Below are 57,671 nucleotides of genomic sequence, written 5' to 3' on the forward strand. Positions count from 1 at the left end.
GTGTACACCTTACTTGAACGGTCTGCCCGCCAATGGGCCCAGGCACTGAACGCGGAGCAGGGAAAACAATGACAGAAAAAATAAAACAGTCTGCTACGCCGGTAACGGGCAATGATGAAATTGATATTGGGCGTCTGGTCGGGACGGTGCTGGAAGCGCGCTGGTGGGTGCTGGGTATTACCGCTGCCTTTGCGCTGTGTGCGGTCATCTACACGCTGTTTGCTACGCCTATCTATAGCGCCGATGCGTTGGTGCAGATTGAACAAAACACCGGCAATTCGCTGGTGCAGGATATTGGCTCGGCACTGTCGAATAAACCTCCTGCTTCGGAAGCCGAAATTCAGTTGATTAAGTCGCGACTGGTGCTGGGGAAAACGGTGGACGATCTGGATCTGGATATCGCCGTCACCAAACAGACGTTTCCGCTGTTTGGCGCGGGCTGGGAGCGGTTGATGGGCCGCCAGAACGAAACGCTTAACGTGACGACGTTTACTCTGCCAAAGGCGATGAGAGATCAAATATTCACCCTTAACGTATTGAATGATAAAAGCTATCAGCTGGTCAGCGACGGCGGTTTTAGCGCTCAGGGTCAGGTTGGACAGACGTTAAACCACGGCGGCGTCACCCTGCGGGTGAATGCCATTCATGCCAGTGCGGGCAGCGTATTTACCGTCAGCAAGTTTTCCACGCTTGGCGTGATCAACGCGCTGCAAAACAACCTCAGCGTGACGGAAACCGGCAAAGACACCGGCGTACTGAGCCTGACATTTACCGGCGAAGACCGTGAACAGATCCGCCAGACCCTCGACAGCATCACCCGTAACTACCTCGAACAAAACGTGGTGCGCAAATCTGAAGAGGCGGCCAAAAGCCTGGCGTTTCTGGCCAGGCAGTTGCCGGAGGTGCGTAATCGTCTGGACGTTGCTGAAAATAAACTCAACGCCTTTCGTCAGGATAAAGACTCCGTAGATTTACCGCTGGAAGCCAAAGCGGTGCTGGATTCGATGGTCAACATCGACGCTCAGTTGAATGAACTGACGTTCAAAGAGGCGGAAATCTCCAAGCTGTTCACCAAAGCGCATCCGGCCTACCGTACGCTGCTGGAAAAACGCCAGGCGCTGGAAGATGAAAAAGGCAAACTGAGCGGCCGGGTGACGGCGATGCCGAAAACGCAGCAGGAAATTGTCCGTTTGACCCGCGATGTGGAGTCCGGTCAGCAGGTCTATATGCAGCTGTTGAACAAACAGCAGGAGCTGAAGATCACCGAGGCCAGTACGGTAGGGGATGTGCGTATTGTTGATCCGGCCATTGCCCAGCCCGGCGTGCTGAAGCCAAAGACTGCGCTGATTATTCTCGGCAGTATTATTCTTGGCCTGATGCTTTCAGTGGTTGGTGTGCTGCTGCGCTCGCTGTTCAATCGCGGTATTGAGAGTCCGCAGGCGCTGGAAGAACACGGGATCAATGTGTATGCCAGTATTCCGCTTTCGGAATGGCAAAAAGCGCGTGATAACGTCCAGACAATTAAAGGTATCAAGCGCTACAAGCAAAGCCAACTGCTCGCGGTGGGGAACCCGACCGACCTGGCGATTGAAGCGGTACGCAGCCTGCGCACCAGCCTGCACTTTGCCATGATGCAGGCGCGCAACAATGTGTTGATGCTAACCGGCGTCAGCCCGTCTATCGGTAAAACTTTCGTTTGCGCCAACCTGGCGGCGGTCATCAGTCAGACCCACAAACGCGTGCTGCTGATCGACTGCGATATGCGCAAAGGCTACACGCACGAGCTGTTGGGTACCAATAACGTCAATGGCCTGTCCGATATCCTCGCCGGTAAGGGCGATATGGCCGCCTGCGCCAAACCGACATCTATCCCTAATTTCGATCTGATCCCACGCGGTCAGGTACCACCCAATCCCTCTGAACTGCTGATGAGCGAACGCTTTGGCGAGCTGATTGCCTGGGCCAGCGCGCACTACGACCTGGTGCTGATTGATACCCCGCCAATTCTGGCGGTAACCGACGCGGCTATTGTCGGCCGTCATGTTGGCACCACGCTGATGGTTGCGCGTTATGCGGTCAACACGCTGAAAGAGGTGGAAACCAGCCTGAGCCGCTTTGAGCAAAACGGTATTCAGGTTAAGGGCGTGATCCTCAACTCCATTTTCCGACGCGCCAGCGGGTATCAGGATTACGGCTATTACGAATACGCGTACACGTCGGACTCGAAATAGATAACTAACTGGGAATGAACATGACCACAGACAACCCGCTCATTTCAATTTATATGCCGACCTGTAATCGTCAGCAGTTGGCGATCCGGGCGATTAAATCGGTGCTGCGACAGGACTATCCGCATTGGGAGATGATCATCGTGGATGACTGTTCTTCCGAGTACGAGCAGCTCCAGCAGTATGTCGACGCGCTAAACGATCCGCGCGTGACTTATATCCATAATGCGACCAACGCTGGCGCCTGCGCGGTGCGTAATCAGGCCATTATGCAGGCCAGTGGGCAATACATTACCGGTATTGATGACGATGACGAGTGGACGCCGAATCGCTTGAGCATCTTCCTCAGAGACCGCCATCAACTGGTGACGCGGGCGTTTCTGTACGCCAATGATTATATCTGCGAAGGCGAGGTTTATTCGCAGCCTGCCAGCCTGCCGCTGTATCCCAAGTCGGTGTACTCACGGCGCAAGTTCTATAAACGCAATATTATTGGTAATCAGGTGTTTACCTGGGCCTGGCGGTTCAAAGCCTGCCTGTTCGACACCACGCTGAAAGCGGCGCAGGATTACGATATTTTTCTGCGCATGGTGGTGGCTTATGGCGAGCCATGGAAGGTCAATGAAGCCACGCAGATCCTGCATGTGAATCACGGTGAAATGCGCATCACTTCATCGCCGAAAAAATTCTCCGGTTACTTCCAATTTTACCGTAAGCACAAAGGCAAATTTGATCGCGCCAGCAAAAAATATCAGCTGTTCACGCTCTATCAGATCCGTAACAAACGGATGAACTGGCGCACGCTGTTGACCTTGCTGTCGCTGCGTAACGGTAAGCGACTGGCCGATGGCCTGCGGGGGCGCTAAGTATGCTGGAAGACTTACGCGCCAACGGCTGGAGTCTGCGCCCGTGCTGCATGGTGATGGCCTATCGGATTGCCCATTTTTGCTCCGTCTGGCGCAAAAAAAACGTGCTGAACAATCTGTGGGCGGCACCCGCGCTGGTGATGTATCGCCTGATTACTGAATGTATTTTCGGCTATGAAATCCAGGCGGCTGCGACCATCGGCCGTCGCTTCACCATCCATCATGGTTATGGCGTGGTGATCAACAAACGCGTGGTGGCTGGGGATGATTTTACCCTGCGTCATGGGGTGACCATCGGCAACCTCGGCACAAACGATCTGGCCTGCCCGACGATCGGCAACGGCGTTGAGCTGGGCGCGAATGTCATCTTGCTTGGCGACGTCGTCATTGGTCATAACGTGACGATTGGTGCCGGCAGCGTCGTCGTGGACAGCGTGCCGGACAACACGCTGGTAGTGGGCGAGAAAGCGCGAGTAAAGGACGTAAAATGAATATCCTGCAATTTAATGTCCGACTGGCAGAAGGTGGAGCGGCAGGGGTGGCGCTGGATTTGCACCTGCGGGCGCTAGAGCAAGGGCTGTCGTCGCGCTTTATCTATGGCTACGGAAAAGGCGGTAAGAAAAACGTCAGCCACAATCACTATCCGCAAGTGTTCAAGCATACGCCGCGTCTGACCTCGGCGATGAATATTGCGCTGTTTCGCCTCGCGAACCGCGACCTGTTTGGCAACCTCGATAATTTGTATCGCACCGTCACCCGGACCAAAGGCCTGCTGGTACTGCATTTTCACGTGCTGCACAGCTACTGGCTGAATCTGGAAGAGGTGGTGGCATTTTGCCAAAAGGTGCAGGCGCATAAACCGGATATTACTTTTGTCTGGACGCTGCACGATCACTGGAGCGTCACCGGGCGCTGTGCGTTTACGGACGGTTGCGAAGGCTGGAAAACGGGTTGTCAGCAATGCCCGACGCTGAGCAATTATCCCCCGGTAAAAATCGATAAAGCGCATCAGCAGCTGCCTGGAAAGCGCCAGATGTTCCGCGCCATGCTGGCGTTGGGCTGTCAGTTTATCTCTCCCAGCCAGCACGTAGCCGACGCGTTTAACAGCCTGTACGGCGCAGGGCGCTGTGCCATTATCAACAACGGGATAGATGTCGCGACCGAAGCCATTCTTTGCGATCTGCCGCTGGCTGACGATCCTCGCAGCAGGCCGAAAATCGCCATTGTGGCCCACGACCTGCGCTATGACGGGAAAACCTGCCAGCAACTGGTGAGGCAGATGATGGCGCTCGGCGACAGGATTGAGCTGCATACCTTCGGCAAATTCTCGCCGTTTAGCGGCGCAAATGTGATTAATCACGGATTTGAAACCGACAAGCGTACGCTGATGAACGCGCTTAATCAGATGGATGGGCTGGTTTTCAGCTCGCGGGTGGATAACTATCCGTTGATTTTATGCGAAGCGCTTTCTATCGGTGTGCCAGTGATTGCCACGCACAGCGAGGCGGCGCAGGAAGTGCTGGCGAAATCGGGGGGGAAAACCTTCAGCGAAGAAGATGTCCTGCAACTGGTGCAGCGGAATAAAGCGGAGATCGCGCAGGCGGTATTCGGCACGTCGCTTGCGGCATTTCGTCAGCGCAGCCGAAGCGCCTACAGCGGTCAACAGATGCTGGAGGAATATGTCTCGTTCTATCAGAATCTGTAGCTACCTGGTGCTACCGCTGCTCTATTTGCTGGTCAACGTCAAAATAGCGCAACTGGGGGAAAGCTTTCCGGTCACCGTCGTCACTTTTTTGCCGCTCCTGCTGTTGCTGTTTGTCGAGCGCATTAATATCAAAAAACTGCTGATTGCGCTGGGGACTGGCAGTGGGTTGACTGCCTTTAACTACCTGTTTGGTCAGTCGCTGGACGCCAGCAAGTATGTGACTTCTACCATGCTGTTTGTCTATACGGTGATCATTATTGGCATGGTCTGGAGTATTCGCTTCAAAACCGTCTCCCCGCATAACTATCGTAAGATTTTGCGTTTTTTCTGGCTGGTGGTCGGACTGGTGGTCGCGCTTGCTGCGGTTGAGATGGCGCAGATTATTCTCACCGGCGGCAGCAGTTTAATGGAAGTAATTTCGAAATATCTTATTTACAGCAACAGCTATGTTCTGAACTTTATTAAATTTGGTGGTAAGCGTACCACTGCACTTTATTTCGAACCCGCGTTCTTTGCTCTGGCGTTAATCTCAATTTGGCTCAGTATCAAACAGTTTGGTATCAAAACGCCTAAGACCGATGCTATGATTCTGACCGGGGTAATATTATCAGGGTCGTTTTCAGGGGTAATGACGTTTATTTTATTTTATCTACTGGAATGGGCGTTTCAGTATCTGAATAAAGAGGCGATAAAAAAGAAGTTACCGTTGGCAATAATCTCGCTCAGCGTGTTTATGGTCGGTGTGGTGTTTGCCTTTCCCTATATTGCAACCCGACTTGGCGATTTAGGTACGGAAGGGTCATCATCGTATTATCGTATTGTTGGGCCGCTGGTGATGGTCGTTTATTCATTACTCAATGTTGATGGCGTAGTCAGATTTGGTTCACTTTATGAATATGTAGCGTCATTCGGAATCTTTAACGGTGCAGATGTCGGTAAAACAATAGACAATGGATTATATCTACTGATTATTTATTTTTCATGGTTTGCCGTAGTATTAGCGCTATGGTACATGGGGAAAGTTCTGAAAATGATGCTAAATGCGTTTGGCAATAATCAGAATTATCGGGTGCAGCTTTATCTTTTTACACCGTTGTCGCTGTTTTTTACCGGCTCCGTATTTAGTCCAGAATATGCTTTTTTAATTGTTTGTCCGTTTATTTTGCGCAAGGCGCTGAATATCGCGAGGTAATTCATATGTTGCTCACTATTATCACCGTCGCTTTTCGTAATCTGGAGGGGATTGTCAAAACCCACGCGTCGTTAGCACATCTGGCGCAAGCGGGCGACATCAGCTTTGAATGGATTGTCGTTGATGGCGGTTCCGCCGACGGCACGCAGGAATTCCTGGAAAACCTCAACGGTGAGAACAGGTTACGGTTTATCAGTGAGCCAGATAACGGCATCTATGATGCGATGAACAAAGGTATTGCCATGGCGCGCGGGCGGTTTGCACTGTTCCTAAACTCCGGGGATATTCTGCATGCGGATGCCGCGCATTTTATTCGTCAGCTCAAAACACAAAGCGATAAGGTGATGGTGATTGGCGATGCGCTGTTGGATTTTGGCGCAGGGTATAAAATTAAGCGCCGCGCCAAGCCTGGTTGGTATATTTATCACAGTCTGCCGGCCAGTCATCAGGCGATATTTTTTCCGGTCAGCGGACTTCAGGCTTGGCGATACGATCTGCAATATAAAGTGTCGTCTGATTATGCGCTGGCGGCCAGATTATATAAATCCGGTTATGCCTTCAAAAAAATAAGTGGACTGGTCTCTGAGTTTTCTATGGGCGGCGTATCGACGACAAATAATCTGCAGCTATGTCGGGATGCCAAAAAAGTCCAGCGACAAATATTACATATGCCAGGTTTTTTGGTCGGTTTGTCAGAACATTTACGCCTGCGCACCACCGGCAAGACAAAAACCTTATATGGCAAAACGTAAAGGCAAAACATGCAGGATTTAAATGGCTTCACTGTGCCAAAAGGCTTTCGCGGCGGCGGCACGATTAAAGTGCAGTTATGGTGGGCGGTACAGGCAACATTATTTCGACTGTCGCCGCAGGTGATGTATCGCTGGCGTGCGTTCTTATTACGAATGTTTGGCGCGAAAATAGGAAAAAACGTAGTTATTCGACCTTCAGTAAAAATTACCTATCCGTGGAAATTAACCCTGGGAGATTACGCCTGGGTCGGTGATGACGCTGTGTTATATACGCTGGGTAATATTACGATTGGTGCGAACGCAGTTATTTCGCAGAAAAGTTATTTATGCACCGGGAGTCATGATTATGCCAGTCCGCATTTTGATATTAACTCCATGCCAATTGTGATTGGCGAGAAATGCTGGCTGGCGACAGATGTTTTTGTCGCACCCGGCGTGACGATTGGTGCGGGCACCGTCGTCGGGGCGCGAAGCAGCGTTTTTAAATCGCTGCCCGCCAATGCCGTTTGTCGGGGTAATCCCGCAGTTGTGACGCGCGAACGCGTTGAGAAAGTTACTCCCTGAGGGGATCATTTAAGAGGTGAAAACATGTCAAAAGTCGCTCTCATTACTGGCGTAACCGGGCAGGATGGTTCTTACCTGGCAGAACTTCTTCTGGAAAAAGGTTATGAAGTTCATGGTATTAAACGTCGTGCGTCGTCGTTTAATACCGAGCGCGTGGACCACATCTATCAGGACCCGCACTCGGGTAATCCAAAATTTCATCTGCACTATGGCGATCTGACGGATACCTCCAACCTGACCCGTATTTTACAGGAAGTTCAGCCGGATGAAGTCTACAACCTCGGGGCCATGAGCCACGTGGCAGTGTCGTTTGAGTCACCGGAATATACCGCTGATGTCGATGCGATCGGTACGCTGCGCCTGCTGGAGGCGATTCGCTTCCTCGGTCTGGAAAAGAAAACCCGCTTCTATCAGGCCTCCACGTCGGAATTGTACGGTCTGGTGCAGGAAACGCCGCAGAAAGAGACCACGCCTTTCTACCCGCGCTCTCCGTATGCCGTCGCCAAACTGTACGCCTACTGGATCACCGTCAATTACCGTGAGTCTTACGGTATGTTCGCCTGCAACGGCATTCTGTTTAACCATGAATCTCCGCGCCGGGGGGAAACGTTCGTTACCCGTAAGATTACCCGCGCGATTGCCAACATCGCGCAGGGGCTGGAGTCGTGCCTGTATCTCGGCAATATGGACTCCCTGCGTGACTGGGGTCATGCGAAAGATTACGTGCGGATGCAGTGGATGATGCTGCAGCAGGACCAGCCGGAAGATTTTGTCATTGCCACCGGGGTGCAGTACTCCGTTCGCCAGTTTGTTGAGATGGCGGCCGCGCAGTTGGGCATTAAATTGCGCTTTGAAGGCCATGGCGTTGAGGAGAAAGGCATTGTCGTCTCGGTAACCGGGCATGATGCGCCGGGCGTGAAGCCGGGCGACGTGATGATTGCGGTTGATCCGCGCTATTTCCGTCCGGCAGAGGTAGAAACGCTGCTTGGCGACCCGGCGAAGGCGCACGACAAACTGGGCTGGAAGCCAGAAATCACTCTGCGCCAGATGATCACCGAAATGGTTGCCACTGACCTGGAAGCGGCGAAGAAGCATTCCCTGCTGAAATCTCACGGCTATGAGGTCGCCATCGCGCTGGAGTACTAAGGATGTTGAAACAACGTATTTTTGTGGCGGGCCATCGCGGGATGGTGGGGGCAGCCATCGTCAGACTGCTGGCCCTGCGCGATAACGTGGAACTGGTAGTGCGTACCCGTGACGAACTCAACCTGCTTGATGCACACGCGGTGCAGCAGTTTTTTGCCACTGAACGTATCGACCAGGTGTACCTGGCGGCGGCTAAGGTGGGCGGGATTGTGGCAAATAACACCTATCCTGCTGATTTTATTTACGAAAATATGATGATTGAGAGCAATATCATTCACGCGGCGCACAGTCACAACGTGAATAAGCTGTTGTTCCTCGGGTCATCCTGCATCTATCCGAAGATGGCCAACCAGCCGATGCGCGAAAGCGAACTGCTGCAGGGAACGCTTGAGGCCACTAACGAACCCTACGCGATTGCCAAAATCGCCGGGATCAAACTGTGCGAGTCGTATAACCGCCAGTATGGCCGCGATTACCGCTCGGTGATGCCGACCAACCTGTACGGGCCGCAGGACAACTTTCATCCAAGCAACTCGCACGTGATCCCGGCGTTGCTGCGCCGCTTTCATGAAGCCTGTGAGCACAATACGCCGGACGTGATGGTGTGGGGGAGTGGAACGCCGATGCGCGAGTTTCTGCACGTGGATGACATGGCAGCTGCCAGTATCCACGTGATGGAACTGGACCGCGAAGTCTGGCAGGAACACACCCAGCCGATGCTGTCGCACATCAACGTGGGAACCGGCGTGGACTGCACCATTCGCGAACTGGCGCAGACGGTTGCGAAGGTAGTGGGCTACAAAGGTCGCGTGGTGTTTGACGCGAGCAAACCCGACGGCACGCCGCGTAAATTGCTGGACGTCACGCGGCTGCACCAGTTGGGCTGGTATCACGAGGTGTCACTGGAGGCCGGGCTTGCCAGTACGTATCAGTGGTTTCTTGAAAATCAGCAACGGTACCGGGGGTAAGCATGTTTTTATGTCATGAAGATTTTGCCACGGTAGTGCGCTGTACTCCGCTGATTTCCATTGATTTGCTGGTGGAAAATGCGCGCGGTGAGTTTCTACTTGGACAGCGAACTAATCGCCCAGCTCAAGGGTATTGGTTTGTTCCCGGCGGTCGGGTGCAGAAAGATGAACGGCTTGAGAGCGCGTTTGAGCGCCTGACGCTGGCGGAACTGGGTTTACGTTTGCCTCTGACTTCCGCGGAGTTTTATGGCGTCTGGCAGCACTTCTATGACGATAACTTTTCCGGGGATGATTTCTCAACGCATTACGTCGTACTGGGATTTCGTCTGCGGGTGTCGGAAAACGACCTGCAACTGCCCGATGTTCAACATGATGCGTACCGCTGGCTGACGCCGCAAGCCGTGCTGGCTGGCGACAACGTCCACGATCACAGCCGGACGTACTTTTTGCCGGAACGCCAGGTCGGGATGTCGGGCTTATGAAAATTCTGGTGTATGGCATCAATTACTCCCCGGAGCTTACCGGTATCGGCAAGTACACCGGCGAGATGGTCGAGTGGATGGCGCAAGCGGGGCATGAGGTTCGGGTGATCACTGCGCCGCCTTATTACCCGCAGTGGAAAGTAAATGGTCGTTATTCCGCTTGGCGTTACAGTCGGGAAGAGGGCGAAGCCACCGTTTGGCGCTGTCCGCTGTATGTGCCAAAGCAGCCCTCAACGTTGAAACGCCTGCTGCATTTAGGCAGTTTTGCCGTGAGCAGTTTTTTCCCGTTAATGGCGCAGCGGCGCTGGAAGCCCGATCGCATTATTGGCGTAGTGCCGACGTTGTTTTGCACGCCAGGCATGCGCCTACTGGCGAAACTTTCCGGGGCGCGCACGCTGCTGCACATTCAGGATTACGAAGTTGATGCCATGCTCGGCCTTGGGATGGTCGGGAAAGGCGGAGGCGGAAAAATGGCGACGCTTGCCAGCGCGTTTGAGCGCAGCGGCCTGCATAACGTCGATTACGTCTCAACCATCTCGCGCTCGATGATGAATAAAGCGCAGGAAAAAGGCGTGGCGCAGGAAAAGGTCATTTTCTTTCCTAACTGGTCGGAAGTGGCGCGTTTTCGCGAGGTGACCGGGGACGACGGCCAGGCCCTGCGTCAGCAGCTCGGTTTGCCTGAGAATCAAAAAATTATTCTGTACTCGGGCAACATCGGGGAAAAACAGGGGCTGGAGAGCGTGATTGATGCCGCCGCCGAACTGAGCGCTCAGCCCTGGCTGTTTGTGATTGTCGGACAGGGGGGCGGCAAAGCGCGGCTGGAAAACATGGCCCGCGAACGTGGCCTGAATAACGTTAAATTTTTCCCCCTGCAGCCTTATGACGCGCTGCCTGCGCTGCTAAAGATGGGCGATTGCCATTTAGTGGTGCAAAAGCGCGGCGCGGCGGATGCCGTGCTGCCTTCCAAGCTGACCAATATCCTCGCCGTTGGCGGCAATGCGGTGATTACCGCAGAGCCTGAAACCGAACTGGGCCAGCTCTGTGAGAACCATTCGGGGATTGCGGTATGCGTGGAGCCGGAATCGGTGAGCGCGCTGGTGGCTGGAATTACTCAGGCGCTCTTCATGCCTGAAATCAACACGGTGGCACGTGACTATGCCGAACGCACGCTGGAAAAAGACCGCGTGCTCAGCCAACTTATTGCAGATATACGGGGATAAATCATGAGTCAACACACACTCTTTCCGGTCGTGATGGCTGGCGGTTCCGGTAGTCGGCTGTGGCCGCTGTCCCGCGTTCTATATCCCAAGCAGTTCCTGTGCCTGAAAGGCGATCTCACCATGCTGCAAACTACGATATGCCGTCTGAATGGCGTGGCGTGCGAAAGCCCGGTGGTCATCTGCAACGAGCAGCATCGCTTTATTGTTGCCGAGCAGCTTCGACAGCTTAACAAGCTGACCGAAAACATCATTCTTGAACCCGCCGGGCGTAATACCGCCCCAGCGATTGCGCTGGCCGCTCTGGCGGCAAAACGTCACTGCCCGGACGCTGACCCGCTGATGCTGGTGCTGGCGGCGGATCATGTGATTACTGATGAAGAGGCATTTCGCGAGGCGGTTCGTAACGCCATGCCGTATGCCGAAGCGGGCAAATTGGTGACGTTTGGCATTGTGCCGGACTCTGCACAGACCGGATATGGCTATATCCGTCGCGGCGACATCTGCCCCGCAACCACCGATACGGTTGCTTTTGCTGTAGCGCAGTTTGTGGAAAAACCGGATCAGGAAACCGCGCAAGCCTACGTGGCAAGCGGTGACTATTACTGGAATAGCGGCATGTTTCTGTTCCGTGCCGGGCGCTATTTGGAAGAGCTGGAAAAGTATCGTCCCGATATTCTGAACGCCTGTGAGAAGGCGATGAGCACGATCGATCCCGATCTCGATTTTATCCGCGTCGATGAAGAGGCGTTTCTCGCCTGCCCGGAGGAGTCGGTGGACTATGCGGTGATGGAGCACACCGCAGACGCGGTGGTGATGCCGATGGACGCGGGCTGGAGCGATGTAGGCTCTTGGTCATCGTTGTGGGAGATCAGCGCGCATACCGCCGAGGGCAATGTGCATCACGGCGACGTGATTAGCCACAAAACCGAAAACAGCTACGTGTACGCGGAGTCCGGGCTGGTGACTACCGTTGGGGTGAAAGACCTGGTGGTGGTACAGACCAAAGACGCGGTGCTGATTGCCGATCGCAATGCGGTGCAAGATGTGAAAAAAGTGGTGGAGCAGATTAAAGCGGATGGCCGCCATGAGCATCATATCCACCGCGAAGTGTATCGCCCGTGGGGCAAATATGACTCTATCGATGCCGGAGAACGTTACCAGGTTAAGCGCATTACCGTAAAACCTGGCGAAGGGTTGTCGGTGCAGATGCACCATCACCGCGCCGAGCACTGGGTGGTGGTGGCCGGAACGGCGAAGGTGACAATCGATGATGACATCAAACTGCTCGCGGAAAACGAGTCTGTCTATATTCCGCTGGGGGCGAGGCACTGTCTGGAGAACCCCGGCAAAATTCCGCTCGATCTAATTGAAGTGCGCTCGGGATCTTACCTCGCAGAGGATGATGTCGTGCGGTTCGCGGATCGCTACGGTCGGGCTTAACACGACATCATCGTTGCCGGATGCAGCGTGGACGTCTTATCCGGTCTACGAACTAATGGTTATTAATTTTGTGAAAAATATCTCCTGTCGGGAGAGGGCTTTCTGTTGCCTGAAGAAGGATAAATTATGACGAAATTAACCTGTTTCAAAGCCTACGATATTCGCGGCAGGCTGGGCGAAGAGCTCAATGAAGACATCGCGTGGCGCATTGGTCGCGCCTGCGGCGAATTTCTGCAACCGAAAACCATGGTGCTCGGCGGCGATGTACGCCTTACCAGCGAGACGCTGAAGCGCGCGCTGGCAAACGGGCTGCAGGACGCAGGGGTGGATGTGCTGGATATCGGCATGTCGGGTACCGAAGAGATTTACTTTGCCACCTTTCACCTCGGCGTAGATGGCGGTATCGAAGTGACCGCCAGCCATAATCCGCTGGATTATAACGGCATGAAGCTGGTGCGTGAGGGCGCGCGGCCCATCAGTGGCGATAGCGGCCTGCGTGAGATCCAGCGGCTGGCGGAAGCCAACGACTTCCCGCCCGTCAATATGGCAAATCGCGGTAGCTACACAACTATCAATCCGCGCGCGGCTTACATTGATCATCTGCTTGGCTACATCGACGTTAAAAATCTGCAACCGCTGAAGCTGGTACTTAATGCCGGTAACGGCGCGGCAGGTCCGGTGGTGGATGCCATTGAGGCACGATTTAAAGCGCTCGGTGTTCCCGTCGAATTGATCAAGATCCACAACGTCCCGGATGGCTCCTTCCCGAACGGGATACCTAACCCGCTGCTGCCGGAATGTCGTGCGGATACGCGTAACGCAGTGATTGAACACGGGGCGGATATGGGGATTGCCTTCGACGGCGATTTTGACCGCTGCTTCCTGTTCGATGAGAAAGGCCAGTTTATTGAGGGTTACTACATTGTCGGCCTGCTGGCGGAAGCGTTTTTGGAGAAGCATCCGGGGTCGAAAATCATTCATGACCCGCGTCTGTCGTGGAACACGGTTGATGTGGTAACGGCGGCGGGCGGTAAGCCGGTGATGTCGAAAACAGGACACGCGTTCATCAAAGAGCGGATGCGCCATGAGGATGCCATTTATGGCGGTGAGATGAGCGCCCATCACTATTTTCGCGATTTCGCCTACTGCGACAGCGGAATGATTCCGTGGCTGCTGGTCGCGGAGTTGTTGTGCCTGAAAGGACAGCGACTTGGTGAACTGGTCCGCGGCCGGATGGCGGCCTACCCGGCGAGCGGGGAGATTAACAGCACCCTGGCAGAGCCGGCGGCGGCTATCGATCGGGTTGAGCAGCATTTCTCCAGCGAGGCGCTGGCGGTGGACAGAACCGATGGCATCAGCATGTCGTTTGTTGACTGGCGCTTCAATTTACGTTCCTCCAATACTGAACCGGTGGTGCGTCTGAACGTGGAATCGCGCGGAGACATTCCGTTGATGGAAGCGCGAACGCGTACTCTTCTGGCGTTGCTGAAGCAGTAATGCCGGCGCTTCCCTTGCCCGACAGAGGGTAAGGGGTGACTAACAGGAACCACGATGACACATCTAAAAAAGCGCCAACGCGCGAAAACCAATGCGTCGTTAATCTCAATGGTGCAACGCTTTTCAGATATCACCATCATGTTTGGCGGGCTATGGCTGGTCTGCGAACTGAGCGGCTTGCCCTTCCTGTACATGCACCTGCTGGTGGCGCTGATCACACTGGTGGTTTTTCAGATGCTGGGGGGGATCACCGATTTTTACCGCTCCTGGCGCGGTGTCAAAATTTCCACCGAGCTGGTGTTGCTGTTGCAAAATTGGACGCTGAGCCTGATTTTCAGTGCGGGGCTAATTGCCTTTAACAACGATTTTGATAACCGGTTTGCGGTCTGGCTGGCGTGGTATCTGCTGTCAAGCGTCGGCCTGCTGCTGTGTCGTGCGTTTATTCGCTACGGTGCGGGGTGGTTGCGCAATCGTGGGTACAACACCCGCCGGGTGGCGGTAGCGGGCGACCTTCCTGCCGGACAAATGTTGCTGGATAGCTTTCGCCATGAACCGTGGCTGGGCTTTGAGGTCGCGGGCGTCTATCACGACCCCAGGCCCGGACGCAATTCCCGGGATTGGGCCGGAAATCTGCAACAACTGGTGCAGGACGCCAAAGCTTCACGCATTCACAACGTCTATATCGCCATGTCGATGAACGATGGAGCCTGTGTGAAAACATTGGTGCGCGACCTGGCTGACACCACCTGTTCGGTGATCATGATCCCCGATGTCTTTACCTTCAACATCCTGCATTCACGTATTGAAGAGATGAATGGCGTGCCGGTGGTTCCACTGTATGACACGCCGCTGTCGGGTATTAACCGCCTGCTGAAACGCGCGGAGGACATCGTGCTGGCTTCGCTGATCCTGCTGCTGATTTCCCCGGTGCTGTGCGGCATTGCGCTGACGGTGAAGCTGACTTCAAAGGGGCCGGTCATTTTCCGCCAGACCCGCTATGGCATGGACGGCAAGCCGATCAAAGTGTGGAAGTTTCGCTCGATGAAGGTGATGGAAAACGACGCAGTAGTGACCCAGGCGACGCAAAACGATCCGCGCGTTACCCGCGTGGGTAATTTCCTGCGTCGCACGTCGCTCGATGAATTGCCGCAGTTTATTAACGTGCTGACAGGCGGCATGTCGATCGTTGGGCCACGCCCCCATGCGGTGGCACACAACGAGCAATACCGCCAATTGATCGAAGGCTACATGCTGCGCCACAAGGTGAAACCGGGCATAACCGGCTGGGCACAAATCAACGGCTGGCGCGGTGAAACCGACACGCTGGAGAAAATGGAAAAACGGGTGGAATTTGACCTCGAATACATCCGCGAATGGAGCGTGTGGTTCGATATCAAGATTGTTTTTCTGACGGTATTTAAGGGTTTTGTTAACAAAGCGGCGTATTAAACATGAGCTTACGAGAAAAAACCCTTAACGGAGCGAAGTGGTCGGCGATCGCTACGGTGATCATCATTGGCCTCGGGCTGATCCAGATGACAGTGCTGGCGCGCATCATCGATAACCATCAGTTTGGGCTGCTAACCGTATCGCTGGTCATTATTGCTCTGGCCGATACGCTGTCTGATTTCGGTATTGCCAACTCAATTATCCAGCGCAAAGCGATCGGCTATCTTGAGCTGACCACCCTGTACTGGCTGAACGTTGGGCTGGGGATGGTGGTTTGCGTGGCGATGTTCCTGCTCAGCGATGCGATTGCCGAAGTATTGAAGAATCCCGATCTGGCACCGCTGATTAAAATGCTGTCGCTGGCGTTTGTGCTGATCCCGCACGGGCAGCAGTTTCGTGCGCTGATGCAAAAGGAAATGGCCTTCAACAAAATTGGCATGATTGAGACCAGCGCGGTGCTGGCCGGGTTTACCGTTACCGTGGTCAGCGCACACGTCTGGCCGCTGGCGATGACCGCCATTCTGGGGTATTTGGTGAACAGCGCGCTACGCACGCTGTTGTTTGGCTATTTTGGCCGCCAGATTTACCGCCCCGGCCTGCATTTTTCACTTTCATCGGTGACGTCGAACCTGCGCTTTGGCGCGTGGCTGACGGCGGACAGCATCATCAACTATGTGAACACCAATCTTTCCACGCTGGTGCTGGCCAGAACATTGGGCGCAGGCGTGGCGGGGGGATTCAATCTCGCCTGGAACGTGGCGGTGGTCCCGCCAATCAAACTGAACCCGATTATTACCCGCGTGCTGTTTCCGGCGTTTGCCAAAATTCAGGATGACAACGAAAAACTGCGGGTGAATTTCTACAAGCTCCTGTCGGTTGTCGGCATTATCAATTTTCCGGCGCTGCTGGGCCTGATGGTGGTGTCGAACAATCTGGTGCCGCTGGTGTTTGGCGAGAAGTGGAGCGCCATCGTCCCCATCCTGCAACTGCTGTGCATCGTTGGGCTACTGCGATCTGTTGGTAATCCAATTGGTTCGCTGCTGATGGCAAAAGCCCGCGTCGATATCAGCTTCAAATTCAACATCTTTAAAACCTGTCTGTTTATTCCGGCCATTCTCATTGGCGGACATCTGGCGGGCGCGATGGGCGTGACGCTGGGTTTTTTGCTGGTGCAGGTGATCAACACCGTCCTGAGTTACTTCGTGATGATTAAACCGGTGCTTGGCACCAGCTATCGGCAGTACATGCTCAGCCTGTGGCTGCCGTTTTATCTCTCCTTACCGACGCTGATCGTCAGCTACTTGTTGGGCATTGCGCTGCAAGGTCAGCTGGCGTTAAGCCTGCTGCTGGGTCTGCAGATAGCGTCGGGCGCGCTGGCGTTTGCCGTAACGATTGTCCTGTCGCGCCACCCGCTGGTGGTGGAGATCAAGCGCCAGTTTTGCCGCAGTGAAAAAATGAAATTCTTGCTCCGCGCAGGATAAAAAATGTTTTAAGAGGTCATGATGAAATTATTAATTCTCGGCAACCATACCTGTGGCAACCGTGGTGACAGCGCTATTCTGCGCGGTTTGCTGGATGCCATTAACACGCTGCAACCCGCAACGGAAGTTGATGTGATGAGCCGTTATCCGGTGAGTTCTTCGTGGCTGCTGAACCGTCCGGTGATGGGGGACCCGCTGTATTCCCAGATGAAGCAGCACAATAACGCCGCTGGCGTAGTGGGGCGGTTGAAGAAGGTTCTGCGCCGACGCTACCAGCATCAGGTTTTACTCTCCCGTGTGACTGACTCCGGCAACCTGCGCAACATCGCCATCGCCCAGGGATTTACCGATTTTGTTCGTCTGCTGTCGCGTTATGACGCCATCATCCAGGTGGGCGGATCGTTTTTTGTCGATCTGTACGGCGTGCCGCAGTTTGAACATGCCCTGTGCGCGTTTATGGCGAAAAAGCCGCTGTACATGATCGGTCACAGCGTCGGGCCATTCCAGGATGCACAGTTTAACCAACTGGCGAATTACGTCTTTGGTCACTGTAATGCGCTTATTTTGCGTGAGTCCGTCAGTCTGGAGCTGATGAAGCGCAGTGCGATAACCACCGAGAAAGTGGAGCACGGCGTGGATACCGCCTGGCTTGTTGATAATCATCAGGATGACTTTGAACCCAGCTATGCCGTCCGGCACTGGCTACACACGGCGGCACAGCAAAAAACCGTCGCCATCACGCTGCGTGAACTGGCTCCGTTTGATAAGCGGCTAGGGACCACGCAGCAGGCCTATGAGCAAGCGTTTGCCGGGGTGGTGAACCGGATCCTCGACGAAGGCTATCAGGTGATGGCGCTATCAACCTGTACTGGCATCGACAGTTACAACAAAGATGACCGCATGGTGGCGCTGAATCTGCGTCAGTACGTCAACGATCCAGCCCGTTATCACGTGGTTATGGACGAACTGAACGACCTCGAGATGGGGAAAATTCTCGGGGCATGTGATTTAACGGTGGGCACGCGCCTGCATTCCGCCATCATCTCAATGAACTTTGACACCCCGGCGATTGCTATCAATTACGAGCATAAATCAGCGGGGATTATGCAACAGCTGGGGCTACCGGAGATGGCGATTGATGTTGGTCATCTGCTGGATGGCAGTCTACAAACGCAGGTTGCGGATGTGCTCGGGCAGTTACCGGCGCTCAAAACGCGGCTGAGCGAAGCCGTGCAGCGTGAGCGCGCACAAGGCATGTGCATGGTGCAGTCGGTATTGGCGCGTATTGAGGAGCAAAAATGAAGGTTGGCTTTTTCCTGCTTAAATTTCCTCTCTCATCTGAGACCTTTGTACTGAATCAGATCACCGCGTTTATCGATATGGGATATGACGTTGAGATTGTTGCGTTGCATAAGGGCGATCTCGAGAACATACATGCCGCCTACGAGGTTTATCATCTGGCAGACAAAACGCATTGGCTGCTCGACGAGCCGCAAGGTAAGCGGGCAAAGCTGCAATATCGGGGCGCGGCGGCTTTGCAGGGCATCACCCGTACGGCGACCTGGAAAGCGCTGAATGTCTCTCGCTATGGCACTGAGGCACGCAATCTGATTCTGGCGGCGATATGCGGGTTAACCCGCAAAACGTTTCACGCTGATGTGTTTATTGCTCACTTTGGACCAGCAGGCGTGACGGCGGCGAAGCTGCGCGAGCTTGGTGTGATAAGCGGTAAAATCGCCACGGTGTTTCATGGCATTGATATTTCTCACCGGGAAGTGTTCGCCCGCTATACCCCGGAGTATCAAACGCTGTTTCAGCGCGGTGATTTGATGCTGCCCATTAGCCATCTGTGGGCCGGGCGGTTAAAAAAGATGGGCTGCCCGTCAGAAAAGATTGCCGTATCGCGCATGGGTATTGATATGACGCGCTTTACCCTTCGCGAGGTGAAAGAGCCTGGAGAAATGCTGGAAATTCTCTCTGTTGCGCGACTCACCGAGAAAAAAGGGCTGCATGTGGCTATCGAAGCCTGCCGTCAGCTAAAAGAGCAGGGCGTGACGTTTCGGTATCGCATTCTGGGGATTGGCCCCTGGGAGCGGCGCCTGCGCACGCTGATTGAACAGTATCAGCTCGATGATGTGATTGAGATGCCCGGTTTTATGCCCAGTCATCAGGTTAAAGAGATGCTGGAACAGGCTGATGTGTTTCTGCTGCCCTCCATCACGGGAACGGATGGTGACATGGAGGGGATCCCGGTGGCGCTGATGGAAGCGATGGCGGTAGGGATCCCGGTGATCTCTACCGTTCACAGCGGTATTCCCGAGCTGGTGGAGTCCGGTAAATCTGGCTGGCTGGTGCCTGAAAACGATGCGCAGGCACTCGCAGAACGGTTGGCGGCGTTCAGCCAACTCGATGGGGAAGGGATTACGCATATTGTGGGGCGCGCACGCGAAAAGATCGTCACTGAATTTAATCAGGTCTTTATCAATAACCAGTTAGCCAGCCTGCTGCAAACGCTGTAAACCGAGGTTGTATGCCAGAGAATAAACTTTCCCGACGTACCTTTCTGACGGCAGGTACTGCGCTTGCCGTGCTTCATTCTCCCGTTGTTAGGGCGCTGGAAACCGGACGCAGCGTCAATATTCAGGATTACAACCCGAAAGACTGGGTCGCCTCTTTTCGCCAGGCCTTCTCAGAAGGGCAAACCGTCATTGTACCTGCTGGTCTGGTCTGCGAAGGCATGAATACTGGGGTATTCATCCCGCCTGGCAAAACGTTACGCGTTCTCGGGAGAGTAAGCGGCAACGGGCGAGGCCGGTTTGTTCTGCAGGAAGGGAGCCAGGTAACCGGCGAGGGCGGCGGGAGCCTGCATAATATTACCCTCGACGTGCGGGGCTCGGGGTGCGTAATCAAAGGGATCGCTATGAGTGGCTTCGGCCCGGTGACGCAAATTTATATCGGCGGTAAGACGCCTCGGGTGATGCGAAATCTCACTATTGATGATATTTCAGTCAGCCATGCTAACTATGGCATCCTGCGTCAGGGGTTTCATAACCAGATGGACGGTGCACGGATCACCAACGGGCATTTTAGTGATTTACAGGGCGATGCCATTGAGTGGAATGTGGCGATAAACGACAACAATATCCTTATCTCAGACCATGTCATTGAGCGCATTAACTGTACCAATGGCAACGTCAACTGGGGCATTGGTATCGGACTGGCGGGCAGTACCTATGACAATAACTACCCGGACGCGCAGTCGGTGAAAAACTTTGTCGTGGCGAATATCACTGGCTCTGATTGTCGCCAGTTGGTCCACGTAGAGAACGGCAAGAATTTTATCATTCGTAACGTTAACGCCCGCAATATCACCACGGATTTCAGTAAGAAAGCGGGCATCGATAATGCCACAATTGCTATTTATGGCTGTGACAATTTCGTGATTGATAATATCAATATGAAAGAGAGTGCGGGCATGTTAATTGGTTATGGCGTCATCAAGGGTCGTTATTTATCTATTCCGCAAAATTTTAAGCTTAATAATATTCATCTGGATAATAATAATCTTGGCTCTACATTACGTGGCATTCAAATCTCATCAGGCAATGCAACGTCGTTTGTCGCCATCACCAACGTGGAGATGAAACGTGCGACGCTGGAACTGCACAACCAACCGCAACATCTTTTTTTACGCAATATCAAGGTGATGCAAAAATCCTCCATTGGACCTGCGTTAAAAATGCACTTCGATCTGCGCAAAGACGTGCGCGGTAAGTTTATGGCTAAGCAGGACACGCTGTTGTCGCTGGCTAACGTCCACGCAGTGAATGAAGCCGGGCAAAGCTCGGTTGATATCGACAGGGTGAATCATCAGGTGGTGAACATCGAGGCGGTGAACTTTCGGCTACCGGAGCGGGGGAGATAACTTTGCGACCATTCCTGGCTCAAGTTGTACTTACTTGAGTTTAAGATTACTGCATTCTGCAGATAAGCGGCGTAACATATGCGCCAACTGAGCTGTGTAATTCATACTGGCTAAAACAAGCTAAAAAGCTATAATTCAGCAACTATAGAAATAGGTGAATGACTTAATGGTTAATTTGAAAGCAGTTATTCCGGTAGCGGGTCTGGGGATGCACATGTTGCCTGCCACGAAGGCAATCCCTAAAGAGATGCTGCCGATCGTCGATAAGCCGATGATTCAGTATATTATCGACGAGGTTGTGGCTGCTGGGATCAAAGAAATCGTTCTGGTGACTCATGCCTCCAAGAATGCCGTTGAGAACCACTTCGACACCTCTTATGAATTAGAATCACTCCTTGAACAGCGTGTAAAGCGCCAGTTGCTGGCTGAAGTACAGTCCATCTGTCCTCCAGGCGTGACGATCATGAACGTGCGTCAGGCGCAGTTGCTGGGTCTGGGTCATTCAATTCTTTGCGCACGCCCTATCGTTGGTGACAACCCTTTTGTTGTGGTGTTGCCCGATGTCGTGCTTGATACGGCGAGTGCCGATCCACTGCGCTACAACCTGGCCGCGATGGTGGCTCGTTTTAATGAAACAGGGCGCGGTCAGGTGTTAGCTAAGCGTATGGAAGGCGATCTTTCCGAGTACTCGGTTATTCAAACCAAAGAGCCTTTAGATAACGAAGGCAAAGTCAGCCGCATCGTCGAGTTCATTGAAAAACCCGATCAGCCACAAACGCTGGATTCCGATCTAATGGCCGTTGGGCGCTATGTGTTATCAGTTGATATCTGGGCTGAGCTGGAAAAAACAACTCCGGGCGCATGGGGGCGCATTCAGTTAACGGATGCCATTGCCGAACTGGCGAAAAAACAATCTGTTGATGCCATGCTGATGACCGGCGACAGCTACGACTGCGGTAAAAAAATGGGCTACATGCAGGCGTTTGTGAAGTACGGGCTGCGCAACCTGAAGGAAGGGGCAAAGTTCCGTAAAAGCATTGAGAAACTGCTGGGCGAATAGATTGTAGATGTTTGTGACAGTAGGCTAACAAAATAGCGGCAGCTAACATCCCAGCGACTATGCTTGATGCTGTGGGGTGTTACTGTCGCTTTTTATTTTAAAAACAAAGGATAACAACAAGTTAACCTACTAAGTTTAATCTGCTTTTGATTGGATTTTTCCTTGTTTCTGACCGCGTTTGGTAAGACAATTAGCGTTTGAATTTAGCGTGCTTTGCGAAAGCTGGCGAGGCTGGTTACGTCTTTATCCATCAAGTAGTACTCTGGTTGCTGTAAGGCCAGGGGCGGTAGCGTGCGTAAATATCCAGACGCAGGCATTGTATACCAGCATTTTATAATAGTAGTCATATAAACGATATTCGGAATTAAAACGTGAAAATACTAGTTACTGGTGGGGCGGGTTTCATTGGATCTGCAGTAGTTCGTCATATTATTAAAAATACTCAGGATACCGTTGTTAATGTCGATAAACTTACCTACGCCGGTAACCTGGAGTCCCTTGCCGAAGTCAGCGAAAATAATCGCTACTATTTTGAACACGCGGATATCTGTGATAAAGCGGCAATGGAGCGTATTTTTGCCACTCATCAACCGGATGCGGTGATGCATCTGGCAGCTGAAAGTCATGTTGACCGCTCTATTACAAGGCCAGCAGCTTTTATCGAAACGAATATCGTCGGTACCTATATACTGCTGGAAGCTGCTCGTGGCTACTGGAACGAGCTGGATGCAGGTAAAAAACAGGCATTTCGTTTCCATCATATCTCCACAGATGAAGTATACGGCGACCTGCCACATCCAGATGAAGTGGCTGCCGGTAATGTGTTGCCTCTGTTCACTGAAAAGACAGCTTATGCGCCGAGTAGCCCATATTCTGCTTCAAAGGCCTCAAGCGATCATCTGGTTCGCGCATGGTTGCGCACCTATGGCTTCCCAACGATTGTCACTAACTGTTCCAATAACTACGGGCCATATCACTTCCCTGAAAAACTAATCCCGCTGGTGATTCTGAACGCGCTGGAAGGTAAAGCATTGCCAATTTATGGCAAAGGCGACCAGATTCGTGACTGGCTTTATGTCGAAGATCACGCCCGAGCGTTGTACACAGTTGTGACTCAGGGAGTTGTAGGTGAAACCTACAATATCGGTGGTCATAACGAGAAGAAAAACCTGGACGTGGTACATACTATTTGTGATCTGCTTGATGAAATCGTGCCGAAAGAGGGTTCTTATCGCGATCAAATTACTTACGTGACTGACCGACCTGGACACGACCGCCGCTATGCGATTGATGCAGATAAAATCAGCGATGAGCTGGGGTGGAAGCCGCAGGAAACCTTTGAATCGGGGATTCGGAAAACCATTGGTTGGTATTTAAATAACTTAAAGTGGTGTCAGAGAGTGCAGAATGGTAGTTATCAACGCGAACGTTTAGGATTAGAATAAATGAAAGGTATCATTCTTGCCGGAGGGTCCGGTACTCGTTTGTATCCAATTACAATGGGTGTTTCCAAGCAGTTATTACCTATCTATGATAAGCCAATGATTTATTATCCGTTATCTGTATTAATGCTAGCGGGAATCAGGGACATACTTATAATTACAACTCCGGAAGACCAAGATAGTTTTGTAAGATTGCTTGGTGATGGAAGTGCTTTGGGAATTAACTTATCTTATGAGATTCAGCCGTCACCTGATGGTTTAGCTCAAGCATTTATTATCGGTGAGACATTTATTGGGAGTGATTCAGTATGTCTTGTTTTAGGCGATAATATTTTCTTTGGCCAAGGCTTTAGCCCAAAACTTAAGGCTGTTGCACAAAACAACATAGGGGCTACTGTATTTGGCTATCAGGTTATGGACCCTGAACGGTTCGGGGTGGTTGAGTTTGATGAAAATTATAAAGCAGTATCAATTGAGGAAAAACCAGATAAACCGAAATCTCATTGGGCTGTCACAGGACTGTATTTTTACGATAACACCGTCGTTGAAATTGCGAAAAAAGTAAAACCTTCTGAGCGTGGTGAGCTGGAAATAACATCAATTAATGATGAGTATCTAAAACTTCAAAAACTCAATGTCGAGCTATTAGGTCGTGGGTTTGCATGGCTTGATACAGGCACACATGATAGTTTAATAGAAGCAGGTAGCTTTGTTGAAACAGTACAAAAGAGACAAGGAATGATGGTTGCTTGTCCCGAAGAGATTGCCTGGAGAAATGGTTGGCTCAGTGATAACGAACTAGAAATTAGAGGGAATTTATTGAAAAAAAATCACTATGGCCAGTATTTATTGAAGCTCCTTAAATAAGATATCACATGAAAATAGAATTAATTCCACTGCAGATCCATGGCGATGATCGTGGTTCATTAGTCGCTCTTGAAACTGAAAAAAACATACCATTTATAATTCAGCGAGTTTATTATCTGTTTGATACAAAAAATGGCGTGGTTAGGGGTTATCATGCACACAAGCAGTTAAAGCAGGTTGCAATCGCTGTAAGAGGTAGTTGTTGTTTTACACTCGATGATGGTCATGAGCGAGTAGATATTGTATTAAATAACCCTTCCCAAGGGCTATTAATTGAATCATTCATGTGGAGAGAAATGTCAGATTTTTCAGATGATTGTGTATTAATGGTTCTTGCTGATAGCAAATTTGATGAGTCAGACTATGTTAGAGACTATGAAGAGTTTAAAAAAATGGTGGTTTAGATTTAAGGCTTATCAGCACACAGATTTCATATGATCATATGAGTGCTTGACATTTTTTCTTAAAATAAAAATCACTATTGCATAATAAAATATTACTAATGTTTATTAATGTGATAGCACCTAAGAATTTTCTGATGAAAATGTTACAAATTATATTTTAAGAGGTTTGATTGTATTATGGTTGATTTTTTGAATTTAAAAAAGATTAACAGTCGAGTTGCTGAGGAATTAAAAGCAGCATGCTCAAAAGTTATTGATTCAGGCTGGTATATTCAAGGGCAAGAGTTACAACAATTTGAAAAGGATTTTGCTCAGTATTGTGGTGTAAAATATGCTATAGGTGTGGCAAATGGATTGGATGCTCTTATATTAGTACTACGTGCCTGGAAAGAAATGGGAAAGCTTTCCGATGGAGATGAGATTATCGTACCTGCCAATACTTATATAGCGTCAATTCTTGCAGTTACAGAAAATAATCTTACTCCAGTTCTTGTCGAACCTGATCCAGAAACGTATAATATTTCACCTAAAAATATTGAAGAAGCTATTACTAGCAAAACAAAAGTTATTCTTCCTGTCCATCTTTATGGCCAATTAAGCCCTATGCTTGAGATTAAGAAGATCGCTGATAAATATAATCTATTGATTCTAGAAGATAGTGCTCAAGCCCATGGTGCCCATATTGATGGGAAAATGGCTGGGAGTTGGGGAGATGCAGCTGGATTTAGTTTTTATCCAGGAAAGAATCTTGGCGCTCTTGGGGATGCTGGTGCTATTACTACTAATAATGCTGAACTGGCCAGCGTGCTAGTGGCTTTACGTAATTATGGTTCACATCAAAAATATCAGAATAAATATAAAGGGGTAAATAGTCGGCTAGATGAGATCCAGGCAGCAATGTTATCAGTCAAGCTAAAGCATCTTGATACTGATAATCAAATCAGATGCTTTATTGCAAAACGATATCTCTCTGAGATTAAATGTAAGTATATTATCTTGCCAAATTTATCTGATTTTAAGACAGATCACGTTTGGCATTTATTCGTAATAAGAACCAAAAATAGAAGAGAATTACAAGAATACTTAGAAACAAAAGGTGTCCAAACGTTAATTCATTATCCGACGGCACCGCATCAACAAGAGGCATATAGAGAGTTAAGTGAGATCCATTTGCCTATAACAGAGACTATTCATAAAGAGGTACTATCCCTACCGGTTGATCCTACAATGAGTGAGGAGGATATAACTTTTGTAATTCAAGCGATTAATGAATTTCATATATGAAAAGACTGCTTAGAGTTACTGCATTAAGTGGTTTATTGACTTTATTAAAGATGGTCATGGGATTTGTCATAGCCAAGGTTATAGCTACCTATACTGGTCCGACAGGTATGGCAATGCTAGGGCAAGTCCAAAGTATGATTAATAGCTTTAATGGTATTGTCAATGCTCCTGTTAGTGCAGGAGTAGTCAGGTTTACTGCTGAAAATCATAGTTCAGGATATGAAAGATGCTCTCCTTGGTGGAGAGCATCTTTGCAGTGGACAATAATTATATGCACAATATTAATTCCTATAGGTATATTATTATCTAACTCTTTATCTCAATGGCTTTTTCAGAGAACAGACTACAAATGGGTCATAAACCTAACAATGCTATGCCTACCTCTCGTGGCCTTAGGAACACTTTTTACATCGGTAATTAATGGAATAGAAAATTATCGTAGGTATGTTTCTTTATCCATGATTTCAATAGTCATCTCAAGTATTGTTATGATCTTAATGATCATTTATTTTGGTATTGAAGGTGCATTAGTAGCCGCTGTATTGCAATCATCATTAATTGGAATTGTAATGCTCATTGCAAATATCAAACAACCATGGTTTGCATTACGATATTGGTGGGGGGGGACGAGCCATAAGGTACGGATGGATATTGCTGGATATATTCTGATGGCAATAACAACTGCCATTACAACGCCGTTGGCACTAATTTTGGTTCGAAATATAATAATATCGTATGTCGGATGGGAACAAGCTGGGCAGTGGCAGGCTGTTTGGAAAATTTCTGAAGTGTATTTAAGCATTATCACTATTGCATTGAGTACTTATTATCTTCCCAGACTTTCAAAATTAGTTAGTGTTGATGCAATACTTCGGGATGTTAACAAAACAGCAGCTTTAGTAATTCCTATAGCAATGACTTTAGCAGTAATAATATATTTTTTTCGTGATTTAATTATTATGATTTTATTTACGAAGGAATTTAATTCTTCTAGAGAGCTTTTTTTAATCCAACTTCTTGGTGATGTTATAAAGGTGGGCAGTTGGCTTTATGCTTATCCAATGCTGTCACGTGGTGCAACTCGATGGTACATTTCAACAGAAATAATTTTTTCAATTTCTTTTGTTATATTATCTCTAATATTCGTTTCCAAATTTGGTGTACATGGTGCTAATTTAGCATATTTGGTTAATTATACCGCTTATTTCTTATTCATAGTGGTTAATTTTAAAAGAATTATAAGGTAGCTATTTTTATATAGGAGTGGTGTTTGTCTGGAATAACCATATATCATCCAAGTAAATATTTAGGTGGAACAGAAATATTGTTTTCAAGGATAATTGATTTGTTAATAGCCCAAGGCCACTTAAATATTAGTGTTGTGGACTTTAATGATGGTATTCTTTCATCTAAGTTTAGGAATAGTGCCGTTAAATATTACGATGTTAAAAATTTTGATAGAAATATTTTATTTGAAAATACTAACGTTATATCTAGTGCTAGAAATATAGCGAGGGTTTTATACGAGTGTAAAAGGTATGGTGTTATAAAAATAAAACCAATGTTTTGGTTGCTTCATCCCTCTGAGTTGTATTCAGGCTATTGTATTGGTACTAGCGTATTAAAGCGTATAGGTTACTCTTATTTGAGATTGTTTATAAATATATTTCCTGGATTTAAAATATATAAAAAAATCATTCAGCAACTCGATGTAAATAGTAGTCTATGGATAATGGATGGTGCTTGTCGGAATGAAAGTGAATGGGCTTTGAATTATAATTTTAGGAATGATGTTATTTTGCCTTTAATCACAAATCTTGATCAGCATATCCTTTCTTATGAAAGGGGAAATATAAGGAAAATTGCTATATTGAGTCGGTTAGATGACTTCAAAATTCATGGTATAGTAAAACTCCTTGATGATGTGATTGCATATAATATCTTGAACCCTTCGGCTAAAATAACTGTTAGTGTTATCGGTGATGGCTCAGGAAAAGGTATGTTGGAAAAAAAATATAATCAAAAACTAAATCTAAATTTCCTTGGTTATGTGAATGCTGATAAATTAACAGACCTATTTGAATTAGAGCAATTTTCCGCCCTGTTTGCGATGGGAACTTCTACACTGGAAGGTTGTTCTCGAGGAATTCCGACCATATTATTACCTAGTACAGATGAGCCAATCGTAAATAGAGATAATATATATAGATATATGCATCTTTCTGAAGGTTTTGATCTTGGAGAGTATCTTAATACTCCTTTCGAAAGTAAAGGATATATGAACTTCAAAGAAGTGATTGACTACTTTGAAAAGAATGTAAGTGAGATAAGTGAGAAAAGCTCTCTATTTTTTGAACGAGGTTATAGGAAGGACGTTACTCAGGAAAAACTCCTTGATGTGATTATGGGATTGAAGAGTATTTCAATTGATAATGTAATGATGTCTAAATCATTTCTCATTTACACAAGATTATTATCGTCTAAAAGACTTCATTCAGGGGTCTGATGCTGGAATAATTAAAATGCCAATAGCGGTACATTTTATTGAACTAAGTTATATACTGATGATGGTCTTTTTTTTATTTTTTTATAATAAAAAAGGCTTACCACTTGTTGAGGGCGCTTTCCTATTACTCATAATTTGCTCACCCTACTCAATATCAATAATTCCGTTTAGGCAAGACACATATGAACTCTATGGTTTATATAGTAATACTAAAATATTAAATTTGATGAATTTTTATAAATTCGCTGGTCTTTCAATTCTCGATATATTTGCAATACTGGTAATTCTAAAGAATTTTAATTCTGCATTGTATATTCCACATTTCTTTAAAGTCTTTTATTTATCTATAATATTACTTTCAGTAATAGCATATACTTTTTCATCACTTACAATGTGGGCACCTGAGTTGGATAGTGTAACTCGTGCGTTATCTGTACTTAAATCTATCGTTTATATAGTGAGTGTATATTGTGTAATTGAAAGGTCATGCCGACGGATGGGTATGAGTGCCTTTTTTAGAATGTTGGCAAATATTATATTTATTTATTGTTTTGTAAATGCTATTTTATTGAATTTTCTTCCTGCGTGGTATACGTGGGTTAAATATTCATTTAACTATCTTTTTCTCGACCAAACAGATCAATTTATTGTATTTTTATATTGTGTTTTGGTTTTTTGGGGGCCTCAAAGTAATCAGGGAAGATTTAAAATATATGCATTTTTATTAATTATGCTATTAGCCATAAGTGGTGGGAAAGGGGGGGTTTATTCTCTTTTAATACTGTTTTTTTCATGGTGTTATCAGAGAATGCAAGCTAGTAGTGCTAGTTTAGGAGGAATGTTCATCTGTATTGTACTATTATCTTGGATTTTGTCCTATATAATTGGGTTATATGAATTAGATATTTCAATATACACTCGTTATTTTCAAGTTAAACAACTTTTAATTAACTATGAGAATAATCTTCTTTTAATGCTATTTGGACTTGGGCCAGCAAAAGCATACTTATTTTATAGTCAACCTGCTATATTTGACCCGGGTGCATATACAACAGAAGAATTAAGCTCTAACTTTAAATTGGCATTCCAAATGCCTTATTTATCTTGGCTTAAGAATTTCGGTATCTTAGGGGGCGTGATGCTTTTTATATCGCTTAATTTTGTGGTTAGAACAGCTTTGCGTTTTAGGCATATAGCTATTTTTTCCCCTGCTATAATTTATGCGCTTGGGTTATATTTTGTCATGGTTGGGTTTATGGATTTTCCTTCCTTTGGTTTAAAAACAATCATTCCTATTAGCCTTTATATTTATATGGTTAAGTGTAATATGATATCTTATAATAAGGAGGTGCAATGATTATTATAGATGGGATTATATTTTCTTTGCAAAAATCTGGTGGCATTTCTGTTTATTATAATGAACTTCTTCACCGTTTTACTGGGCAGTCTGAGAAGATTTGTCATTTAGTATATGAAAATGAAAATAGCTATACCAGTAATCTTATTATAAACAAAAAAATTCGTTGGCATTTAGAAGTGGAGAGATTTAGGAAAGTTGATGTATTTGGTAAGGAGAATGATATTTTTCATTCTAGCTACTATCGACTCCCATCTAAAACTTATGCAGGGAAGATAATTACTACTGTTCATGATTTTACCGAGAACTTATATCCTAGAGGGCTTAAATCAATAATTCTTAATGCTCAAAAAAGAAACTCGATATTAAAAAGTGATGGGATAATATGTATATCAGAAAACACGAGGCGGGATATGCATAAGTTTATTCCTGAGTCAGTGAATATTGCCACTCGAGTTATCTATAATGGTGTTTCTGACTTTTCATTTAATAACCAATATGAACATTTTGAACCCTACGTTATATTCATTGGAGCGAGAGATGGGTATAAGAATTTTGAAATGTGTGTCCAGGCTCTTCATAATTTACCCGAAATACAGTTAATCGTTATTGGGGGGGGGCAGTTGACTGATTATGAATTGAAATTATTGAATGAAAATATACCTAATAGATATAAGCATGCCGGATTCATTTCCGAATGCGAGTTGGAAAGTTATTACCAAAATGCATTAGCATTAGTTTATCCATCTTTTTATGAAGGATTTGGTATACCGGTAATTGAAGCAATGAAGTGTGGATGCCCGGTAATAGCATCTAAATCATCATCTGTACAAGAGATTGCTGGAAATGCCGCTGTTTTAATCGAAAATATAACGGCGGAAAAAATAGGGTTGAATATTCTTAAGCTTAAGAGTCCTGCTATCCGTACACAAATAATAACGCTAGGACTGAACAACGCCAAAAAATTTTCATGGGATAAAATGGCATCAGAAACTTTAGATTTTTATAATTATGTAAGAGGTGAAAAATGAAAGTTGCTTTAATTACTGGTATTACTGGTCAGGATGGTTCTTATTTGGCAGAATTTCTTCTGGATAAAGGATATGAGGTTCACGGTATTAAACGTCGGGCATCATCATTTAACACAGAGCGTGTTGATCATATTTATCAGGATCCGCATACCAACAACCCTCAATTTCATCTGCACTATGGAGACCTAACCGACACCTCAAACTTAACCAGAATTTTGTCTGAAGTTCAACCTGATGAGGTTTATAATCTAGGCGCTATGAGCCATGTTGCTGTATCATTTGAGTCACCCGAATATACTGCTGATGTTGATGCTATGGGGACTCTGCGTCTTTTGGAGGCTATTCGTTTCTTGGGGTTGGAAAAGAAAACTCGCTTTTATCAGGCATCTACATCTGAGTTATATGGTTTAGTTCAAGAAATACCGCAGAAAGAAACCACTCCTTTCTATCCGCGTTCTCCATATGCGGTTGCTAAACTTTACGCGTACTGGATCACAGTTAACTATCGCGAATCTTACGGTATGTATGCTTGCAACGGTATTCTGTTTAATCACGAATCCCCACGTCGTGGTGAAACATTTGTGACTCGTAAAATTACACGCGCTATCGCCAACATTGCTCAGGGTCTGGAGAAGTGCTTATATCTAGGTAATATGGATTCACTTCGTGACTGGGGCCATGCCAAAGATTATGTAAGAATGCAGTGGATGATGTTGCAGCAAGAGCAACCTGAAGACTTTGTAATTGCAACGGGTAAGCAAATTTCCGTGCGTGAATTCGTGCGGATGTCCGCATTAGAGGCCGGGATTGAGATTCAGTTCAGTGGCGAAGGTATAAATGAAATTGCGACAGTTGTGAATGTGTCTGGTAACTGTGCGCAAGAAGTACGAGTTGGTGATGTGATCGTTCGTGTTGATCCTCGTTATTTCCGACCAGCTGAGGTAGAAACATTGCTTGGCGATCCAACAAAAGCAAAAGAAAAACTGGGATGGGTGCCAGAGATTAGTGTTGAAGAAATGTGTAAGGAGATGGTAAAAAGTGATCTTGAGAAAGCTAAGCAGCATGCACTCTTAAGAGCAAATGGCTTCGATGTTTCCATTTCTTTGGAGAATTAAAGCGTGGCTAAGAGAATATTTGTTGCAGGACATAATGGAATGGTGGGATCCGCTCTGGTAAGAGAACTTTGCCAGCAGCAGAGCAATGAAGTAATTACTAGAAGCCGAGATGAACTTGATCTTCTCTCGCAGGCTGCTGTGAATGATTTTTTCAAAAAAGAGAAAATTGACCAAGTTTATTTGGCTGCAGCAAAAGTTGGCGGCATTCAAGCTAACAATACTTTCCCTGCGGATTTTATTTATCAAAATCTTATGATTGAGAGCAACATTATTCATGCTGCTCATGTTAATGACGTTAATGAATTGCTTTTTTTGGGGTCAAGCTGTATCTATCCTCGAGATGTTGCCCAGCCAATGCGAGAGGAGGCACTTTTGACCGGTATTTTGGAAAGCACTAATGAGCCATACGCTATCGCAAAGATTGCTGGCATAAAACTATGCGAGTCATACAATCGACAATATGGTCGTGATTATCGCAGCGTGATGCCGACTAATTTATACGGTTCTAATGATAACTTTCATATTGAAAACTCTCATGTTATCCCTGCTTTGATTAGACGTTTCCATACTGCCAAAGTTGAAAATCAAGATACTGTTACAGTGTGGGGAAGTGGTACACCAAAACGTGAATTCTTGTTTGTAGATGATATGGCTTCGGCATCGATTTATGTGATGAATTTGCCAACTGAAACTTACGCTAAAAATACTTCACCGATGCTTTCGCATATCAATGTGGGTACTGGTGTTGATTGCACAATTCGTGAACTTGCAGAAACAATTGCTTCTGTCATAGGTTATAAAGGACAGATTGTCTTCGATGCTAGTAAGCCTGATGGTACTCCACGAAAGTTAATGGATGTTGAGCGTCTTGGTCGTATGGGGTGGAGATGGTCGACATCATTGCGTGATGGACTAGTGCTCACCTATGAATGGTTTTTGAAAAACCAAAATAGTTTCAGGAAATAGGATTTGCAAATGTTGGATTTTGCGTTATTTAAAACGATAGTTAATTATGCACCACTTATATCAATTGATCTTATCGTTTATAACAGCAAGTCAGAAGTATTATTGGGGAAAAGAATAAACCCTCCGGCAAAAAATTATTATTTTGTTCCGGGTGGAAGGGTTTTTAAGAATGAAAAGATTGCCGATGCTTTCGATCGGATTTGTCAATCTGAATTAAGGTGTAAGATTGAATTTTCTTCTGTAATACCTTGTGGTGTATTCGAACATTTCTATTCTGATGCTTTTGTTGGGGCAGATATTAGCACTCATTATATCGTATTAGCGTATGAGATTCATATGGACGCAGAGTTGCAGAAACTTCCCCCAGCACAGCATGCTGAATATACCTATATGTCAGTTGAACGTATTAGAAACAATCCTAACGTTCATCATTATACCCAGCAATACTTTAGCTAGAAGGTTAAAATGACTAACATCATTCTTCCCGTAGTGATGGCCGGTGGAACAGGAAGTCGCTTATGGCCGCTTTCCCGAACTTTGTATCCAAAGCAGTTTCTGACATTGACATCTTCTTCATCAATGCTTCAAGAGACAATTGTGCGTCTCGATGGATTAACGCATGAACATCCACTAATCATTTGTAATGAGGACCATCGTTTTATTGTTGCAGAGCAGCTTAGGCAACTTGAGTTACAGCATAGCGGCATTATCCTTGAACCTGTAGGCAGAAATACGGCTCCAGCAATCGCATTAGCAGCTTTACATGCCATTAGAAATCAAGATGATCCAATTTTACTGGTATTAGCAGCGGACCATGTAATTCAAGATAATTGCGCGTTTCTTACTGCGATTGAAAAAGCGTTAGATCTTGCTGTTGGAGGAAAGCTTGTAACCTTCGGTATTGTTCCTAATAAACCAGAAACTGGCTATGGTTATATAAAGCAAGGCAAACCAGTGTCAGAAGATGCTTTTGAAGTCTCTGAGTTTGTTGAAAAACCAGACTTAGACACAGCTAAAAGATATCTAAATGAAGGTACATATTACTGGAATAGCGGGATGTTTATATTTAGAGCGTCACGTTACATTGAAGAGTTGAAATTATATAGACCGGATATATTAGATGCTTGCATCAATGCTCTGGAAGATGCTTCACTTGATCTTGATTTTACTCGGCTTAATACTACTTCTTTCACTCAATGTCCTGATGAATCAATTGACTATGCTGTTATGGAGCAGACATCTGATGCGGTTGTTGTCCCATTAGATGCTGGTTGGAGTGATGTCGGTTCGTGGGCTGCTCTTTGGGAAGTGGATACCAAAGATAATAATAACAATGTTATTCATGGTGATGTGGTTGCTATCGACACACAGCGCAGTTATCTTTATTCCCAGCATAGATTAATCAGTGCGGTAGGTTTAGATAATATAATTGTTGTTGAAACTAAGGATGCTATTCTTGTTTCACATAAAGACAAAGTACAATCTGTTAAGGACGTTGTTACTTTTCTTAAATCGTGCTCGCGAAGTGAATATCTGCAGCACAGGGAATTATACCGTCCTTGGGGAACCTCAGATGCGGTATCCGAAGGTAAACGCTATCATGTCCGTAAAGTGACAGTTAAGCCTGGAGAACGTACTGCTACCCAAATTCACTATCACCGAGCAGAACATTGGATTGTCGTGACAGGAACTGCAAAAGTATATTGCGGAGAGAAGATACAACTCCTGACTGAAAATGAATCCACATATATTCCAGTTGGTATATCTCATTCTCTGGAAAATCCAGGAAAGATCCCCTTAGAGATTATCGAAGTCAGAACTGGCGCTTATCTTGAAGATGATGACATTGTTCGGCTTGAACAATATACTCACGGTAGCAATTATGAAAGTTAGCATTATCACCGCAACTTATAATAGCGCAACGACTCTGTCAGATACTTTACTATCTCTAGATTTACAGTCATATAATGATATTGAATATATTATCATTGATGGAGCTTCCCGAGATTCCACTCTTGAGCTTATTAATAGTGTGTCTCGCCGAGTTACTAAAATTATAAGTGAACCTGATAAAGGTATCTACGATGCCTTGAATAAGGGAATTCGAGCAGCAACAGGCGATATAGTTGGTTTCCTGCATTCGGATGATTTACTTGCCTATCCTGACGCGATTGCTGATGTAGTTGATGAATTTATAAAAAATCAATGCGATGCTGTTTACGGAGATTTAGATTATGTATCGAAAGACAACATCAGCAATGTCGTTCGTCGATGGAGAAGTGGTAATTTCAAACGTTTTAAAATGCAATTAGGTTGGATGCCTCCGCATCCTAGCTTCTATATGAAGCGGGAATTATATTTGAAATGGGGGGGGTTTAATTTGGATTATAAAATCTCAGCAGATTACGATTCTTTGGTCAGATATTTATGGACGCATAGCGCTAGAGTCTCCTATTTACCTAAAGTTCTTACTAAGATGCGAGTTGGTGGTATGAGTAATCGTTCTTTTGCTAATATCGTCCAGAAGTCTAAAGAAGATATTAAGGTTATGCGTAGCAATGGGCTGTTATGGCCTATTGTGCTTGTATGTAAAAACTTTTCTAAACTTCCACAGTTTCTTAAATAACTATGAAAAATTTAACCTGTTTCAAAGCCTACGATATTCGCGGCAGGCTGGGCGAAGAGCTGAATGAAGATATCGCGTGGCGTATCGGCCGCGCTTACGGCGAGTACCTGAAGCCAAAAACGATTGTCCTTGGCGGCGATGTGCGCCTGACCAGCGAGACGCTGAAGCTGGCGCTGGCGAAAGGACTGCAGGATGCAGGCGTGGATGTGCTGGATATTGGTATGTCGGGCACCGAAGAGATTTATTTTGCCACTTTCCACCTGGACATTGATGGCGGTATTGAAGTGACCGCCAGCCATAATCCGATGGATTACAACGGCATGAAGCTGGTGCGGGAAGGGGCACGGCCCATCAGCGGTGATACCGGTCTGCGCGACGTGCAGCGCCTGGCGGAAGCAAATGACTTCCCGGCGGTTGATGAGACAAAACGTGGCCGCTACCAGCGCATTACTACCCGTGATGCCTACATTGACCACCTGCTGGGTTACATCAATCCCGCCAACCTGAAACCGATGAAGCTGGTGCTCAATTCCGGCAACGGCGCGGCAGGTCCGGTGGTTGACGCCATTGAAGCCCGTTTTAAGGCGCTGGGCGTGCCGGTCGAGTTCATCAAAATTCACAACACGCCGGATGGCAACTTCCCCAACGGTATTCCCAATCCTCTGCTGCCGGAATGCCGGGCCGACACGCGCAATGCAGTGATTGAACACGGCGCGGATATGGGGATTGCCTTCGACGGTGATTTTGACCGCTGCTTCCTGTTCGATGAAAAAGGTCAGTTCATTGAGGGCTACTACATTGTCGGCCTGCTGGCGGAAGCGTTTCTGGAGAAGAATCCGGGGGCGAAAATTATCCACGACCCACGCCTGTCCTGGAACACCGTGGATGTGGTGACGGCGGCAGGCGGTAAACCGGTGATGTCAAAAACCGGGCACGCGTTTATCAAAGAGCGGATGCGCCATGAAGATGCCATTTATGGCGGCGAAATGAGCGCGCACCACTATTTCCGCGATTTTGCCTATTGCGACAGCGGAATGATCCCGTGGCTGCTGGTGGCGGAGCTGCTGTGTCTGAAAGAACAGTCGCTGGGCGCACTGGTCCGCGACCGGATGGTGGCCTACCCGGCGAGCGGAGAAATAAACAGTACGCTGGCAGAGCCGACGGCAGCAATTGCGCGCGTGGAGCAGCATTTTTCCCGTGAGGCGCTGTCGGTGGACAGAACGGACGGTATTAGCATGTCGTTTGTCGACTGGCGCTTCAATTTACGCTCTTCCAATACCGAACCGGTGGTGCGCCTGAACGTGGAATCGCGCGGAGATATTCCATTGATGGAAGAAAAAACGAAGTTAATTCTGGATCTGCTAAGGAAGTAGGTAAATGAGTTATAGGTGAACTGCTGATTTGCTGCTTAGAGAGAGTATTAGGCAATCGGTGTGACATAGATCAGCAAAAGCTATTCATTCATCCTATTACTGAGTTAACATCTGGAATACATTTAAGCCGCGCATACCTTGCGCGGTGACCACACCTGACAGGAGTATGTAATGTCTAAGCAACAGATCGGCGTCGTCGGTATGGCAGTGATGGGGCGCAACCTGGCGCTCAACATCGAAAGCCGTGATTATACCGTTTCCATCTTCAACCGCTCCCGCGAAAAAACTGAAGAAGTTGTTGCCGAGAACCCGGGTAAGAAACTGGTTCCTTATTACACGGTGAAAGAGTTCGTCGAGTCTCTTGAAACCCCACGTCGTATCCTGTTAATGGTGAAAGCGGGGGCTGGCACCGATGCTGCGATCGATTCCCTGAAGCCGTATCTGGATAAAGGCGACATCATCATTGATGGTGGTAACACCTTCTTCCTGGACACTATCCGTCGTAACCGTGAACTGTCCGCGGAAGGCTTTAACTTCATCGGTACCGGCGTGTCCGGTGGTGAAGAAGGTGCCCTGAAAGGCCCTTCCATCATGCCCGGTGGTCAGAAAGAAGCGTATGAGCTGGTTGCTCCTATCCTGACCAAGATTGCCGCGGTAGCTGAAGATGGCGAGCCGTGCGTAACCTATATTGGTGCTGATGGTGCCGGCCACTATGTGAAAATGGTACACAACGGGATCGAATACGGTGATATGCAGCTGATTGCTGAAGCCTATTCTCTGCTGAAAGGTGGCCTGAATCTTTCTAATGAAGAGTTGGCTACCACCTTTACTGAGTGGAACGAAGGCGAACTGAGCAGCTATCTGATTGACATCACCAAAGACATCTTCACCAAAAAAGATGAAGACGGTAAATACTTGGTTGACGTGATTTTGGACGAAGCGGCGAACAAAGGCACCGGTAAATGGACCAGCCAGAGCTCTCTGGATCTGGGCGAACCGCTGTCGCTGATCACCGAGTCCGTATTCGCGCGCTACATCTCTTCCCTGAAAGACCAGCGCGTTGCGGCATCTAAAGTGCTGTCCGGCCCACAGGCTAAGCTGGCTGGCAATAAAGCCGAGTTCGTTGAGAAAGTTCGTCGCGCGCTGTACCTAGGTAAAATCGTCTCCTACGCGCAGGGCTTCTCTCAACTGCGCGCTGCGTCTGACGAATACAGCTGGGATCTGAACTATGGTGAAATCGCGAAAATTTTCCGCGCTGGCTGCATCATTCGTGCGCAGTTCCTGCAGAAAATCACCGACGCCTATGCTGAAAACAAAGATATCGCGAACCTGCTGCTGGCTCCGTACTTCAAAAATATCGCTGATGAATATCAGCAGGCGCTGCGTGATGTAGTAGCTTACGCTGTTCAGAACGGTATTCCGGTTCCTACCTTCTCCGCTGCGGTTGCCTACTACGACAGCTATCGTGCAGAAGTACTGCCTGCTAACCTGATCCAGGCACAGCGTGACTACTTCGGTGCACATACGTATAAACGCACCGATAAAGAAGGTGTGTTCCACACCGAATGGCTGGATTAATCTGATTTAGTCTAACTGTAAAAGTAGGCCCGGAGCGCTCCTCCGGGCTTTTTTATTGCCAAAAAATGGGATTCAGCCAGGTCCGATATCCGGTGTTGTAGCAAAGCACGATATACTGGTGCAATGCAGAGCCGATGCGCCACGTTGTTGGCAGCGTGTTCACCCTCAAATGTTCAACCGGAAGAAGTTACACAGAGAATGAAGATAACTATCTCAGGAACAGGTTATGTTGGTTTGTCGAACGGTATTCTGATTGCCCAGCACCATGAAGTGGTCGCTCTGGATATCGTTCCGACGAAGGTTGAGATGCTGAATCAGAAAAAATCGCCGATCGTTGATAAAGAGATCGAAGAGTATCTGGCGACAAAACAGCTTAATTTCCGTGCAACGACCGATAAGTATGATGCTTACCGCGACGCGGACTACGTTATTATCGCGACGCCAACTGATTACGATCCGAAAACTAACTACTTTAACACCTCGAGCGTCGAGTCAGTGATCCGCGATGTGGTCGAAATCAACCCAAATGCGGTGATGGTAATTAAATCAACGATTCCGGTTGGCTTTACGAACTCCATTAAAGAACAGTTGGGCATCGACAATATATTCTTTTCACCAGAATTCCTGCGTGAAGGTCGTGCACTGTACGACAACCTGCATCCGTCCCGTATCGTTATTGGTGAACGTTCCGAACGCGCCGAGCGTTTTGCCGCGCTGCTGCAGGAAGGTGCGGTTAAAAAGGACATTCCGACGCTGTTTACCGACTCGACTGAAGCTGAGGCCATAAAGTTGTTCGCTAACACCTATCTGGCGTTACGTGTGGCCTACTTTAACGAGCTGGATAGCTATGCAGAAAGTCTTGGTCTGAATTCACGGCAGATTATTGAAGGTGTGTGCCTGGATCCGCGTATAGGTAATCACTACAACAACCCGTCATTCGGCTATGGTGGCTACTGCCTGCCGAAAGATACTAAGCAGTTGCTGGCTAACTACGCGTCTGTGCCGAATAATATTATTGGCGCGATCGTTGATGCGAACCGTACGCGTAAAGACTTTATTGCAGATTCTATTCTTGCGCGTAAGCCTAAGGTGGTCGGCGTGTACCGTTTGATCATGAAAAGTGGTTCCGATAATTTCCGTGCATCATCGATTCAGGGCATCATGAAGCGTATTAAGGCAAAAGGTGTGCCCGTTATTATCTATGAACCTGTTATGAAAGAAGACGAGTTCTTTAATTCTCGTGTGGTACGCGATCTGAGGGTTTTTAAGAAAGAAGCCGATGTGATTGTTTCTAACCGTATGACCGATGAGCTAGCAGATGTGGTGGATAAAGTATACACCCGCGATCTGTTTGGTAATGACTAATAATAGAAGATAAAAAGGGGTGGTTATCCACCCTTTTTCACTAACGATAAATATCAACTTTTTCGGGAAGATATTTCTTATATTTTTCTAATGTTGATAAAATATTTTCTTTTGAAATGGTATAGAGAATATCCTCTTCCGTTTCACCAGTACGTTTTGCCCCAAATCTCTCGTGAAATTTAATGACCGAAAGATTACCTTTCCTAACATCGAAATGGGCTCTTTTAAAGCCTAATTCTAGGGCGTAACTATACACCAGCAAAGCAGATTCTATTGCACAGTGTGAAGGCGCATCTTCCGCGACTACCCATGATCCCCAACAGAATGAATCTCCTTGTTGGTCGTACATTCTAACTGTACCGAGTGGATTATTATCAAGGTCGGTAATCAGAAAGTAAGCCTGCCCATCACTGGTTAAATAATCCTCAATCCATTTCTTTTGTTTACTGATATCGGCTGAAGTTGCGCTAATAAAACGGCCTTTTTTTTCATTTGTTCTGATCTTAACAATAAAGTCAGCATCAGAAGGTGCCACATTTCTTAGCTTTATACTCCTTCCAGTAATACTTTCTGCTTGGGTAATTGCCACTTTAGGTGAGTTGTCGTTCATTAAAATAAGCCTCTAGTATTAATACGCGTACTAAATATTTCTGTACATATAAATAACTTTAAACTTTGTAGAAATCACGGTACCAGTCAACAAAGTTCTTCACCCCATCATTTACCGTGATTTCAGGTTTAAAACCAATTACCTCATACAGTGCTTTAGGGTCCGCGCTGGTTTCCAGCACATCACCTGGCTGTAGTGGTAGCATGTTTTTCTTCGCTTCAATACCCAGAGCATCTTCCAGAGCCTGGATATAGTCCATTAGCTCAACCGGTGAACTATTGCCGATATTGTAGATGCGATAGGGCGCAATGCTGGCTGCTGGCGTGCCTGTTTCAACGGTCCATTGCGTGTCTGCGTGTGGAATGACATCCTGCAGGCGAATGATTGCTTCTGCGATATCATCGATATAGGTAAAGTCGCGCTTCATTTTGCCGTAGTTATAGACGTCAATACTCTTCCCTTCCAGCATCGCTTTGGTGAACTTGAACAGCGCCATATCCGGTCGACCCCATGGACCGTACACGGTAAAGAAACGCAACCCAGTTGTGGGCAATCCGTACAGGTGGGAATAAGTATGGGCCATCAGTTCGTTGGCTTTTTTGGTTGCCGCATACAGGGATACGGGATGATCAACGGAATCATCCGTTGAGAAAGGCATTTTGCGGTTCAGACCGTAAACTGAACTGGATGAGGCATAGAGTAAATGCTGAATTTTATTATGGCGACACCCTTCCAGTATGTTCAGAAAGCCTGTGAGATTTGAGTCTGCATAGGCATGCGGGTTTTCGAGTGAATAACGTACACCAGCCTGTGCGGCGAGATGAATCACACGTTCAAAATGCCCGGATGCGAAAAGTTCACTCATACCCTCGCGGTCGGCTAAATCAATTTTATGAAACTGGAAACCAGGCTGTGCTAGTAATTCCAGACGAGCTTGTTTAAGGCTGACGTCGTAGTAATCGTTCAGGTTATCAATACCGACTACTTGATGGCCAGCCTCAAGGAGGCGTTTGCTAACGTGGAAGCCGATGAAACCAGCGGCACCCGTAACCAGGTATTTCATGTTTATTCCTCTTTTTGGCTAAATAATAGCCAGGCACCAACAGGTGCTACTAAAAAGTGGAATGATACCGTTAGATGGTAAAAAAGCTAATTGTTATATTATTTACGCCTACCATTTTTACTGGTCAGACGGTAAGTATTCACGATGTGAATTCAAAAAATGAATTGTAAAGTATAACGATTAGCGGGCATGATGATCTTACCCACCAATAGTGGACACGGGACTAAGTGAGTAAACTCTCAACCAGAGGTGACTTATGACAAAGCCAGCATCAACCAACAAAAAGCCCCGTAAACAGTACACACCGGAATTCCGTCAGGAAGCCCAGAAGCTTGCAGAACGCATCGGTGTTGCTGCCGCAGCTCGCGAACTCAACCTGTATGAATCACAGCTTTATGCCTGGCGCAGCAAGCTGAAAAATGCAGATTCCTCTTCCGAACGTGAACAGGAAATGTCCGTTGAAATAGCCCGTCTTAAGCGACAACTGGCAGAACGAGACGAGGAGCTGGCCATTCTCCAAAAGGCCGCGACATACTTCGCGAAGCGCCTGAAATGAAGTATGTCTTCATCGAAAAATATCGGGCAGATTTCAACATCAAAGCGATGTGTCGTGTGCTTCGGGTTGCCCGCAGCGGCTGGTATGTCTGGCTCAGATGTCGTCACCTGATGAGCCTGCGCCAACAGTTTCGGCTCACCTGCGATGCCGCTGTCCATAAGGCATTCACTGAGGCAAAACAACGTTATGGTGCGCCCCGTCTCGCTGACGAACTGCCGGAGTACAACATCAAAACCATTGCCGCCAGCCTGCGCCGTCAGGGCTGCGGGCGAAAGCCAGCCGTAAGTTCAGCACGACCAGCTATCGGGTACATGGCCTGCCTGTGTCAGATAACCTGCTGAAACAGGACTTTTACGCCAGCGGCCCGAACCACAAGTGGGCAGGTGACATCACGTACTTGTGTACCGATGAGGGTTGGTTGTATCTCGCAGTGGTCATCGACCTGTGGTCGCGGGCGGTTATTGGCTGGTCGATATCACCGCGAATGACAGCACAACTGGCCTGTGATGCACTGCAAATGGCGCTGTGGCGGAGAAGACGCCCGGAAAGCGCCATTGCTCATACGGACCGTGGTGGTCAATACTGTTCAGCGGATTATCAGGCGCTGCTGAAGCGACACAACCTGCGTGGCAGTATGAGTGCGAAAGGGTGCTGTTATGACAATGCCTGTGTGGAAAGCTTCTTCCACTCACTGAAAGTCGAATGTATCCACGGTGAACGCTTTATCAACCGGGAAATAATGCGGACAACGGTATTTGATTATATCGAGTGTGATTACAATCGCTGGCGTCGTCACAGCGCTTGTGGCGGTCTCAGCCCTGAACAATTTGAAAACAAGAATCTCGCTTAGAGCTGTGTCCACATTACGTGGGTAAGATCATGAAACCTGTTTGTTGATGGTTTTTTGCACATGAAGATGTTCTTTGAGTATTGACACTTTTGTTTAATTGTATTGTTTTTCAGTAGTGATTGAAATACCAATCAAAATCCCTGAAACAATTTGATTTTTTTATCATTAATCCTATGGCATTACCTCAATTTATAGCTAAACTGATTCCAATTTAAGTCTTTCCTTATCTAGGGTTTCTATGTCTGTAAGTGATAACAACATGTCCGGGCGCAGTCACTATCCGGAACAGATTGATCTGATTGATTTACTGGTACAGTTGTGGCGTGGGAAAGTAACAATCGTTATCGCGATTGTTATTGCCATAGTGCTTGCTGTGGGCTATCTGGCAGTTGCTAAGGAGAAATGGACCTCAACAGCCATTATTACTCAACCGGATGTTGGTCAGATCGCCACATATAACAACGCCCTCAATGTGTTATATGGTGTCAGCGCTCCCAAGGTTGCTGAACTGCAGACAAACGTGGTTGGTCGTTTCAGTACCTCTTTCTCTGCATTGGCTGAAACGCTTGATAATCAGGAAGAACCACAGAAACTGTTAATTGAACAGTCTGTTAAAGGTCAACCGCTGCCGTTAGCGGTTTCTTATGTGGGTGGCTCACCTGAAGACGCTCAGCGTCAGCTGGCTGAATACATTCAACAAACAGATGAAAAGGTCGCTAAAGAGCTAGAACTTGACCTGGTTGATAATATCAAGTTGCAAACAACCACGTTGAAAGACTCTCTGAAAACTCAGGAAGTGGTCGCTCAGGAGCAAAAAGATCTGCGAATTAAGCAAATTCAGGAAGCGCTGCGTTATGCAGAGCAGGCCGGGGTGACTAAGCCGCAAATTCAGCAGACGCAGGATGTGACGCAGGACAGTATGTTCCTGTTGGGTAGTGATGCCCTGAAGTCCATGATTGAGCACGAATCTACACGCCCTTTGATATTGTCTGATAACTACTTCCAGACCAAACAAAAGCTGTTGGATATCGAAAGTCTTAAGCTTGAAGGGGCTGAGTTACACTCATACCGCTATGTAATGAAACCAACGTTACCGATTCGTCGCGATAGCCCGAAAAAAACGATCACTCTGGTGCTGGCGGTCCTGCTCGGTGGGATGATTGGCGCAGGCGTGGTACTGGGGCGCAATGCGTTACGTGGTTACAAAGCAAAAGCATAGTAAGTCAGTACGACACTGAGTTGAACAAAAAAGCCGGGCATCGCCCGGTTTTTTTACACCTGAACATTACTGATGACGCTTGCGCAAATTTTCAATCACTGTGGTCAGGTCGAGATCCTGGTCCTGCAGCAGTACCAGCAGGTGATACATCAGATCAGAAGCTTCATTTGTCAGCTCAAAACGGTCGTTAACGGTCGCAGCCAGTGCGGTTTCCACGCCTTCTTCACCGACTTTCTGGGCGATGCGTTTGGTACCGCTGGCATACAGTTTCGCCGTGTAGGAGCTCTCAGGATCTGCCGTTTTACGCTCAGCGAGCAGTTGTTCCAGCTGATACAGGAATAGCCACTGGTGGCTGGCCTCGCCAAAACAGCTGCTGGTCCCTTTATGGCAGGTTGGTCCAATTGGATTGACCAGCACAAGCAACGTGTCGTTATCGCAATCGGGCGTAATGCTAACCACATTGAGAAAGTTGCCGGAGGTTTCACCTTTTGTCCACAGGCGCTGTTTTGTACGCGAGAAAAAGGTCACTTTCCCACTTTCGATCGTTTTATCCAGTGCTTCCGGGTTCATATAACCCAGCATCAATACTTCGCCGGATACCGCATGCTGTACCACGACCGGCATCAATCCGTCGGTTTTTTCCCAGTCCAGTTCGCGGCATTGTTGCTTTGTTAACATATCCTGATCTCCACGCCCTGCGTTGCCAGGTACGTTTTTAGTTCACCAATATTAATTATCTGCTTATGGAATACCGAGGCCGCGAGCGCGCCATCGACATCCGCGTCTCTGAACGCATCAAGGAAGTGTTCCATCGTTCCTGCGCCGCCGGAGGCGATCAGCGGGACGTGGCAAACCGCGCGCACTTTTTTCAACTGCTCGAGATCGTAGCCGTTGCGCACGCCGTCCTGGTTCATCATATTGAGGACGATTTCACCCGCGCCGAGTTTCTGCACCTCTTGTATCCAGTCGAGCGTTTCCCACTGGGTGACGCGGGTACGGCTTTCATCGCCGGTATATTGATTTACGTGATATTTCCCAGTTTCAGCGTCATACCAGGTATCGATGCCTACAACGATGCACTGTACGCCAAAGCGATCCGCCAGACGGGTGATGAGCTGAGGATCAGCCAGTGCCGGGGAGTTAACGGAGATTTTGTCCGCCCCGAAGGAGAGGATGCGCGCCGCATCGTCGATGGACTTAATCCCGCCCGCCACGCAGAACGGAATGTCGATCACCTCCGCCACGCGCGATACCCAGCTTTTATCCACCACGCGCCCATCACTGGAGGCGGTGATATCATAGAACACCAGCTCATCTGCGCCTTCGTCGGCGTAGCGCTTTGCCAGCGGGACGATGTCTCCGATTACCTCGTGATTACGGAACTGGACACCTTTCACCACCTGCCCATCACGGACGTCCAGACAAGGAATTATGCGTTTTGCCAGCATTGGATAGCCTCCTCAACGGTGAATTTTCCTTCCAGCAGCGCACGACCAACAATTACACCGCGCACGCCGGTTCCGCGCAGGGCGGCAACGTCGTCGATGTCACCAATACCGCCGGAGGACTGAAAGGCCACCTGCGGATATCGGGCACACACTTCTTCGTAAAGCGATACGTTGGAGCCTGCCAGCGTGCCGTCTCGGGAGATATCTGTGCACAACACATGTTTCAGGCCAACCGGTAAATAGGTTTCAACTAGTTCTTCCAGCGAAACGCCGGAGTCTTCCTGCCAACCGCTGACCGCCACCTGCTTATTGCCTTGATCGTCAATACGCACATCCAGCGCCAGTACCAGCGCATCCGCGCCAAAACGGTCAAACCAACCTTTCACGACTTCTGGCGATTTCACCGCGGTTGAGCCAACAACCACGCGAGCCACGCCAGCTGCCAGCAGAGCTGCAACGTCTTCTTCCGTACGCACACCGCCGCCCACCTGTACCGGCACGTTAACGCCAGCGACCAGCGTTTGAATCAGAGGGATCTGCCGTTTGAGTGGATCTTTCGCGCCGGTTAAATCCACCAGGTGCAGAACCTGCGCACCCTGCGCGGCGTAATCTTGCAAACGCGGCAGGGGATCGTTGCCGTAATCACGTTGGGTGGCGTAATCGCCCTGGTGGAGACGCACAACCGTGCCGTCGATTAAATCTAATGCCGGAATAATCATCACATCTCCAGAAAGTTTTTCAGCAACTGTGCCCCTGCGGCACCTGAACGCTCAGGGTGAAACTGGACGCCGAAGAAATTGTCCTTTTGTACCGCTGCGGTGAACGGTTCGCCGTAATGACATTGGGCAATGGTCCACGGGTTCACTGGCATCGCGTAGCTGTGTACAAAATAGAAGTACGCGCCATCGTCAATTCCACGAAACAGACGATTACCCGCCTGCGGATACACCCGGTTCCAGCCCATATGCGGCAGCGGCAGCCCGAAGTCGGTCATTTTAGGCACGTCTTGCTCAATAATGCCCAACAGATCGACGCCGTGGCTCTCTTCACTACGGCGACCGAGCAGTTGCATGCCCAAACATATCCCCAGTACCGGTTGCGTACAGGCTTTTATCAGCTCAATCAACTCACGCTCACGGAGTTGATCCATTGCGGCCTGCGCGGTACCGACGCCGGGCAGAAAGAGCTTATCGGCGCGTAGTACCACATCGGCGTCGCGGCTGACTATCGGGTCATAACCATGACGCGCCACGGCGGATTTTACCGAATTGAGGTTGGCGCAGCCGGTGTCGAGGATCACCACGTTCATCACAGCACTCCTTTTGAGGAGGGAAGGGTATCGCCTTCAACGCGAATCGCCTGGCGCAGCGTGCGACCAAAGGCTTTGAACAGGCTTTCCACACGGTGGTGATCGTTCTTGCCCTTGGTTTTCAGATGCAGCGTCACGCCCATGGTGTAAGAGAGCGAGCGGAAGAAGTGCTCGATCATTTCGGTGCTCAGATCGCCGACGCGCTGATAGGTAAACTCAGCCCGATACTCCAGGTGTGGGCGTCCGGAGATATCCAGCGCGCAGCGGGCAAGGCATTCGTCCATCGGCAGTACAAAACCGAAGCGATTGATGCCACGCTTGTCGCCCAAGGCCAGTTTTAAGGCTTCGCCCAGCGCCAGACCGGTATCTTCTACCGTGTGGTGATCGTCGATATACAGGTCGCCCTTGACGGTAATTTCCATGCAAAAACCGCCATGGGTCGAAATTTGATCCAGCATGTGGTCAAAGAAGCCTACGCCGGTATTTATTTTGCTGCGGCCTTCGCGGTCCAGCCAGACTTTGACGTCAATCTGGGTTTCTTTGGTGTTGCGTTCAACGTGGGCGTACCGGTCACGTTTGGTCAGCTGTTCACCAATCATCGACCAATTAAGCGTGTCCCGGTGGTAGCGTAACCCGCTAATTCCCATGTTTTCAGCCAGTTGAATGTCGGTTGCGCGGTCGCCAATCACGTAGCTGTTCGCGGCATCCAGCGCCTGCTCGACCAGGTACTGTTCAACCAGTTTCACCTTTGGTTTACGGCAGTCGCATTCATCCGCTGGCAGGTGCGGGCAGATCAGCACGTCATCAAACACAACGCCCTGCGAGGTGAAAATCTGCATCATCAGGTTATGCGGGCCATCAAAATCACCCTGCGGGAAGCTTTGGGTTCCCAGCCCATCCTGATTGGTAATCATTACCAGCTTAAAACCGGCTTTTTGCAATTTGAGGAGAGCGGGGACAACGTCCGGCTCAAAGGCTAGCTTGTCAAAGCGATCAACCTGAAAGTCACTTGGCGGTTCTGAAATCAGGGTTCCATCACGGTCAATAAAAAGATACTTCTGGCTCATACTTGCTCCGCACGTAAGGCGTCAATGACGCGCTGGCTCTCTTCACGGGTTCCGACGGTAATCCGCAAGCAGCCGCTTAATGAAGGTTGTTTGTTTTGGTCTCGTAAGATAATGCCCTGATCCCACAAAGATTTAAACACAGAACTGGAGGCGGTAAAGCGGGCCAGAATATAGTTGGTTTCAGAGGTGAAAACCTGCTCTACGCAGGGGATAGTTTTCAGCGCATCCACCAGGTACTGTCGCTCTTGCAGGATCTGCGCCACGCGTTCACGCATGGCGGCAATGCCTTGCGGTGTCAGTGCTTGCGCGGCGATATCGGCTACCGGCGTAGAAAGCGGGTAGGGCGCAATTACTTTCAGTAGCAAGTTGATAATCTCTTCATTGGCCAGCGTAAACCCGCAGCGCAGGCCAGCCAGGGCAAACGCCTTGGAAAGGGTACGCAGAACCACCAGGTTTGGATATTCAGCAATCCACCCAGCCAGCGTCGCCTGCGGACAGAACTCAATGTACGCTTCATCGGCGACGACGATGGCTTTACCCTGGGTCATTTCAAGCAGCGAGCGCAGGTCCTGCGGGTTAATCAACTGGCCGGTCGGATTGTTAGGGCTGCAAACGTAAACCACCTTCACGCCATCAAGCTTGTTGGCAATGCCTTGTATGTCGAGCTGCCAGTCGGCAAGCGCGGGGACGGTACGATACTCCACGCCGATGGTCTCAGCGCTGACGCTGTACATGCCGTAGGTCGGAGGACAATAAAGAATGGCATCTTTGCCTGGCTCACAAAATGCGCGAACCAGTAGCTCAATACCTTCATCCGCCCCACGGCTGACCAGCACCTGCTCCGGTTTAACCCCCGCATACTGCGCGTAATTTTCAATCACCGCTTTTGGCTGACACTCCGGGTAACGGTTAAGCGTCTGCTGGCTGAGCTGAAACTCAACGGCAGTCGGGAACTCGTTAGCGTTCAGCCAGACATCGCCATTACCGCCCAGGCGACGAGCGGACTGGTAGGGCGTCAGTTCGCGGACATTTTTACGGGCTAAATCGGTGACGCTAAGAATGTTGTCAGTACTCATGCTTGCTCCTTGAGGGCGTTAACACGCAGGGTGACGGCATTTTTGTGGGCGGTCAGTCGTTCGGCGGCGGCCAGCGTTTCGATGGTTGCGGCCAAGGCTGAGAAACCTTGTGGTGATAATTCCTGAACGGTCATCCGTTTCTGGAAATCTGCCAGCCCCAGGCTTGAACAGGTCGCCGTGTAGCCGTAGGTCGGCAGCACGTGGTTAGTCCCTGACGCATAATCACCGGCAGATTCTGGTGACCAGTCACCGAGAAACACTGAACCGGCGCTGGTTATGTCATCGACCAGTTCGCGGGCGTTACGGGTCTGAATAATCAGATGTTCCGGACCGTACTGATTAGAAATCGCGATGCATTGCGCCAGATCTTGAGTCACAATCAGGCGACTGGCGCTCAACGCCTGACGCGCCGTTTCAGCACGCGGCAGTTCGGCAAGCTGACGTTCAACTGCGTCAGCAACGCGGCGGGCCATACCGGCATCCGGCGTCAGAAGAATTACCTGTGAATCCGGGCCATGTTCGGCCTGTGAGAGCAGGTCGGAGGCGACGAAATCCGGGGTCGCGCCGCTGTCGGCAATCACCAGCACTTCTGATGGACCGGCCGGCATATCAATTGCCGCACCGTCCAGACGCTGGCTTACCTGGCGTTTGGCCTCAGTCACCCAGGCATTACCAGGGCCGAAAATTTTGTCCACTTTCGGTACGGATTCGCTACCAAATGCCAGGGCGGCAATCGCCTGGGCGCCACCGACGTTAAACACTTCCTGCACGCCGCACAGCTGCGCGGCATACAGAATTTCGTCGGCGATGGGCGGTGGCGAACACAGCACCACGCGCTGACAACCGGCAATACGGGCTGGAGTGGCGAGCATTAATACCGTCGAGAAGAGCGGTGCAGAACCCCCCGGAATATACAGGCCAACAGAGCTTACCGGACGCGTCACCTGCTGGCAGCGCACGCCGGGCTGCGTTTCAATATCTACCGCGGGCAGTTTTTGCGCGTTGTGAAAAGTTTCAATGTTTTTCACCGCGACCGCCATCGCTTGTTTGAGGTCATCACCCAGACGTGCACTGGCGGCGGCAATGTCTTCGGCGCTGACTTTCAGCGTACCGACAGTGGTTTTATCAAACGTTGCGCTGTATTCACGCAGCGCCGCATCACCACGTGACTTGACATTATCCAGAATGTCGCTGACGGTACGTGTGATGCTATCCGAAGCAGAGATCGCCGGGCGCATCAGTAATTCGCGTTGCTGCTCGGGGTTACAGCTATTCCAGTCAATGATTGTGTTAAAGCTCATGGCTATCACTCCATCATCTTCTCAATCGGCAGCACCAGAATCGAACTGGCACCGAGCGCTTTCAGTTTTTCCATGGTTTCCCAGAACAGGGTTTCGCTGCTGACCATGTGCATCGCAACGCGCTGCTGATCGCCTGCCAGCGGCAGAATGGTTGGACGTTCTGCACCTGGCAGCAGGGCGATGACTTCGTCCAGACGTTCGGTTGGGGCGTGCATCATGATGTACTTAGATTCGCGAGCCTGGATAACGCCCTGAATACGGGTCAGCAGTTTATCGATCAACTGCTGTTTGGCTTCGGCCATCTCGCCGTCGCGTTGAATCAGACAGGCTTTGGAGCGGTAAATCACCTCCACTTCACGCAGGCCGTTGGCTTCCAGCGTGGCACCGGTCGAGACCAGATCGCAAATCGCATCGGCCAGGCCCGCACGCGGTGCAACTTCTACCGAACCGTTTAGCAGGCAGGATTTAAATGTGACGCCTTTCTGATCGAGATACCGTTTAAGCAGGTGCGGATAAGAGGTGGCGACACGTTTACCGTTCAGCGAGGCTGGGCCTTCCCAGGATTCGTCAGCCGGGGTGGCTAACGAGAGGCGACAGCCACCGAAGTCCAGACGACGCAGCGTAAAGTAGCGTGGATCTTCGCCCTGAGCCCGACGGTTGAGCAGTTCTTCTTCCAGAACGTTTTCACCAATGATGCCGAGGTCAACCACGCCATCCATCACCAGACCCGGAATATCGTCATCACGCACGCGGAGAATATCAATCGGCATGTTCTCTGCCATCGCAATCAGGCGCTGGGTGTGAAGATTAATTTTAATGCCACAGCGAGCCAGTAATTCGCGTGAATCATCGCTTAAACGGCCTGATTTCTGCATAGCTATGCGTAAACGGGTGTTGTCTAACATTCTCTTGTCCTCGTTATCCTGTCTGAATCGGTCTGGGTCACGCACCAAAAAAAAAGCCCCCGGAAGAATTCTTCCGGGGGCTTTCTCATACGCTCATGCACCACTGGAAGATTTAAATGTCTCCCAGCACACATCGCCTGAAAGACTAGTCAGGATGATGGTGATGATGGTGTTTAAATTGAGCGCGTGTCATAAATTTTCTCGATGAATGTTTATTCATTTGATGTCTTTTAACCTAAACCACTTTAGTCACCGAAAGCAAGGGCTTTTTTTGATCATTAATTCATTTCATATTGATACTATGAATTGTCAGTCACCGTGGGCTGGCGTAGCCTTGGGTAATAGGCCAAAAGTCAGGAGAGAAGGCATGAAAAAGGTCGCAATTGTCGGATTAGGTTGGTTAGGCATGCCGTTAGCCATGTCGCTGGCGGCGCGAGGCTGGCAGGTCACCGGCAGCAAAACCACGCTGGATGGGGTGGAAGCGGCCCGCATGAGTGGTATCGAGAGCTACTCGCTGCGCCTTGAACCTGAACTGGTGTGTGAATCAAACGATCTCGATGCGCTGATGGATGCCGATGCGCTGGTCATCACGCTGCCCGCCCGCCGAAGCGGTCCGGGTGAAGATTTTTATCTGCAGGCGATGCAGGAGTTGGTTGACAGTGCGCTGGCATATCGTATCCCACGGATTATTTTTACCAGCTCGACGTCGGTCTATGGTGATGTTCAGGGAACCGTGAAGGAGAACTCGCCACGCAATCCGGTAACGGCAAGCGGTCGCGTGCTGAAAGAGCTTGAGGACTGGTTGCATAACCTGCCGGGGACGTCGGTGGATATTGTACGCCTGGCCGGTCTGGTTGGGCCGGGAAGACATCCTGGCCGTTTTTTCGCCGGTAAAACGGCGCCAGATGGGAAACATGGCGTCAATCTGGTGCATCTGGATGATGTGGTTTCTGCTATCTCTCTGCTGCTGCAGGCACCGAAAGGGGGACACATCTATAATATATGTGCGCCTATGCATCCGGCGCGTAATGTGTTCTATCCCCAGATGGCTCGTTTGTTGGGGATGGAGCCGCCGGAATTCCGGGACGGTGTGGATAACGGTAAAGGTAAAGTCATTGACGGCAACCGAATTTGCAATGAACTTGGGTTTGAGTACCAGTATCCCGATCCGCTGGTGATGCCGATGGAGTGACAAACCAGCAGCGTGCCATCATTACCGCCAGGGGGCGAGTATGAAACCACTGCTGGACGTTCTGATCATCCTCGATGCGTTAGAGAAAGAGGGAAGTTTCGCGGCGGCGTCGGCAAAACTGTTTAAGACGCCGTCAGCGCTAAGCTATACCGTCCATAAGCTGGAAAGCGATCTGAATATTCAATTGCTGGATCGCAGCGGGCATCGGGCTAAGTTCACCCGCACCGGTCAGATGCTGCTGGAAAAAGGACGGGAGGTGCTACATACCGTCCGCGAACTCGAAAAGCAGGCCATCAAATTGCATGAGGGCTGGGAGAACCAGCTGGTTATTGGCGTGGATGACACCTTTCCCTTTTCACTGCTTGCTCCGCTTATCGAATCCTTCTACCAACACCACAGCGTCACGCGGCTTAAATTTATTAACGGTGTGCTGGGCGGCTCCTGGGAGGCGCTCACTCAGGGGCGAGCCGATATTATCGTTGGGGCGATGTACGAACCGCCTTCGGCGAGCAACTTTGGTTTTGCGCGTTTAGGTGACCTCGAGCAGGTTTTTGTGGTTGCTCCGCACCATCCTCTGGCGCAGGAAGACGAGCCGTTGCAACGCCTGACCATCAAACGATTTCGCGCCATTGTGGTGGGTGACAGTACGCACTTGGCGAGTTTGTCAGGTTCTCAGTTGCTTGACGATCAAGATGCTATCACCGTTTTTGATTTTAAAACTAAGCTGGAACTGCAAATTAGTGGCCTGGGATGTGGGTATTTACCGCGCTATCTGGCGCAACGATTTCTGGACAGCGGTGCCCTTATTGAGAAGAAAGTGGTCGCACAAATAATGTTTGAGCCGGTGTGGATTGGCTGGAATGAACAGACGTCCGGATTAGCTAGCGTCTGGTGGCGAGAACAGATTTTAGCAAATAGTGCTATTGCTGGCGTCTATGTAAAATCGGGTGTCGATAAATCAATCAGTTAGGAAAAAATATTCATTGTAGGCTACCTCATTCTCTTGTTATTTCTCTTCAATTTAGTGCAAAATACGCCGCTTGCAAAAAATGACATTAACCGACGTTTTAATACGCGTCGGTTATTTTTTTGCATCAAACCAATCATTCATAAAAGAGGCCGGGCTTCGTACCGGATAGATACTTACTAAAAACCGACAGTTGTTGTCGCTGAGGAATCCGTAAAAATGGGGCAATTTTTTGCTTACGCGACGGCGTTCACCGTAAAGGGGAATGACCATGTCGCATAACGTTACTCCAAACACCTCTCGCGTGGAATTACGTAAAACGCTTACGTTGGTTCCGGTTGTTATGATGGGCCTTGCCTATATGCAGCCGATGACGCTGTTCGATACATTTGGTATCGTTTCGGGCCTCACAGACGGTCACGTACCGACGGCATATGCCTTCGCGTTGATCGCCATCCTGTTTACAGCGCTGAGCTATGGGAAGCTGGTACGTCGTTACCCTTCTGCTGGCTCTGCGTACACCTATGCCCAGAAATCCATTAGTCCTACTGTAGGGTTTATGGTGGGTTGGTCTTCTTTGCTCGATTACCTGTTCGCGCCGATGATCAACATTCTGCTGGCGAAAATTTACTTTGAAGCACTTGTGCCTTCGATTCCGTCGTGGGTGTTTGTTATTGCCCTTGTGGCGTTTATGACGGCATTTAACCTGCGTAGTCTCAAATCTGTCGCTAACTTCAATACCGTGATTGTGGTGTTGCAGGTTGTGCTGATTGCGGTCATTTTGGGCATGGTGGTTTACGGCGTATTTGAAGGCGAAGGTGCCGGTACGCTGGTCAGCTCGCGTCCTTTCTGGTCCGGTGATGCGCACGTTATTCCGATGATTACTGGTGCGACGATTCTGTGCTTCTCCTTTACCGGATTTGACGGCATCAGCAATCTGTCGGAAGAAACCAAAGATGCTGAGCGCGTAATTCCACGTGCTATCTTCCTGACCGCGCTGATTGGTGGCCTGATCTTTATTGTCTCCACCTATCTGTTGCAGCTGTATTTCCCGGATATTTCGCGCTTCAAGGATCCGGATGCTTCGCAGCCGGAAATCATGCTGTATGTAGCAGGTAAGTTCTTCCAGGTCGGCGCACTGATTTTCTCCACTATTACCGTACTGGCATCCGGTATGGCGGCGCATGCAGGTGTCGCGCGTCTGATGTACGTGATGGGGCGTGACGGCGTATTCCCGAAAAGTTTCTTCGGTTATGTACACCCGAAATGGCGTACTCCGTCCATGAACATTATTCTGGTCGGTGCGATTGCCCTGCTGGCAATCAACTTCGACCTGGTGATGGCAACGGCGCTGATTAACTTCGGTGCGCTGGTGGCGTTTACCTTCGTTAACCTGTCGGTGATCTCTCAGTTCTGGATCCGTGAGAAGCGCAACAAGACGCTGAAAGACCACTTCCAGTATCTGTTCCTGCCGATGTGTGGTGCGCTGACTGTTGGTGCGCTGTGGGTGAACCTGGAAGAGAGCTCGATGGTTCTGGGTCTGATCTGGGCCGGTATTGGTCTGATTTACCTGGCTTGCGTGACCAAAAGCTTCCGCAACCCGGTACCGCAGTACGAAGATGTTGCATAACAACTGACTTTTCTGCGCCTGTTTGCCCGGCGCATATTTAAAAACCGGAGAGTTGTCTCCGGTTTTTTTATGCCTGCGATTTACACAATCTCTTCGGCGTATTGCCAGAGTGATTTAAGTAATGCCAGCTTCTCTTTGCTATCCGCATACTGCTGACTCAGTGTCTGCAATTCACTGGCATAGCTCTGTAAAAATTCTGGAGTGAACACCTGACGGCGATGGTCCAGCCAGCGCAGCTGTTCGGTCTCATCCAGCGTTCCAGGGAAGTTTCGCGCGCGGTAATTAAACAGCAGTTTTTCAATGCGCTTATCGACAAAGGTGATATCCAGTGCTGGTAAATTACGTGGGTCGGTTTCCAGAACGATTTTCATTGCGGCGCGGTCAGCATCGCTGAAAAAACCGTTATATAGCTGAGCATCGACGTTGTCCGATGGCGCAAAAGGTTCAGCTTCAGCAAATATGGCCACCACTTTATCGCGAACCTGTGGGTTTTCGCGCAGGATTTTAAGATTATCCAGACAATGCTGGCGGTTAATCCCCAGTCGGTCGGCATCTTCCGGGCGTAGTGTGTTGGCCTGTGCCAGGACTGGGCATTTGTTGATGTGCACCAGTTTCACCGGAATCGCCACGTTATCACCCAGGTCGGCTTTAGCCGTGTAAAGCCGCTCACGCAGCGTGTCGCTGTCCAGCTCAAGCAAGGGAGAAATATCACCGGCTAAATCAACCATGATGACCGCATTGCGATTGTCCGGGTGCCAGGCGAGCGGAGCCACCCAACTGGTATTGCCGCGCCATGCGCCGAACATGCCGGAGACATGTACAAGGGGTTTCATTTGTGGGACATCGATCAGTGCGGCCAGCTTGTGCTTATTACGATGGCTATAGAGATAGTCAAACAGGCGAGGCTGACGCGACTTAACTAGCTGCGCCATCGCAATAGTGGCGTACACGTCAGCCATAGCATCGTGGGCGTTGGCGTGTTCAATACCGTTGGCTTTGGTCAAATGCTCAAGGCGAAAACTGGGTAACCCGTCGTCGTTTTCTGGCCAGTTGATGCCTTCCGGGCGCAGGGCATAACAGGCGCGCATGACATCCAGTAAATCCCAACGTGAATTATCGTGCTGCCAACTCCAGGCGTAGGGATCGTAAAAATTGCGGTACAGGATATTGCGCGTCACTTCGTCGTCGAAGCGCACATTGTTATAGCCCACAATACAGGTTTTAGGCACGGTAAACAGTGAGTGGATACGGGCAGCAAACGTCGCTTCGTTCTCTCCTTTTTCACGCGCTTCCTGCGGCGTAATACCGGTAATGAGAACCGCTTCAGGATGCGGCAGATAATCGTCCGCAGGCTTGCAATAAAATACCTCCGGATCACCGATAATGTTGAAATTGTTATCCGTGCGAATAGCCGCAAATTGCGCGGGTCTGTCCAGCGCCGGATGGGTACCAAAGGTCTCGTAATCGTGGAAGAGAAACGTAGGGTGCTGCTTGCCGTCATTCATTGTTCAGTTATGTCCGGGATCAATTTAGCGCTTTTCTAAGAATACCAAAAATGAGCAAGGTAATCAGCAAAGCGATTATCAGCTCGGGGAGTATGGCCGCAATAAAATTGAGATAAACGATATTTTTATATATTTATTGAATTAATTAAGTGCTCTAAACCATATTTGTTAGATTAATAATTCTAAAAAATAATTCGCTTATAATAAGTTAACTGAGAACCATTATTGTTATTTTTACGGTTAATTGTTGAGTTTTGGAAGTTTTAAAATCCTTTATAAACAATAGGTTCTTATTTGTAAGATTACTCTTGTCTCATTGTAAGGAAGTGTGAGTGAGGTTAAAAATTAATAATATAAACTCCATATAATAATTGGATATATCTAATAACAGGAGGTTATATGAGCATTAGTCGGCGTAACTTTTTACGCAGCGTGGGGATTGGTTGCTCCGCTTGCGCAATAGGGACTTTTCCACCGGGGGCACTGGCGCGTAATTCGCCAGAGAGCATCAAAGGGAAAACCTCCCTCACGCCAAGTCTGTGCGAAATGTGTTCATTTCGCTGCCCCATTCAGGCTCAGGTCATTAATAATAAAACCGTTTTCATTCAGGGGAATCCCAATGCACCGCAGCAAGGAACCCGGGTCTGTGCCCGTGGGGGTAGCGGTGTGAGCCTGGTTAACGATCCGCACCGTATTGTTAAACCGATGAAGCGCACCGGTCCGCGTGGTAGTGGAGAATGGCAGGTTATTAGCTGGCAACAGGCCTATAAAGAAATTGCCGAAAAAATGGGTGCCATAAAAACGCAATATGGGCCTCAGGGTGTTGTTTTTTCCTCTAAATCCGGCTCGCTTTCCGGCCATTTGTTTCATCTGGCGACGGCTTTTGGTTCGCCGAATACCTTTACCCACGCCTCGACGTGTCCCGCCGGGAAATCCATTGCCGCTAAAGTGATGATGGGCGGCGATCTGGCTATGGATATCGCCAATACCCGTTATATGGTCTCGTTTGGTCATAATCTCTATGAAGGTATTGAGGTCGCCGATACGCACGAACTGATGACCGCGCAGGAGAGGGGCGCGAAGA

53 protein-coding genes, 2 pseudogenes and 1 other annotated feature (2 of these 56 running past the window's edge) are annotated in these 57,671 nt (G+C 48.7%); of the genes and pseudogenes, 43 read left to right on the top strand and 12 right to left on the bottom strand.

The features are described from left to right. The 36 genes from wzb to ugd all read left to right on the top strand — a co-directional run. Positions 1-72, top strand: partial view of a low molecular weight protein-tyrosine-phosphatase Wzb gene (gene wzb, locus E4Z61_RS02455; RefSeq protein WP_135321379.1) — the final stretch only. It extends 378 nt beyond the left edge of the window; only the last 72 of its 450 coding nucleotides appear in the window; its start codon lies off the left edge, out of view; it ends in the stop codon at positions 70-72. Further along, positions 69-2,231: a tyrosine-protein kinase Wzc gene (gene wzc, locus E4Z61_RS02460; protein WP_135321380.1), complete on the top strand. Its 2,163-nt coding sequence runs from the start codon at positions 69-71 to the stop codon at positions 2,229-2,231. Before wzb ends, wzc begins: the two co-directional genes overlap by 4 nt. 20 nt (positions 2,232-2,251) lie before the next feature. After that, positions 2,252-3,094: a colanic acid biosynthesis glycosyltransferase WcaA gene (gene wcaA, locus E4Z61_RS02465; RefSeq protein ID WP_135321381.1), complete on the top strand. Its 843-nt coding sequence runs from the start codon at positions 2,252-2,254 to the stop codon at positions 3,092-3,094. Positions 3,095-3,096: 2 nt separating this feature from the next. Beyond that, entirely contained in the window at positions 3,097-3,585 is a 489-nt protein-coding gene (wcaB, locus tag E4Z61_RS02470; RefSeq protein WP_135321382.1) for a colanic acid biosynthesis acetyltransferase WcaB, read from the top strand. Next, positions 3,582-4,799 (top strand): colanic acid biosynthesis glycosyltransferase WcaC, encoded by a 1,218-nt coding sequence (wcaC, locus tag E4Z61_RS02475; protein WP_135321383.1) that lies wholly within the window; start codon positions 3,582-3,584, stop codon positions 4,797-4,799. The genes wcaB and wcaC overlap by 4 nt, the downstream gene beginning before the upstream one ends. Then, entirely contained in the window at positions 4,774-5,991 is a 1,218-nt protein-coding gene (wcaD, locus tag E4Z61_RS02480; RefSeq protein WP_135321384.1) for a colanic acid polymerase WcaD, read from the top strand. Before wcaC ends, wcaD begins: the two co-directional genes overlap by 26 nt. A gap of 5 nt (positions 5,992-5,996) precedes the next feature. Then, complete coding sequence (wcaE, locus tag E4Z61_RS02485) at positions 5,997-6,743, top strand: colanic acid biosynthesis glycosyltransferase WcaE (protein WP_135321385.1); 747 nt, start codon at positions 5,997-5,999, stop codon at positions 6,741-6,743. Between the two features lie 9 nt (positions 6,744-6,752). After that, the gene (gene wcaF / locus E4Z61_RS02490; RefSeq protein WP_135321386.1) at positions 6,753-7,307 is read left to right on the top strand and encodes a colanic acid biosynthesis acetyltransferase WcaF; all 555 of its coding nucleotides are present in this window, start codon (positions 6,753-6,755) and stop codon (positions 7,305-7,307) included. A gap of 24 nt (positions 7,308-7,331) precedes the next feature. Continuing rightward, positions 7,332-8,453 (top strand): GDP-mannose 4,6-dehydratase, encoded by a 1,122-nt coding sequence (gene gmd, locus E4Z61_RS02495; protein ID WP_135321387.1) that lies wholly within the window; start codon positions 7,332-7,334, stop codon positions 8,451-8,453. Positions 8,454-8,455: 2 nt separating this feature from the next. Then, a complete protein-coding gene (gene fcl / locus E4Z61_RS02500; RefSeq protein WP_135321388.1) occupies positions 8,456-9,421 on the top strand; it encodes a GDP-L-fucose synthase in 966 nt (321 codons plus the stop codon). A gap of 2 nt (positions 9,422-9,423) precedes the next feature. Continuing rightward, on the top strand, positions 9,424-9,903 hold the full coding sequence (locus E4Z61_RS02505; RefSeq protein WP_135321389.1) for a GDP-mannose mannosyl hydrolase: 480 nt from the start codon (positions 9,424-9,426) through the stop codon (positions 9,901-9,903). Then, positions 9,900-11,123: a colanic acid biosynthesis fucosyltransferase WcaI gene (gene wcaI / locus E4Z61_RS02510; RefSeq protein WP_135321390.1), complete on the top strand. Its 1,224-nt coding sequence runs from the start codon at positions 9,900-9,902 to the stop codon at positions 11,121-11,123. The genes E4Z61_RS02505 and wcaI overlap by 4 nt, the downstream gene beginning before the upstream one ends. 3 nt (positions 11,124-11,126) lie before the next feature. Then, positions 11,127-12,563, top strand: coding sequence for a mannose-1-phosphate guanyltransferase (gene cpsB / locus E4Z61_RS02515; protein ID WP_135321391.1), 1,437 nt, complete (start codon positions 11,127-11,129; stop codon positions 12,561-12,563). Positions 12,564-12,689: 126 nt separating this feature from the next. Further along, complete coding sequence (cpsG, locus tag E4Z61_RS02520; RefSeq protein WP_135321392.1) at positions 12,690-14,060, top strand: colanic acid biosynthesis phosphomannomutase CpsG; 1,371 nt, start codon at positions 12,690-12,692, stop codon at positions 14,058-14,060. A gap of 54 nt (positions 14,061-14,114) precedes the next feature. Beyond that, on the top strand, positions 14,115-15,509 hold the full coding sequence (wcaJ, locus tag E4Z61_RS02525; protein ID WP_135321393.1) for an undecaprenyl-phosphate glucose phosphotransferase: 1,395 nt from the start codon (positions 14,115-14,117) through the stop codon (positions 15,507-15,509). Between the two features lie 2 nt (positions 15,510-15,511). Next, positions 15,512-16,990, top strand: a complete 1,479-nt coding sequence (wzxC, locus tag E4Z61_RS02530; protein WP_135321394.1) for a colanic acid undecaprenyl disphosphate flippase WzxC — start codon at positions 15,512-15,514, stop codon at positions 16,988-16,990. Positions 16,991-17,011: 21 nt separating this feature from the next. After that, positions 17,012-18,292, top strand: a complete 1,281-nt coding sequence (gene wcaK / locus E4Z61_RS02535) for a colanic acid biosynthesis pyruvyl transferase WcaK (RefSeq protein ID WP_135324855.1) — start codon at positions 17,012-17,014, stop codon at positions 18,290-18,292. Then, positions 18,289-19,509 carry a colanic acid biosynthesis glycosyltransferase WcaL gene (wcaL, locus tag E4Z61_RS02540; protein WP_135321395.1) on the top strand — a complete coding sequence of 407 codons (1,221 nt, stop codon included), beginning with the start codon at positions 18,289-18,291 and terminating at the stop codon, positions 19,507-19,509. Before wcaK ends, wcaL begins: the two co-directional genes overlap by 4 nt. An 11-nt stretch (positions 19,510-19,520) precedes the next feature. Continuing rightward, positions 19,521-20,915 carry a colanic acid biosynthesis protein WcaM gene (gene wcaM, locus E4Z61_RS02545; RefSeq protein ID WP_135321396.1) on the top strand — a complete coding sequence of 465 codons (1,395 nt, stop codon included), beginning with the start codon at positions 19,521-19,523 and terminating at the stop codon, positions 20,913-20,915. 166 nt (positions 20,916-21,081) lie between these two features. Next, positions 21,082-21,975 (top strand): GalU regulator GalF, encoded by an 894-nt coding sequence (gene galF / locus E4Z61_RS02550; RefSeq protein ID WP_135321397.1) that lies wholly within the window; start codon positions 21,082-21,084, stop codon positions 21,973-21,975. A 371-nt stretch (positions 21,976-22,346) separates the two neighbouring features. Then, positions 22,347-23,420 carry a dTDP-glucose 4,6-dehydratase gene (gene rfbB / locus E4Z61_RS02555; protein WP_135321398.1) on the top strand — a complete coding sequence of 358 codons (1,074 nt, stop codon included), beginning with the start codon at positions 22,347-22,349 and terminating at the stop codon, positions 23,418-23,420. After that, on the top strand, positions 23,421-24,284 hold the full coding sequence (gene rfbA, locus E4Z61_RS02560; RefSeq protein ID WP_135321399.1) for a glucose-1-phosphate thymidylyltransferase RfbA: 864 nt from the start codon (positions 23,421-23,423) through the stop codon (positions 24,282-24,284). It abuts the gene before it with no gap. Between the two features lie 8 nt (positions 24,285-24,292). Then, on the top strand, positions 24,293-24,688 hold the full coding sequence (locus E4Z61_RS02565) for a sugar 3,4-ketoisomerase (protein ID WP_135321400.1): 396 nt from the start codon (positions 24,293-24,295) through the stop codon (positions 24,686-24,688). 177 nt (positions 24,689-24,865) lie between these two features. Beyond that, positions 24,866-25,972, top strand: coding sequence for a DegT/DnrJ/EryC1/StrS family aminotransferase (locus E4Z61_RS02570; protein WP_135321401.1), 1,107 nt, complete (start codon positions 24,866-24,868; stop codon positions 25,970-25,972). Further along, on the top strand, positions 25,969-27,219 hold the full coding sequence (locus E4Z61_RS02575) for an O-antigen translocase (protein WP_135321402.1): 1,251 nt from the start codon (positions 25,969-25,971) through the stop codon (positions 27,217-27,219). Before E4Z61_RS02570 ends, E4Z61_RS02575 begins: the two co-directional genes overlap by 4 nt. 23 nt (positions 27,220-27,242) lie before the next feature. After that, positions 27,243-28,478 carry a glycosyltransferase family protein gene (locus E4Z61_RS02580; protein ID WP_135321403.1) on the top strand — a complete coding sequence of 412 codons (1,236 nt, stop codon included), beginning with the start codon at positions 27,243-27,245 and terminating at the stop codon, positions 28,476-28,478. Between the two features lie 16 nt (positions 28,479-28,494). Beyond that, the gene (locus E4Z61_RS02585) at positions 28,495-29,835 is read left to right on the top strand and encodes a hypothetical protein (protein ID WP_135321404.1); all 1,341 of its coding nucleotides are present in this window, start codon (positions 28,495-28,497) and stop codon (positions 29,833-29,835) included. Next, entirely contained in the window at positions 29,832-30,866 is a 1,035-nt protein-coding gene (locus tag E4Z61_RS02590; RefSeq protein WP_135321405.1) for a glycosyltransferase family 4 protein, read from the top strand. Before E4Z61_RS02585 ends, E4Z61_RS02590 begins: the two co-directional genes overlap by 4 nt. Continuing rightward, positions 30,863-31,981: a GDP-mannose 4,6-dehydratase gene (gene gmd, locus E4Z61_RS02595; protein WP_135321406.1), complete on the top strand. Its 1,119-nt coding sequence runs from the start codon at positions 30,863-30,865 to the stop codon at positions 31,979-31,981. The genes E4Z61_RS02590 and gmd (E4Z61_RS02595) overlap by 4 nt, the downstream gene beginning before the upstream one ends. 39 nt (positions 31,982-32,020) lie before the next feature. Continuing rightward, positions 32,021-32,947 (top strand): GDP-L-fucose synthase, encoded by a 927-nt coding sequence (gene fcl / locus E4Z61_RS02600; RefSeq protein ID WP_167817575.1) that lies wholly within the window; start codon positions 32,021-32,023, stop codon positions 32,945-32,947. Positions 32,948-32,956: 9 nt separating this feature from the next. Further along, positions 32,957-33,403, top strand: a complete 447-nt coding sequence (locus tag E4Z61_RS02605) for a GDP-mannose mannosyl hydrolase (protein ID WP_135321408.1) — start codon at positions 32,957-32,959, stop codon at positions 33,401-33,403. A gap of 18 nt (positions 33,404-33,421) precedes the next feature. After that, a complete protein-coding gene (locus E4Z61_RS02610) occupies positions 33,422-34,840 on the top strand; it encodes a mannose-1-phosphate guanylyltransferase/mannose-6-phosphate isomerase (protein ID WP_276608767.1) in 1,419 nt (472 codons plus the stop codon). Beyond that, positions 34,830-35,573, top strand: a complete 744-nt coding sequence (locus E4Z61_RS02615; RefSeq protein ID WP_071692455.1) for a glycosyltransferase family 2 protein — start codon at positions 34,830-34,832, stop codon at positions 35,571-35,573. The genes E4Z61_RS02610 and E4Z61_RS02615 overlap by 11 nt, the downstream gene beginning before the upstream one ends. Positions 35,574-35,575: 2 nt before the next feature. Next, positions 35,576-36,946: a colanic acid biosynthesis phosphomannomutase CpsG gene (gene cpsG / locus E4Z61_RS02620; RefSeq protein WP_135321409.1), complete on the top strand. Its 1,371-nt coding sequence runs from the start codon at positions 35,576-35,578 to the stop codon at positions 36,944-36,946. Positions 36,947-37,117: 171 nt separating this feature from the next. Next, on the top strand, positions 37,118-38,524 hold the full coding sequence (gndA, locus tag E4Z61_RS02625; RefSeq protein WP_135321410.1) for an NADP-dependent phosphogluconate dehydrogenase: 1,407 nt from the start codon (positions 37,118-37,120) through the stop codon (positions 38,522-38,524). A 198-nt stretch (positions 38,525-38,722) separates the two neighbouring features. Further along, positions 38,723-39,889 (top strand): UDP-glucose 6-dehydrogenase, encoded by a 1,167-nt coding sequence (gene ugd, locus E4Z61_RS02630; RefSeq protein ID WP_135321411.1) that lies wholly within the window; start codon positions 38,723-38,725, stop codon positions 39,887-39,889. A 40-nt stretch (positions 39,890-39,929) separates the two neighbouring features. Here ugd and E4Z61_RS02635 read toward each other — a convergent pair whose 3' ends face one another. Together E4Z61_RS02635 and E4Z61_RS02640 are read right to left on the bottom strand one after the other, a co-directional pair. Continuing rightward, positions 39,930-40,499 (bottom strand): GNAT family N-acetyltransferase, encoded by a 570-nt coding sequence (locus E4Z61_RS02635; RefSeq protein ID WP_135321412.1) that lies wholly within the window; start codon positions 40,497-40,499, stop codon positions 39,930-39,932. A 58-nt stretch (positions 40,500-40,557) separates the two neighbouring features. Beyond that, on the bottom strand, positions 40,558-41,562 hold the full coding sequence (locus E4Z61_RS02640; protein WP_135321413.1) for an NAD-dependent epimerase: 1,005 nt from the start codon (positions 41,560-41,562) through the stop codon (positions 40,558-40,560). Positions 41,563-41,818: 256 nt separating this feature from the next. On the opposite strand from E4Z61_RS02640, the pseudogene E4Z61_RS02650 reads away from it, so the two are divergent. Beyond that, positions 41,819-42,968: pseudogene (locus E4Z61_RS02650) on the top strand (IS3 family transposase). Positions 42,969-43,206: 238 nt separating this feature from the next. Further along, positions 43,207-44,187, top strand: coding sequence for an LPS O-antigen chain length determinant protein WzzB (gene wzzB / locus E4Z61_RS02655; protein WP_135321414.1), 981 nt, complete (start codon positions 43,207-43,209; stop codon positions 44,185-44,187). A gap of 66 nt (positions 44,188-44,253) precedes the next feature. On the opposite strand, the gene hisIE is transcribed toward wzzB, so the two are convergent. The 9 genes from hisIE to hisL all read right to left on the bottom strand — a co-directional run bounded on the left by hisIE (position 44,254) and on the right by hisL (position 51,486). After that, positions 44,254-44,865, bottom strand: coding sequence for a bifunctional phosphoribosyl-AMP cyclohydrolase/phosphoribosyl-ATP diphosphatase HisIE (hisIE, locus tag E4Z61_RS02660; RefSeq protein ID WP_135321415.1), 612 nt, complete (start codon positions 44,863-44,865; stop codon positions 44,254-44,256). Further along, positions 44,859-45,635, bottom strand: coding sequence for an imidazole glycerol phosphate synthase subunit HisF (gene hisF / locus E4Z61_RS02665; RefSeq protein ID WP_135321416.1), 777 nt, complete (start codon positions 45,633-45,635; stop codon positions 44,859-44,861). The genes hisIE and hisF overlap by 7 nt, the downstream gene beginning before the upstream one ends. Beyond that, positions 45,617-46,354, bottom strand: coding sequence for a 1-(5-phosphoribosyl)-5-[(5-phosphoribosylamino)methylideneamino]imidazole-4-carboxamide isomerase (gene hisA, locus E4Z61_RS02670; RefSeq protein ID WP_135321417.1), 738 nt, complete (start codon positions 46,352-46,354; stop codon positions 45,617-45,619). The genes hisF and hisA overlap by 19 nt, the downstream gene beginning before the upstream one ends. Beyond that, positions 46,354-46,944, bottom strand: coding sequence for an imidazole glycerol phosphate synthase subunit HisH (gene hisH, locus E4Z61_RS02675; protein WP_135321418.1), 591 nt, complete (start codon positions 46,942-46,944; stop codon positions 46,354-46,356). Before hisH ends, hisA begins: the two co-directional genes overlap by 1 nt. Beyond that, entirely contained in the window at positions 46,944-48,011 is a 1,068-nt protein-coding gene (gene hisB / locus E4Z61_RS02680; RefSeq protein ID WP_135321419.1) for a bifunctional histidinol-phosphatase/imidazoleglycerol-phosphate dehydratase HisB, read from the bottom strand. The genes hisH and hisB overlap by 1 nt, the downstream gene beginning before the upstream one ends. Continuing rightward, positions 48,008-49,087 carry a histidinol-phosphate transaminase gene (gene hisC, locus E4Z61_RS02685; RefSeq protein WP_135321420.1) on the bottom strand — a complete coding sequence of 360 codons (1,080 nt, stop codon included), beginning with the start codon at positions 49,085-49,087 and terminating at the stop codon, positions 48,008-48,010. Before hisC ends, hisB begins: the two co-directional genes overlap by 4 nt. After that, positions 49,084-50,388 (bottom strand): histidinol dehydrogenase, encoded by a 1,305-nt coding sequence (gene hisD, locus E4Z61_RS02690; protein WP_135321421.1) that lies wholly within the window; start codon positions 50,386-50,388, stop codon positions 49,084-49,086. Before hisD ends, hisC begins: the two co-directional genes overlap by 4 nt. Before the next feature lie 5 nt (positions 50,389-50,393). Beyond that, positions 50,394-51,293, bottom strand: a complete 900-nt coding sequence (gene hisG, locus E4Z61_RS02695; protein ID WP_135321422.1) for an ATP phosphoribosyltransferase — start codon at positions 51,291-51,293, stop codon at positions 50,394-50,396. A 47-nt stretch (positions 51,294-51,340) separates the two neighbouring features. After that, positions 51,341-51,463 (bottom strand) — a sequence feature (His leader region). Next, the gene (gene hisL, locus E4Z61_RS02700) at positions 51,439-51,486 is read right to left on the bottom strand and encodes a his operon leader peptide (RefSeq protein ID WP_100250077.1); all 48 of its coding nucleotides are present in this window, start codon (positions 51,484-51,486) and stop codon (positions 51,439-51,441) included. It overlaps the preceding feature by 25 nt. 174 nt (positions 51,487-51,660) lie before the next feature. On the opposite strand from hisL, the gene E4Z61_RS02705 reads away from it, so the two are divergent. The 4 genes and pseudogenes from E4Z61_RS02705 (at position 51,661) to plaP (ending at position 55,082) form a co-directional block, all read left to right on the top strand. Beyond that, positions 51,661-52,485: an SDR family oxidoreductase gene (locus E4Z61_RS02705; RefSeq protein WP_135321423.1), complete on the top strand. Its 825-nt coding sequence runs from the start codon at positions 51,661-51,663 to the stop codon at positions 52,483-52,485. A 40-nt stretch (positions 52,486-52,525) separates the two neighbouring features. Then, a pseudogene (locus E4Z61_RS02710) lies at positions 52,526-53,474 on the top strand (LysR family transcriptional regulator). Positions 53,475-53,671: 197 nt separating this feature from the next. Beyond that, the gene (gene yoeI, locus E4Z61_RS02715; RefSeq protein ID WP_135324857.1) at positions 53,672-53,734 is read left to right on the top strand and encodes a membrane protein YoeI; all 63 of its coding nucleotides are present in this window, start codon (positions 53,672-53,674) and stop codon (positions 53,732-53,734) included. Continuing rightward, a complete protein-coding gene (gene plaP, locus E4Z61_RS02720; protein ID WP_135321425.1) occupies positions 53,724-55,082 on the top strand; it encodes a putrescine/proton symporter PlaP in 1,359 nt (452 codons plus the stop codon). Before yoeI ends, plaP begins: the two co-directional genes overlap by 11 nt. A gap of 80 nt (positions 55,083-55,162) precedes the next feature. Here plaP and sbcB read toward each other — a convergent pair whose 3' ends face one another. After that, a complete protein-coding gene (sbcB, locus tag E4Z61_RS02725; protein WP_135321426.1) occupies positions 55,163-56,587 on the bottom strand; it encodes an exodeoxyribonuclease I in 1,425 nt (474 codons plus the stop codon). 399 nt (positions 56,588-56,986) lie between these two features. Here sbcB and phsA point away from each other — a divergent pair, with 399 nt between their 5' ends. Next, a protein-coding gene (gene phsA, locus E4Z61_RS02730) for a thiosulfate reductase PhsA (protein WP_135321427.1) crosses the window boundary here: on the top strand, positions 56,987-57,671 show its start. The gene runs 1,589 nt beyond the window's last position; the window shows 685 of its 2,274 coding nt (coding positions 1-685); it begins with the start codon at positions 56,987-56,989; its stop codon lies beyond the right edge, outside the window.

The organism is Citrobacter tructae, from assembly GCF_004684345.1.
Lineage (GTDB): Bacteria > Pseudomonadota > Gammaproteobacteria > Enterobacterales > Enterobacteriaceae > Citrobacter > Citrobacter tructae.

What these genes read in the sequence shown, in the direction of transcription:
- fcl (WP_167817575.1), top strand. Translation starts at nt 32,021, where the DNA reads ATGGTGGGATCCGCTCTGGTAAGAGAACTTTGCCAGCAGCAGAGCAAT.
- E4Z61_RS02505 (WP_135321389.1), top strand. Translation starts at nt 9,424, where the DNA reads ATGTTTTTATGTCATGAAGATTTTGCCACGGTAGTGCGCTGTACTCCG.
- gmd (WP_135321387.1), top strand. Translation starts at nt 7,332, where the DNA reads ATGTCAAAAGTCGCTCTCATTACTGGCGTAACCGGGCAGGATGGTTCT.
- fcl (WP_135321388.1), top strand. Translation starts at nt 8,456, where the DNA reads ATGTTGAAACAACGTATTTTTGTGGCGGGCCATCGCGGGATGGTGGGG.
- wzc (WP_135321380.1), top strand. Translation starts at nt 69, where the DNA reads ATGACAGAAAAAATAAAACAGTCTGCTACGCCGGTAACGGGCAATGAT.
- E4Z61_RS02635 (WP_135321412.1), bottom strand. Translation starts at nt 40,499, where the DNA reads ATGAACGACAACTCACCTAAAGTGGCAATTACCCAAGCAGAAAGTATT.
- E4Z61_RS02570 (WP_135321401.1), top strand. Translation starts at nt 24,866, where the DNA reads ATGGTTGATTTTTTGAATTTAAAAAAGATTAACAGTCGAGTTGCTGAG.
- cpsG (WP_135321392.1), top strand. Translation starts at nt 12,690, where the DNA reads ATGACGAAATTAACCTGTTTCAAAGCCTACGATATTCGCGGCAGGCTG.
- wcaE (WP_135321385.1), top strand. Translation starts at nt 5,997, where the DNA reads ATGTTGCTCACTATTATCACCGTCGCTTTTCGTAATCTGGAGGGGATT.
- E4Z61_RS02605 (WP_135321408.1), top strand. Translation starts at nt 32,957, where the DNA reads ATGTTGGATTTTGCGTTATTTAAAACGATAGTTAATTATGCACCACTT.
- cpsB (WP_135321391.1), top strand. Translation starts at nt 11,127, where the DNA reads ATGAGTCAACACACACTCTTTCCGGTCGTGATGGCTGGCGGTTCCGGT.
- wcaA (WP_135321381.1), top strand. Translation starts at nt 2,252, where the DNA reads ATGACCACAGACAACCCGCTCATTTCAATTTATATGCCGACCTGTAAT.
- wcaL (WP_135321395.1), top strand. Translation starts at nt 18,289, where the DNA reads ATGAAGGTTGGCTTTTTCCTGCTTAAATTTCCTCTCTCATCTGAGACC.
- hisA (WP_135321417.1), bottom strand. Translation starts at nt 46,354, where the DNA reads ATGATTATTCCGGCATTAGATTTAATCGACGGCACGGTTGTGCGTCTC.
- wcaF (WP_135321386.1), top strand. Translation starts at nt 6,753, where the DNA reads ATGCAGGATTTAAATGGCTTCACTGTGCCAAAAGGCTTTCGCGGCGGC.
- hisG (WP_135321422.1), bottom strand. Translation starts at nt 51,293, where the DNA reads ATGTTAGACAACACCCGTTTACGCATAGCTATGCAGAAATCAGGCCGT.
- cpsG (WP_135321409.1), top strand. Translation starts at nt 35,576, where the DNA reads ATGAAAAATTTAACCTGTTTCAAAGCCTACGATATTCGCGGCAGGCTG.
- wcaM (WP_135321396.1), top strand. Translation starts at nt 19,521, where the DNA reads ATGCCAGAGAATAAACTTTCCCGACGTACCTTTCTGACGGCAGGTACT.
- hisH (WP_135321418.1), bottom strand. Translation starts at nt 46,944, where the DNA reads ATGAACGTGGTGATCCTCGACACCGGCTGCGCCAACCTCAATTCGGTA.
- hisC (WP_135321420.1), bottom strand. Translation starts at nt 49,087, where the DNA reads ATGAGTACTGACAACATTCTTAGCGTCACCGATTTAGCCCGTAAAAAT.
- rfbA (WP_135321399.1), top strand. Translation starts at nt 23,421, where the DNA reads ATGAAAGGTATCATTCTTGCCGGAGGGTCCGGTACTCGTTTGTATCCA.
- galF (WP_135321397.1), top strand. Translation starts at nt 21,082, where the DNA reads ATGGTTAATTTGAAAGCAGTTATTCCGGTAGCGGGTCTGGGGATGCAC.
- E4Z61_RS02615 (WP_071692455.1), top strand. Translation starts at nt 34,830, where the DNA reads ATGAAAGTTAGCATTATCACCGCAACTTATAATAGCGCAACGACTCTG.
- gndA (WP_135321410.1), top strand. Translation starts at nt 37,118, where the DNA reads ATGTCTAAGCAACAGATCGGCGTCGTCGGTATGGCAGTGATGGGGCGC.
- wcaI (WP_135321390.1), top strand. Translation starts at nt 9,900, where the DNA reads ATGAAAATTCTGGTGTATGGCATCAATTACTCCCCGGAGCTTACCGGT.
- hisIE (WP_135321415.1), bottom strand. Translation starts at nt 44,865, where the DNA reads ATGTTAACAAAGCAACAATGCCGCGAACTGGACTGGGAAAAAACCGAC.
- E4Z61_RS02565 (WP_135321400.1), top strand. Translation starts at nt 24,293, where the DNA reads ATGAAAATAGAATTAATTCCACTGCAGATCCATGGCGATGATCGTGGT.
- wcaK (WP_135324855.1), top strand. Translation starts at nt 17,012, where the DNA reads ATGAAATTATTAATTCTCGGCAACCATACCTGTGGCAACCGTGGTGAC.
- hisD (WP_135321421.1), bottom strand. Translation starts at nt 50,388, where the DNA reads ATGAGCTTTAACACAATCATTGACTGGAATAGCTGTAACCCCGAGCAG.
- E4Z61_RS02705 (WP_135321423.1), top strand. Translation starts at nt 51,661, where the DNA reads ATGAAAAAGGTCGCAATTGTCGGATTAGGTTGGTTAGGCATGCCGTTA.
- E4Z61_RS02585 (WP_135321404.1), top strand. Translation starts at nt 28,495, where the DNA reads ATGCCAATAGCGGTACATTTTATTGAACTAAGTTATATACTGATGATG.
- E4Z61_RS02590 (WP_135321405.1), top strand. Translation starts at nt 29,832, where the DNA reads ATGATTATTATAGATGGGATTATATTTTCTTTGCAAAAATCTGGTGGC.
- gmd (WP_135321406.1), top strand. Translation starts at nt 30,863, where the DNA reads ATGAAAGTTGCTTTAATTACTGGTATTACTGGTCAGGATGGTTCTTAT.
- wcaJ (WP_135321393.1), top strand. Translation starts at nt 14,115, where the DNA reads ATGACACATCTAAAAAAGCGCCAACGCGCGAAAACCAATGCGTCGTTA.
- wcaB (WP_135321382.1), top strand. Translation starts at nt 3,097, where the DNA reads ATGCTGGAAGACTTACGCGCCAACGGCTGGAGTCTGCGCCCGTGCTGC.
- wcaD (WP_135321384.1), top strand. Translation starts at nt 4,774, where the DNA reads ATGTCTCGTTCTATCAGAATCTGTAGCTACCTGGTGCTACCGCTGCTC.
- sbcB (WP_135321426.1), bottom strand. Translation starts at nt 56,587, where the DNA reads ATGAATGACGGCAAGCAGCACCCTACGTTTCTCTTCCACGATTACGAG.
- hisF (WP_135321416.1), bottom strand. Translation starts at nt 45,635, where the DNA reads ATGCTGGCAAAACGCATAATTCCTTGTCTGGACGTCCGTGATGGGCAG.
- plaP (WP_135321425.1), top strand. Translation starts at nt 53,724, where the DNA reads ATGTCGCATAACGTTACTCCAAACACCTCTCGCGTGGAATTACGTAAA.
- E4Z61_RS02640 (WP_135321413.1), bottom strand. Translation starts at nt 41,562, where the DNA reads ATGAAATACCTGGTTACGGGTGCCGCTGGTTTCATCGGCTTCCACGTT.
- wcaC (WP_135321383.1), top strand. Translation starts at nt 3,582, where the DNA reads ATGAATATCCTGCAATTTAATGTCCGACTGGCAGAAGGTGGAGCGGCA.
- hisB (WP_135321419.1), bottom strand. Translation starts at nt 48,011, where the DNA reads ATGAGCCAGAAGTATCTTTTTATTGACCGTGATGGAACCCTGATTTCA.
- ugd (WP_135321411.1), top strand. Translation starts at nt 38,723, where the DNA reads ATGAAGATAACTATCTCAGGAACAGGTTATGTTGGTTTGTCGAACGGT.
- E4Z61_RS02575 (WP_135321402.1), top strand. Translation starts at nt 25,969, where the DNA reads ATGAAAAGACTGCTTAGAGTTACTGCATTAAGTGGTTTATTGACTTTA.
- wzxC (WP_135321394.1), top strand. Translation starts at nt 15,512, where the DNA reads ATGAGCTTACGAGAAAAAACCCTTAACGGAGCGAAGTGGTCGGCGATC.
- wzzB (WP_135321414.1), top strand. Translation starts at nt 43,207, where the DNA reads ATGTCTGTAAGTGATAACAACATGTCCGGGCGCAGTCACTATCCGGAA.